This window comes from Micromonospora sp. NPDC051006 (assembly GCF_044456245.1).
Lineage (GTDB): Bacteria > Actinomycetota > Actinomycetes > Mycobacteriales > Micromonosporaceae > Micromonospora.
This window is the reverse complement of sequence record NZ_JBITFP010000014.1, coordinates 111305-167444: the sequence shown is the minus strand read 5'-3', so window position 1 is coordinate 167444 and position 56140 is coordinate 111305. Positions and strand designations below refer to the sequence as shown.

The 56140-nt window shown below is 76.0% G+C and carries 52 protein-coding genes, 1 pseudogene and 1 riboswitch (2 of these 54 cut by a window edge); of the genes and pseudogenes, 28 read left to right on the top strand and 25 right to left on the bottom strand.

Annotation, left to right across the window (positions count from 1 at the left end; genetic code table 11):
* The 15 genes from ACIBBA_RS21650 to ACIBBA_RS21580 all read right to left on the bottom strand — a co-directional run.
* Positions 1-197, bottom strand: the 5' end (the start) of a protein-coding gene (locus ACIBBA_RS21650; RefSeq protein WP_396699698.1) for a hypothetical protein. It extends 265 nt beyond the left edge of the window; the window shows 197 of its 462 coding nt (coding positions 1-197); the start codon lies at positions 195-197; its stop codon lies off the left edge, out of view.
* Positions 194-1123 carry a hypothetical protein gene (locus tag ACIBBA_RS21645; RefSeq protein ID WP_396699696.1) on the bottom strand — a complete coding sequence of 310 codons (930 nt, stop codon included), beginning with the start codon at positions 1121-1123 and terminating at the stop codon, positions 194-196. Before ACIBBA_RS21645 ends, ACIBBA_RS21650 begins: the two co-directional genes overlap by 4 nt.
* Positions 1120-1635 (bottom strand): phage tail protein, encoded by a 516-nt coding sequence (locus tag ACIBBA_RS21640; protein ID WP_396699694.1) that lies wholly within the window; start codon positions 1633-1635, stop codon positions 1120-1122. Before ACIBBA_RS21640 ends, ACIBBA_RS21645 begins: the two co-directional genes overlap by 4 nt.
* A complete protein-coding gene (locus ACIBBA_RS21635; RefSeq protein WP_396699692.1) occupies positions 1616-4330 on the bottom strand; it encodes a putative baseplate assembly protein in 2715 nt (904 codons plus the stop codon). The genes ACIBBA_RS21640 and ACIBBA_RS21635 overlap by 20 nt, the downstream gene beginning before the upstream one ends.
* Positions 4330-4773 (bottom strand): GPW/gp25 family protein, encoded by a 444-nt coding sequence (locus tag ACIBBA_RS21630; RefSeq protein WP_350876426.1) that lies wholly within the window; start codon positions 4771-4773, stop codon positions 4330-4332. The genes ACIBBA_RS21635 and ACIBBA_RS21630 overlap by 1 nt, the downstream gene beginning before the upstream one ends.
* Positions 4770-5108 (bottom strand): hypothetical protein, encoded by a 339-nt coding sequence (locus ACIBBA_RS21625; RefSeq protein WP_396699689.1) that lies wholly within the window; start codon positions 5106-5108, stop codon positions 4770-4772. The genes ACIBBA_RS21630 and ACIBBA_RS21625 overlap by 4 nt, the downstream gene beginning before the upstream one ends.
* Entirely contained in the window at positions 5108-6703 is a 1596-nt protein-coding gene (locus tag ACIBBA_RS21620; protein WP_396699687.1) for a phage baseplate assembly protein V, read from the bottom strand. The genes ACIBBA_RS21625 and ACIBBA_RS21620 overlap by 1 nt, the downstream gene beginning before the upstream one ends.
* Entirely contained in the window at positions 6700-7503 is an 804-nt protein-coding gene (locus ACIBBA_RS21615) for a hypothetical protein (RefSeq protein ID WP_396699685.1), read from the bottom strand. Before ACIBBA_RS21615 ends, ACIBBA_RS21620 begins: the two co-directional genes overlap by 4 nt.
* Positions 7503-7784, bottom strand: coding sequence for a hypothetical protein (locus ACIBBA_RS21610; protein WP_396699683.1), 282 nt, complete (start codon positions 7782-7784; stop codon positions 7503-7505). The genes ACIBBA_RS21615 and ACIBBA_RS21610 overlap by 1 nt, the downstream gene beginning before the upstream one ends.
* A gap of 1417 nt (positions 7785-9201) precedes the next feature.
* Positions 9202-9684, bottom strand: a complete 483-nt coding sequence (locus ACIBBA_RS21605) for a phage tail protein (RefSeq protein ID WP_350876417.1) — start codon at positions 9682-9684, stop codon at positions 9202-9204.
* A 1-nt stretch (position 9685) separates the two neighbouring features.
* Complete coding sequence (locus ACIBBA_RS21600; RefSeq protein ID WP_396699681.1) at positions 9686-10915, bottom strand: phage tail sheath family protein; 1230 nt, start codon at positions 10913-10915, stop codon at positions 9686-9688.
* A gap of 23 nt (positions 10916-10938) precedes the next feature.
* Complete coding sequence (locus ACIBBA_RS21595) at positions 10939-11637, bottom strand: carboxypeptidase-like regulatory domain-containing protein (protein WP_396699679.1); 699 nt, start codon at positions 11635-11637, stop codon at positions 10939-10941.
* On the bottom strand, positions 11634-12242 hold the full coding sequence (locus ACIBBA_RS21590; protein ID WP_350876412.1) for a glycine zipper family protein: 609 nt from the start codon (positions 12240-12242) through the stop codon (positions 11634-11636). Before ACIBBA_RS21590 ends, ACIBBA_RS21595 begins: the two co-directional genes overlap by 4 nt.
* 11 nt (positions 12243-12253) lie before the next feature.
* The gene (locus ACIBBA_RS21585) at positions 12254-12598 is read right to left on the bottom strand and encodes a hypothetical protein (RefSeq protein WP_350876410.1); all 345 of its coding nucleotides are present in this window, start codon (positions 12596-12598) and stop codon (positions 12254-12256) included.
* A 126-nt stretch (positions 12599-12724) separates the two neighbouring features.
* Positions 12725-13465 (bottom strand): LppM family (lipo)protein, encoded by a 741-nt coding sequence (locus ACIBBA_RS21580; protein WP_396699676.1) that lies wholly within the window; start codon positions 13463-13465, stop codon positions 12725-12727.
* A 283-nt stretch (positions 13466-13748) separates the two neighbouring features.
* Here ACIBBA_RS21580 and ACIBBA_RS21575 point away from each other — a divergent pair, with 283 nt between their 5' ends.
* Entirely contained in the window at positions 13749-14177 is a 429-nt protein-coding gene (locus ACIBBA_RS21575; RefSeq protein ID WP_396699674.1) for an NUDIX domain-containing protein, read from the top strand.
* A 15-nt stretch (positions 14178-14192) separates the two neighbouring features.
* Here ACIBBA_RS21575 and ACIBBA_RS21570 read toward each other — a convergent pair whose 3' ends face one another.
* Positions 14193-15365, bottom strand: coding sequence for an FAD-dependent monooxygenase (locus ACIBBA_RS21570; RefSeq protein WP_396699672.1), 1173 nt, complete (start codon positions 15363-15365; stop codon positions 14193-14195).
* 66 nt (positions 15366-15431) lie between these two features.
* Here ACIBBA_RS21570 and ACIBBA_RS21565 point away from each other — a divergent pair, with 66 nt between their 5' ends.
* Both ACIBBA_RS21565 and ACIBBA_RS21560 read left to right on the top strand, forming a co-directional pair.
* Positions 15432-16061, top strand: a complete 630-nt coding sequence (locus ACIBBA_RS21565; RefSeq protein ID WP_396699670.1) for a TetR/AcrR family transcriptional regulator — start codon at positions 15432-15434, stop codon at positions 16059-16061.
* A 42-nt stretch (positions 16062-16103) separates the two neighbouring features.
* Complete coding sequence (locus ACIBBA_RS21560) at positions 16104-17228, top strand: aromatic acid exporter family protein (protein ID WP_396699668.1); 1125 nt, start codon at positions 16104-16106, stop codon at positions 17226-17228.
* A 19-nt stretch (positions 17229-17247) separates the two neighbouring features.
* On the opposite strand, the gene ACIBBA_RS21555 is transcribed toward ACIBBA_RS21560, so the two are convergent.
* Both ACIBBA_RS21555 and ACIBBA_RS21550 read right to left on the bottom strand, forming a co-directional pair.
* The gene (locus ACIBBA_RS21555) at positions 17248-17952 is read right to left on the bottom strand and encodes an alpha/beta hydrolase (protein WP_396699666.1); all 705 of its coding nucleotides are present in this window, start codon (positions 17950-17952) and stop codon (positions 17248-17250) included.
* 207 nt (positions 17953-18159) lie between these two features.
* A complete protein-coding gene (locus tag ACIBBA_RS21550; protein WP_396699664.1) occupies positions 18160-19149 on the bottom strand; it encodes a LacI family DNA-binding transcriptional regulator in 990 nt (329 codons plus the stop codon).
* 149 nt (positions 19150-19298) lie between these two features.
* On the opposite strand from ACIBBA_RS21550, the gene ACIBBA_RS21545 reads away from it, so the two are divergent.
* Positions 19299-20531 carry an MFS transporter gene (locus ACIBBA_RS21545; RefSeq protein ID WP_396699662.1) on the top strand — a complete coding sequence of 411 codons (1233 nt, stop codon included), beginning with the start codon at positions 19299-19301 and terminating at the stop codon, positions 20529-20531.
* A gap of 73 nt (positions 20532-20604) precedes the next feature.
* Positions 20605-21501, top strand: coding sequence for an aldo/keto reductase (locus ACIBBA_RS21540; protein ID WP_396699660.1), 897 nt, complete (start codon positions 20605-20607; stop codon positions 21499-21501).
* An 83-nt stretch (positions 21502-21584) separates the two neighbouring features.
* Here the strand turns inward: ACIBBA_RS21540 and ACIBBA_RS21535 are convergent, their stop codons facing one another.
* Entirely contained in the window at positions 21585-22247 is a 663-nt protein-coding gene (locus tag ACIBBA_RS21535; protein WP_396699658.1) for a hypothetical protein, read from the bottom strand.
* A gap of 171 nt (positions 22248-22418) precedes the next feature.
* Between ACIBBA_RS21535 and ACIBBA_RS21530 the strand changes: the two genes are divergently transcribed.
* On the top strand, positions 22419-22754 hold the full coding sequence (locus ACIBBA_RS21530) for a hypothetical protein (protein WP_357059194.1): 336 nt from the start codon (positions 22419-22421) through the stop codon (positions 22752-22754).
* Positions 22755-22775: 21 nt separating this feature from the next.
* Here the strand turns inward: ACIBBA_RS21530 and ACIBBA_RS21525 are convergent, their stop codons facing one another.
* Entirely contained in the window at positions 22776-23483 is a 708-nt protein-coding gene (locus tag ACIBBA_RS21525; RefSeq protein ID WP_396699655.1) for an MBL fold metallo-hydrolase, read from the bottom strand.
* A gap of 349 nt (positions 23484-23832) precedes the next feature.
* A riboswitch (cobalamin riboswitch) is annotated at positions 23833-23962 on the top strand.
* A 47-nt stretch (positions 23963-24009) separates the two neighbouring features.
* Here ACIBBA_RS21525 and ACIBBA_RS21520 point away from each other — a divergent pair.
* From ACIBBA_RS21520 to ACIBBA_RS21450, 15 genes and pseudogenes are all read left to right on the top strand, one after another.
* The gene (locus ACIBBA_RS21520; protein WP_396699653.1) at positions 24010-24171 is read left to right on the top strand and encodes a hypothetical protein; all 162 of its coding nucleotides are present in this window, start codon (positions 24010-24012) and stop codon (positions 24169-24171) included.
* 140 nt (positions 24172-24311) lie between these two features.
* Complete coding sequence (cobN, locus tag ACIBBA_RS21515; RefSeq protein WP_396699651.1) at positions 24312-27989, top strand: cobaltochelatase subunit CobN; 3678 nt, start codon at positions 24312-24314, stop codon at positions 27987-27989.
* The gene (locus ACIBBA_RS21510) at positions 27986-30178 is read left to right on the top strand and encodes a putative cobaltochelatase (RefSeq protein WP_396699649.1); all 2193 of its coding nucleotides are present in this window, start codon (positions 27986-27988) and stop codon (positions 30176-30178) included. The genes cobN and ACIBBA_RS21510 overlap by 4 nt, the downstream gene beginning before the upstream one ends.
* Positions 30178-30789, top strand: a complete 612-nt coding sequence (gene cobO / locus ACIBBA_RS21505) for a cob(I)yrinic acid a,c-diamide adenosyltransferase (RefSeq protein WP_396699647.1) — start codon at positions 30178-30180, stop codon at positions 30787-30789. The genes ACIBBA_RS21510 and cobO overlap by 1 nt, the downstream gene beginning before the upstream one ends.
* Positions 30783-32138 carry a cobyrinate a,c-diamide synthase gene (locus tag ACIBBA_RS21500; RefSeq protein ID WP_396699645.1) on the top strand — a complete coding sequence of 452 codons (1356 nt, stop codon included), beginning with the start codon at positions 30783-30785 and terminating at the stop codon, positions 32136-32138. The genes cobO and ACIBBA_RS21500 overlap by 7 nt, the downstream gene beginning before the upstream one ends.
* Positions 32139-32212: 74 nt before the next feature.
* Complete coding sequence (gene cobI, locus ACIBBA_RS21495; RefSeq protein ID WP_396699727.1) at positions 32213-32962, top strand: precorrin-2 C(20)-methyltransferase; 750 nt, start codon at positions 32213-32215, stop codon at positions 32960-32962.
* Positions 32959-33816, top strand: coding sequence for a precorrin-4 C(11)-methyltransferase (cobM, locus tag ACIBBA_RS21490; RefSeq protein ID WP_396699643.1), 858 nt, complete (start codon positions 32959-32961; stop codon positions 33814-33816). The genes cobI and cobM overlap by 4 nt, the downstream gene beginning before the upstream one ends.
* Positions 33813-34964 carry a cobalt-precorrin-5B (C(1))-methyltransferase gene (locus tag ACIBBA_RS21485; RefSeq protein ID WP_396699641.1) on the top strand — a complete coding sequence of 384 codons (1152 nt, stop codon included), beginning with the start codon at positions 33813-33815 and terminating at the stop codon, positions 34962-34964. The genes cobM and ACIBBA_RS21485 overlap by 4 nt, the downstream gene beginning before the upstream one ends.
* The gene (gene cbiE, locus ACIBBA_RS21480) at positions 34961-36268 is read left to right on the top strand and encodes a precorrin-6y C5,15-methyltransferase (decarboxylating) subunit CbiE (RefSeq protein ID WP_396699639.1); all 1308 of its coding nucleotides are present in this window, start codon (positions 34961-34963) and stop codon (positions 36266-36268) included. Before ACIBBA_RS21485 ends, cbiE begins: the two co-directional genes overlap by 4 nt.
* Positions 36269-36342: 74 nt before the next feature.
* The gene (gene cobJ, locus ACIBBA_RS21475; RefSeq protein ID WP_396699725.1) at positions 36343-38070 is read left to right on the top strand and encodes a precorrin-3B C(17)-methyltransferase; all 1728 of its coding nucleotides are present in this window, start codon (positions 36343-36345) and stop codon (positions 38068-38070) included.
* Positions 38058-38281, top strand: a pseudogene (locus ACIBBA_RS21470) (DUF362 domain-containing protein); the annotation flags it as partial. The gene cobJ and the pseudogene ACIBBA_RS21470, both read left to right, overlap by 13 nt.
* A complete protein-coding gene (locus ACIBBA_RS21465) occupies positions 38267-39391 on the top strand; it encodes a HoxN/HupN/NixA family nickel/cobalt transporter (protein WP_396699723.1) in 1125 nt (374 codons plus the stop codon). The pseudogene ACIBBA_RS21470 and the gene ACIBBA_RS21465, both read left to right, overlap by 15 nt.
* Positions 39388-39978: a precorrin-8X methylmutase gene (locus ACIBBA_RS21460; protein WP_396699637.1), complete on the top strand. Its 591-nt coding sequence runs from the start codon at positions 39388-39390 to the stop codon at positions 39976-39978. The genes ACIBBA_RS21465 and ACIBBA_RS21460 overlap by 4 nt, the downstream gene beginning before the upstream one ends.
* Positions 39975-41696, top strand: coding sequence for a uroporphyrinogen-III C-methyltransferase (gene cobA, locus ACIBBA_RS21455; protein WP_396699635.1), 1722 nt, complete (start codon positions 39975-39977; stop codon positions 41694-41696). The genes ACIBBA_RS21460 and cobA overlap by 4 nt, the downstream gene beginning before the upstream one ends.
* A 186-nt stretch (positions 41697-41882) precedes the next feature.
* A complete protein-coding gene (locus tag ACIBBA_RS21450) occupies positions 41883-42527 on the top strand; it encodes a dihydrofolate reductase family protein (RefSeq protein ID WP_396699633.1) in 645 nt (214 codons plus the stop codon).
* A gap of 42 nt (positions 42528-42569) precedes the next feature.
* Here ACIBBA_RS21450 and crcB read toward each other — a convergent pair whose 3' ends face one another.
* The 4 genes from crcB to ACIBBA_RS21430 all read right to left on the bottom strand — a co-directional run bounded on the left by crcB (position 42570) and on the right by ACIBBA_RS21430 (position 45677).
* Positions 42570-42932: a fluoride efflux transporter CrcB gene (gene crcB / locus ACIBBA_RS21445; RefSeq protein ID WP_396699631.1), complete on the bottom strand. Its 363-nt coding sequence runs from the start codon at positions 42930-42932 to the stop codon at positions 42570-42572.
* A complete protein-coding gene (locus ACIBBA_RS21440; RefSeq protein ID WP_396699721.1) occupies positions 42929-43414 on the bottom strand; it encodes a fluoride efflux transporter FluC in 486 nt (161 codons plus the stop codon). The genes crcB and ACIBBA_RS21440 overlap by 4 nt, the downstream gene beginning before the upstream one ends.
* A 143-nt stretch (positions 43415-43557) precedes the next feature.
* Positions 43558-44316 (bottom strand): class I SAM-dependent methyltransferase, encoded by a 759-nt coding sequence (locus tag ACIBBA_RS21435; protein WP_396699629.1) that lies wholly within the window; start codon positions 44314-44316, stop codon positions 43558-43560.
* A gap of 137 nt (positions 44317-44453) precedes the next feature.
* Positions 44454-45677, bottom strand: a complete 1224-nt coding sequence (locus ACIBBA_RS21430) for an MFS transporter (RefSeq protein ID WP_396699627.1) — start codon at positions 45675-45677, stop codon at positions 44454-44456.
* Positions 45678-45812: 135 nt separating this feature from the next.
* Here ACIBBA_RS21430 and ACIBBA_RS21425 point away from each other — a divergent pair, with 135 nt between their 5' ends.
* The 6 genes from ACIBBA_RS21425 (at position 45813) to ACIBBA_RS21400 (ending at position 51062) form a co-directional block, all read left to right on the top strand.
* Positions 45813-46262: a MarR family winged helix-turn-helix transcriptional regulator gene (locus tag ACIBBA_RS21425; RefSeq protein ID WP_396699625.1), complete on the top strand. Its 450-nt coding sequence runs from the start codon at positions 45813-45815 to the stop codon at positions 46260-46262.
* A 101-nt stretch (positions 46263-46363) separates the two neighbouring features.
* A complete protein-coding gene (locus tag ACIBBA_RS21420; protein WP_396699623.1) occupies positions 46364-47329 on the top strand; it encodes a zinc-binding dehydrogenase in 966 nt (321 codons plus the stop codon).
* A 152-nt stretch (positions 47330-47481) separates the two neighbouring features.
* Complete coding sequence (paaK, locus tag ACIBBA_RS21415; protein ID WP_396699621.1) at positions 47482-48789, top strand: phenylacetate--CoA ligase PaaK; 1308 nt, start codon at positions 47482-47484, stop codon at positions 48787-48789.
* A gap of 31 nt (positions 48790-48820) precedes the next feature.
* Positions 48821-49234 (top strand): hydroxyphenylacetyl-CoA thioesterase PaaI, encoded by a 414-nt coding sequence (gene paaI, locus ACIBBA_RS21410; protein ID WP_396699719.1) that lies wholly within the window; start codon positions 48821-48823, stop codon positions 49232-49234.
* A gap of 53 nt (positions 49235-49287) precedes the next feature.
* Entirely contained in the window at positions 49288-50397 is a 1110-nt protein-coding gene (locus tag ACIBBA_RS21405) for a nucleotide disphospho-sugar-binding domain-containing protein (RefSeq protein WP_396699619.1), read from the top strand.
* A 98-nt stretch (positions 50398-50495) separates the two neighbouring features.
* Complete coding sequence (locus tag ACIBBA_RS21400; protein ID WP_396699617.1) at positions 50496-51062, top strand: dienelactone hydrolase family protein; 567 nt, start codon at positions 50496-50498, stop codon at positions 51060-51062.
* A 14-nt stretch (positions 51063-51076) separates the two neighbouring features.
* On the opposite strand, the gene ACIBBA_RS21395 is transcribed toward ACIBBA_RS21400, so the two are convergent.
* Positions 51077-53539, bottom strand: a complete 2463-nt coding sequence (locus tag ACIBBA_RS21395; protein WP_396699615.1) for an AAA family ATPase — start codon at positions 53537-53539, stop codon at positions 51077-51079.
* Between the two features lie 193 nt (positions 53540-53732).
* Here ACIBBA_RS21395 and ACIBBA_RS21390 point away from each other — a divergent pair, with 193 nt between their 5' ends.
* Positions 53733-56140 carry the 5' portion of an AAA family ATPase gene (locus ACIBBA_RS21390; RefSeq protein ID WP_396699613.1) on the top strand. 496 nt of this gene lie beyond the right edge of the window, so 2408 of the gene's 2904 nt are visible here — the first part of the coding sequence; the start codon lies at positions 53733-53735; its stop codon lies off the right edge, out of view.

Here is a 56140-nt window from a genome sequence, read left to right as displayed (position 1 = left end):
CCGCTCGCGCACGGCGCGGTCACCGCGGCCGGGTCCACCGCGGAGCGCTCGCCGCCCACCCCGGCCAGCCGGTCGACCAGGCCGGACGGCGCGGCGGGATTCCCCCGGTCGTCGCGGCCGGTGCCGACCGCGACCACGAAGAGCGCCACCAGCAGGACGCCGAACACCGCCAGCAGCGCCTTCTGCCGGCCGCTCATCGCCGCTGGGCCAGCGGGACGACCTCGGTGAACCGGATGGCGTCCACCCCGGCGAAGTACCGGTCGGTGCCCTGCGTCTTGCCGACCACCACCAGGCTGACCCGGTGCGGGCCCGCGGTGAGTCGGACCGTGCCCACGTCGATCCAGTCGGTGCGCACGACCGTCGGGGTGAAGCCGAGGAACGCCCCACCGACCTGCGTGCCGTCGACGGCGAAGACCGTGTTGGCGTAGTCGAACGAGGTGGTGCGCACGGTGGCGAAGCGCCACGTGCCGTCCGCCGGGATCTGCACCGTCACGCTCACCTGGTCGCCGATCGCGCGCCCCTGGAAGAAGAGCTGCTTGTCGCCGGACCAGGTCACCCCGCAGCAGTTGCCCTGCTCCACCACGGCGGCCGCGCTGCCCCGTGGTGACTCCACCACCGCCGCCGACACCAGGCTCTCCGCCTCGACGGTGACCACCCGGGCCTCCGCCGGCGGCGCCGCGCCGCCACGGATCAGCAGCACCGTGACCACCGTGCCGACCAGCAGCACCAGCGCGGCAGCGGCGGCGATCCACGGCCAGGGCGTCCGCTTCGGCGTGGCGAGCGCCCGTACCTCGTAGGTGACCCGGCCGCTGGAGCGTGAACTCTCCTCCGGCGCGGTGTTCGCCGAGTACGCGAACCCGGTCATGTCGTAGCGGCGCGGCGGGGTGCCGGGCGGCACGGTGAGCCGGACCAGGAACGAGACCGAGCCCTGCCCCGGCACCACCCGCTGCGGCTCGGTCACGGTGAACCAGGAGCGCTGCGAACCCTCGCCGGGCGCCACGTCGAACACGACCGTGTCCGGCGCCGTACCCGGGTTGGAGACGGTGAAGGTCAGCTCGCCGGTGTTGCGGGGATCCAGGGTGAACTGCTCGGCGGCGGCGACGACCGCCCACTCGGTGGTCATGGCGACTCCTCTGCGACGACGATCTCGACGGTGGTCGACGCGGGCTTCTCCGCCTCGACGATGCGGGTGATCACGGCGAGCTGCCCGGCCGCCGCCGGCGGCACCGTGACCACCACGTGGAACGGGCGGTCGGTCGGCTCGTCCAGGCCGAAGCCACCGCACCCGGTGGCCACTTCGAGCGCCCTGCGCATGCCGTACGGGGTGCCCCGCCAGCGGGCCAGCAGCGCGCCGTGCGCCACCAGGTCGCGCAGCCGGCCCACCGGCAGCGGCAGCGGGGCGTCCGGCCGGGGCGAGGCCACCACGTGGTCCATCGCCACCCAGCGGGTGAGGTGGGCGACCAGGCCGTCCGGCGCCCGGTACGGGTCGAAGAGCGCGTCCACCTCGGCCAGGATCGCCTCGTCCGGGGCGTGCAGCGCCTCCATGACCTCCAGCAGCGCCCAGAGCACACTGCCGGGCACGCAGGCCCGCTGGTACGCGGCGGGCAGCAGCCGCTCAATCGCCGCTCGACGCATTCTGCCGCACCACCTCGATGTCGTGCTCGCCGGAGCAGAGCAGCCAGGTGTCCGGAACGGTGACCACGTCGGCGGTGGCCTGGTTGGCGCTGGCCGTCCAGTTGACGGCGTCCGAGCTGCGGTGCACGCCACGTTCGCCGCCGGCCAGGATCAGGCGCTCGGCCGCGCCGGCCGTGCCCGGGCCACCGGCCGGCCCGCCGGCGCTCGCACCGGTGGCCGCCGCGACCGCGTCGACCGGCACGAACCGGGTGCGGTCCCGCAGCGGCAGGCCGCAGTTCACCGACACGGAGATCCACTGCGGCTGGGCGGCCAGGGTGTCCAGCCGCAGCACGCCGCCGCTCTGCGTGGCGGCCAACGCCAGCGGGCCGGCGAAGGCCAGGTCGCGGCAGGTGCCGCCGATCCAGCCGGTTTGCACGGCCTGCCACTGCACGTCCGACTCGAAGAGCCGGGTGCGGTGACAGCCCTGCCCGGGCTTCTTCGGATCCGGCTCGCCCGCCCCGCTCCACAGCAGGGTGGCCGGTCCGTCGTACTGCACGGCCAGCACCCGGTTGTCCACGTTGGCCAGGCCGACATGGGCGAAGCTGCCCGGCCGGCCGCCGGCGGTGGAGAGGTAGACCCCGAAACTGGCCTGCGCCGCCACCGCCACCCCGGGCACGCCGCGCTCGGAGACGAAGGCGCGCACCGCGTAGAAGCCCCGGTCGGCGTCGGCCGGGTCGACCAGGATCTGCAACGGCACCGAGCCGGGCAGCAGGGAGACCTCGTAGAGCCCGGCGTCGGTGGCGACCAGCAGCGCGCCCGCGCCGTCCCGGTCGATCCAGGCCAGGTCGGAGATCCGGGCGTCCAGGTCGGTCAGCAGCGACCAGGTCTCGCCGAGATCGGTGCTCAGGTGCACCCGCGAGCCGCCGGACGCCCGCAGCGTCACCACGGCCACCGAGCCGGGACGGGGCACCACACCGGGCCGTACCGGGGCCGGGGCGGGCGCCACCCGCAGCACCGTCTCACCCTCGAAGCGGCCGGCCGGCTCCCAACCGGCACCGGCGTTGGTGGAGCGGAACAGCACCGCACCCCGCCCGGCGTACCAGGTGCGGGGCTGGTACTGGTCCACGGCCAGGGCGCGCACCTCGGCGTCGGGCGCCTCGTCCACCACGAACCGGACCGACTCGACGTAGCGCACCCCCGGCTCGGCGTGCTCCAGCAACCGGTACACGTTGGACGCCCGCAGCGGCTCGCCGAACGCCCACCCGGTCGGGTTGAGCCCGGTCGGCAGCGGGCTCAGCGTCTGGTGCAGCCGGTCGTGGATGCGCCGGCGGACCGCGTCGGCGTCCTCCTCCCGGCGGACCACCACCCGGGCCTGGATGGAGACCGGCTTGTAGCGGGCCCAGCTCGCCCGGCAACTGGTGCCCAGCGCCCGGCGCTGCTCCAGGTCCGCCGCCACCCGGTCGCGCGCCTCGGTGACCTCGTGCTCGCGCAGCACCGCCACCGGCAGCCGCCCGCCCGGCCGAGCCGCGGCCGGCACGTACGGCACCAGCACCACCTCCACCTCACCCGGGCGGGCGAAGCTGTAGACCGCGGAGCGGGTGAAGGCGCGCGCGCGGGCCACCGCGCCGGAGCCGGTGGCGAGCACCTCGAAGTCCCGGGCGGTGACCGCCCGCTGCTGGGCGAAGAACTCGTACGGCCCGCGCAGCAGCGCCGACTCCAACGTCTCCATCTCCCGCCCGCCGGCGGCCGGGGCGGGATTCGCCACCCGTACCCCCGGCAGCGGGTCGCGCAGGCTTGTCAGCGTCCCGGCCGCCACGTTGCCGGCCGGCCCGCCACCGCTTCGATACCAGAGCCGGACCTGCCGCCCGGCCGGCGGCACCGCCGCCACCGTGACCGGCCCGTCCGGCGCCGGCCCCCCGGATCCCGGTCCGGCGTCGGCCGGGCCGGGCTGGGCGACGGCAGGGCCGGTCTCGGCGGCGGCCGGGTCGTCGGTCGGGGCGCGCAGGTCCAGCGCGCGGGCGAAGGTGACCGTGCCGGAGCAGCGGTCCACCCGGTACACCTTGGCCTGCGGGCCGACGCCGGCGAAGCTGTCCACCGGACGCCAGATCTCGAAGGTTCGCCCGTCGTGCTCCCGGGCCGCCGCGCCCAGCTCCACCGAGCCGGCCGGCACCTCCACCCCGAGCAGCAGGTCCAGCGGCTCGGCGGTACGCGCCAGCGGCGCGCGGGCGGCGCGCAACACCTGGCCGGGCTGGCCGGTGCCGGTGCCCAGCAGCTCCGCCTCGACCGGCTCGCAGTGGTGCATCCGGACCGTCACCGCGGACTCCCCCGCCGGCAGCAGCGCCGGTTCGGTGCTGACGAAGACGACCGGCCGGGGGTCGGCGCCCCGGGCCGCGGCGACCCGGGTGCCGGCCGGGATCCGCACCGGGCCCCGTTCCGAGCCGGTCCGGGTGAACTCCACGTCGGCCCAGGCCACCGAGGGCGCGTGCCGGGTCACCCCGAGCAGGTTCAGAAACGAGACGTACGCCTTCTCCGGCAGCTGGTTCAGCCGATAGATCATCACTTCGGTGAGGTGCGCGAACGCCTCGACCAGCGCCATACCCGGGTCGTGCGCGGAGAGGTCCGTCCAGCCCGGGCAGGACTGCTGGATCCGCTCCCGGGCCTCGGTGACCAGGTCGAGGAAGCCGCGGTCGTCCAGGTGGGGCACGGGCAGCGTCATCACTGGCCTCCCTGCGCGGGCTCGGGGTCCGGCTCGTCGGCCGGCAGCAGGTCGACGGAGAAGACCAGCTGTCCGGGCGCCAGACTGGCCCGGACCCGGTAGTCGAGGCGGATCACCAGCCGCCACGGGTCGTCGAGGTCCGGGCCGGCGTCCACGTCGATCACCTCGACCCGCGGCTCCCACCGGGCGATGGCCTGGCGTACGTAGTGGATGGCCAGCCCCGCGGTGGTGTCGTCGTTCGGGGCGAAGACCAACCGGTGCAGCCGGGAGCCGTAGCCGGGTCGCATCAACCGCTCGCCGGGGGTGGTCGACAGCAGCAGGAAGAGCGCCTGGCGTACCGTCTCGTCGCCCTCGGTCATGGCGAGCCCGCCGGCCGCGGTCAGCGCCAGCCCGCCGGTGCGACCCGCGTCGAACCCGGCGCCGACGAACCGGAAGGCCCTCACCGGTCCGCCGCCAGGAACCCCTGGCGCGGATCGCGCACCGTGTGGTGGACCAGGCCGGGTGGGGTGCCGTCGGTCAGCCCGTCCAGGTTCGACAGCACCACCCGCCGGCCGCCGACGCGCAGCCAGTCGCTGTAGCCGACCCGCACCCGTAGCGTCTTCGCGCACGGCTTCACCGTCGGTCCGTAGTTCGGGCAGGCGGTGATCTCCCGCCCCTCCGGGTCGTCGTCGACCAGCACGGGCACGCCGGTGACCGTGACCCAGTGCTGGGAGGGCCGGTTGCCGACCCGGCCGTCGTGATCGCAGGTGATCACCGAGTCGCGATGGATCCAGCGCATCAGCCGCCTCCGTCCTGGTGGGCGCGGGCGAGGGCGCGGGCCTGCCGGGCGGCGGTCGTCGCGTCCTCGGCCGCCTCGGCGTGCAGGAAGTCCACGCTGCGGGCGCGGACCACCATGGCCCGGCCCGGCGCGGAGAGCACCAGGTCGGCCGCGGCGTGCAGGGTGACCAGGTCGGGGGTGAGTTCCAGCCAGCTGCCGCCGTCGGTGGCCAGGCGCAGGCTCCGGCCGGCGTCGTCGACCACGATCGACTGCCCCGAACCGGTCCGCAGCGACCAGCGGCGGGACCGCCCGTCGTCGATTCCCGCGTCGTACGGCGCGACGGCGCCGAAGAGGGAGCCGAGCACGATGCCGGCCGCCGGCTCCCCGCCGGGCAGCGCGACCAGCACGGTGTCCCGCGGGTCGGGCAGCGCCACGATGCCCTTGCCCCGCCCGGCGCCCGGGCAGAGCACGGCGAGCCAGCCGACGTCCAGCTCCCCGTACGACGGCAGGGTCACCCGGACCCGGCCGAGCCCGTCGGGGTCGGCCACATCGGTGACCGTGCCGAGGGTGACCACGGCGGTGCCGCCCGCGCCGCCCGGCGGGGCCGGCGGCGGGGCGGTGCCGAACCGGGTCAGGTGACCGTCGCCGTCGACCGTGTGCACCACCTCGGTGAGCACGTACGCCCCGGCGATCGGCTCGGCCACACCGCCCAGGGTGATCCGCCGGCCGGGCCGCAGCGCCGGATCGCCTTCGGCCACCCCCTCGGCGGTGACCAGGGCGGCGGTCCGGGCGTCCAGCCGGGCCTGGGCGATCCCGGCCAGCTCGTCGTCGCTGCGGCCGGGCTGGTCGACCGCGGTCCGTACCCCGTCCGCGCCCACGTCCGCCGGATCCGGCCGCCGGTCGGCCGGGCGCCCGCAGCGCGCCTCGTCCGCCCGCTGGCTGATCGGCTCGGCGCGTTGCGGGTGCCAGCCCAGCGCCGTGCTCCCGCCAGCGGCGGCGTCCAGGTTGACGGCGACCCGCAGGCCGTGCACCTCCCGGCCCAGTTGCAAGCCGACCGGCTCGCCGTAGCCGGCGAGGGTGATCAGGCGGACCTGGTCGCCGTCGGCGGCCAGGTGCAGCCCGGCCCGGCCGGCCACCTCGGTGAGCAACTCCAGGTCGCTGTGCCGGTGTTGCAGCAGCCGCTCCAGCACCGGACCGTCGGCGTCCGCGTCGACGCTCAGCCCGACCGCACCGCACAGCTCGCGGGCCAGGTCGGCGGTGCTGACCGACTCGAACACCCGCAGCTGCTGCCGCTTGCGCAGCCGGTGCAGCGCGTCGTAGGCCCGGATCCGCAGCAACGCCGAGCCGTCCGGGGCGTACTCCACCTCGACGCAGGTCACCTCGCCGGTGAAGAGCGCCTCCGGCCGGTCGACCAGCCGCACGTCCAGTCCCGCCCCGGTACGCGCCCATCCGGCCAGCGCAGCGGTGCCCGGGTCGGTGGCGATCGCCACCTCGCACTGGGTGGGCTGGTCCAGCCGGGCGGAGACCCGTACCGACCGGAGTCGACTCAGGACGGGCTCGGGCAGCGACACGCCGTCGAGGCGTACCGCCAGCGCCCGTGGCGCGACGGCGGTCACCGGGCACCGCCCGGTGCGACCGGCGCGCTCCCGGTCGCCGCGCCGGTCGCCGGGTCCGTCGGCGACAGGCCGGCAAGTTCGGCCAGGCCCGCCAGCGGCGGTACGGCCAACGCAGTGCCGGCCGGCACGCTCATCGGATCGGTGATCCGGTTGTGCTCGGCGAGCAGCCGCCAGCGCAGCGGCGAACCGAGCGCGTCGTTGGCCAGCAGGTCGAACCGGACCCCCGAGTAGCCGGGGGCCGCGCCGCCGTCCCCGGCGGCCACCACCGCACCGCCCGGCGTGGCGGTCGGGGTGCTCGCCGCGGCAAGCTCCTCCGCGAAGCCGGCCTGCGCCTGGTCGGCGCTCTCGGCCACCCGGATCAGCTTCAGCCGCAGCCAGGACCGGCGCGGCGATCCGGTGCCGGTGAACGCGTCGAACCGCTCCGCCACCGCGACGATCACGCCGGGCACGTTCCAGGTCTTGCCCCAGACCAGCCGGACCAGCGGCGGTCGCAGCCAGCCGTGCTCGGCGGCCGAGTTCTCCGCGAGCATCCACAGTGGCCGGGTCAGCGTCCGGACGTCCTCGGGACGGACCTGCGCCTCGACGAAGTCGACGTCGAAGAGCAGGTCCAGCACCAGCTCGGTGCGGCCGCCGCCGGTGAAGACCAGCGGGTCGTCGGCCAGCCCCGCGCCGGTGAGCTGGCCGCCGGCCGCGGCCCGGTGCCGTACCCCGGCGAGCCGGGTTACCTGCACCGTCTCCGGGTTGAGCAGGCAGTCCACCCGGGCGCCGGTGGCGTCGATGAGGAACGCGACCCGCTCCATCAGCCACCTGCCTGTTCCCGCTCCAGCCGACGCAGGTGCGCCGCCGCGTCCGGGGCGTCGCCGGAGGTGGTCCAGAGCGATCGGTCGTCCGGCAACGCAGGCCACGGGCCGCCGCGTCGGCCGGTGCCCTGCGCAGCCGTCGGGCCCGCCTCGCCGGCGCCGGTCGGGTCGGGCAGCGCGGGCCAGCGTCGGTCCTCCGCCACGTCCGGTGCCGGCCCGCCGTGCTGCGGCGCGCCGCCACCGTGCCGTCGCGGTGGCACCGCACCCGGCCACGAGGGCACGCCGGCGCCGGGCCACGACGGCGGTGCGGCGCCGGGCCGGGACGGGGGTGCGGCGCCGGGCCGGGACGGCGGCACGGCGTGCTGGCGGGGATCGCTGTGCGTGGCGCGCGACGGTCCGGCGGGAGAGCGCGTCGGCGGCCGGCCGCCGCGCGCCGGCCAGCCGGCGATCCGCCCTCCCGCACCGACCGGCAGCGCGCCGACGGTGGGAGATGGCGTGGCGAAGGCGGAAGGGGGAGCTGCGACGGCGGAAGGGGGTGCCGTGACGGCGAGAGGGGGAGCGGCGACGGTGGGCGGGGGCCCGGCGACGGCAGGAGGGGGTCCGGCGACAGCGGGCGGGGGCGCCGCGACGGCGAGCGGCCGGGCGGCCGGGGCGCCGGCCCGGGTACCCCGCCGGCTCCTTTGCTCTGCTGCGCTTCCGGCAACACCGGACGTCCGGTTATCGGACGCCGGGTGTTGCCGCCGCTGAAGCAGAGCAAAGGACGCGGAACGGGGGTGGTCGCCGGCCGGTGCCGGGTCGGCGATGGTGGGGGAGACGCCGATCGTCGCCGGGGTGGCCCCCGGTCGGAGCAGCGGCCCCGCTCCGTTGTCGACACCGTCCGCGTCGCGGGAGCCAGCGCGTCCGGCGACCGTGCTCGCGGCCTCGCCGCGCCAACCGTGCGGGTCGGCGGCGCGCGGTTCCACCGTGCCCCGCACGGTGTCCGGCCCGGACGCTGGGCGGGCCTGCGCGCCGGCCGGGTGCGGCGTTGGCCCGGCGGCGTCGTGATCCGGGTCGGCGGGCCACGCGGCGTCGGCGTCGGGTCCGAGCCGACCCGCGCCAGGACCGCCTGGGCCTGAGCGAAGAGCGCCGACCGAGGCGTCGCCACGGCTGCCGCCACCAGCGCCACCGCCAGCACCGCTGCCGCCACCAGCGCCACCGCCAGCACCGCTGCCGTCACGAGTGCCAGCGCCGACGCCGGTGCCGCCGGTGCCCCGAGTGGCGGCACGGGCGGTCGATGTCGAGTTCGGAGCGCCATCGGATGGCACCGCCGGGCGGATGGGAAGTTCACCGCGCCATCGATCAGCCAGGGGCCCCGTCGCGGTGTTCGTACCGCCGGCCGTCAACCCGCCCTCGTGGCGGTGACCCGGGTCGATGCCGGGATCGATCGGCAGACCGTCGAGCAGGCCGGGGGCGTGCGCGGCGACCAGCCGCAGCCAGTGCTCGGGAGGCTGGCCCGGCCGGCGGAGCGGCACTCCCGCCGGCTCCGACGAGCCTACCGGCGACCTGCCGACCGCCGACGGGGCGGGCCTGGTCGGCGGCGCGGCAGCGGTGCCCGCGCCCGGGTGCCGCTCGGCGGGCCGGGCCGCCCGGCCGGGCTCGACCAGCCCGGCCAGGCGCTGGGCCGTTCCCGCGACGGACCGTAGCCGGCTGGCCAGCCAGCTACGCGGGCGTCGGCGCGGCGGCACCGCCGGTCTCCAGGTCCAGACCCTCGTACCGCAGGGTCAGCGTGGCGATGGCGATCTCCTGGCCCAGCGTGTTCAGCGCGGCACCGCGCCACCCGGTCGGCCAGGCGTTGATCAGGTTCCAGCGCAGCACCTCGGCGGTGCCCGCCGCGTCGAGCAGGACGATCGAGACGTTGCGCCGGCTCACCACGCCCTTCGCCACCGCGTGCACCCAGTCCCAGAGCTCCCGCGACGGGGTCAGCCCGAAGTGCAGCGTCACTGGCTCGTACTCCACCTGGCCCGGCACCATCCGGATCCGGTCCGTGCCGTGTTCCCGGTACGGCACGCCCGGGATGTTCATCTCCAGGCCGCTGATCTCGGTGAAGTGTCCGTTGGTCACACCGTTGACCAGCAGCCGGAAGTTGTACGCCCGGTACGGGTCGACCGGGGCGCCCGGTTGCGGGGTGGCCGTGGTCGGCATGTCAGCCTCCGATCGTCTCGGTCTCGGTGCCGCCGGCCCACTGGCTCAGCTTGAACACCACGAACTCCGCGGGCTTCACCACCGCGACGCCGATGTGCGCCACCACCATCCCGGCGTCCCGCACCTCCGGCGGGTTGGTCTCCTCGTCGCACTTGACGAAGAACGCCTCCTCGGCGGTACGGCCCAGCAGCGCGCCGTCGCGCCACACCCGGGTCAGGAAGGCGCCGATGTCGCGGCGAATCGAGCGCCAGAGCGAGAAGTCGTTCGGCTCGAACACCATCCACCGGGTGCCGTTGGCGATGGCCTGCTCGATGGCGATGGAGAGCCGGCGCACGTTCAGGTAGCGCCACTCGCTGGCCTCCGCGGCGAGGGTACGCGCGCCCCACACCCGGATCCCCTCGCCGGCGAAGTAACGGATCACGTTGACGCCCTTGGGGTTCAGCACGTCGTGCTCCGGCCGGGTGACCAGGTACGCCAGGTCGACCGCGCCGCGTACCGGCTCGTTGGCCGGCGCCTTGTGCACACCGCGCAGCGCGTCGGTGCGGGCCCAGATGCCAGCCATGTGCCCGCTCGGCGGGGTGAGCACCAGCTCCCCGTCGAGCGGGTCGCGGACCCGCAGCCACGGGTAGTAGAAGGCGCCGAACTCGGACTGCCGCGGCCGGTACGCCGCCGGGCCGGCCTCAGCGGAGCCGCCGGAGCCGCCGCCCGAGCCCTCCCCCGGCTTCGGTGGCTTGCCCGGCGGCGGGGTGGCGACCCGGGTCAGCGCCGAGACGTCCTCGACGTCCGGGGCCGGGTCGCAGATGGCGACCATGGTGCGCAGCCGCTCGGCCATGCTGAGCAGCGCGTCGTGCGAGACCGGGTCGTGGAAACCGGGGGCGGCGACGATGGAGATCTCGTCGACCGCCTCCAACAGTTGCAGGCCGCCGCGGCGCTGCCCGGTGCCGGTGACCGCGCCACCGTCGCCGACGTTGACCACCCAGCACCGGGTGCCGCCGTTGTCCAGGAAGCCGAAGACCGCCCGCGCCAGCGGGGTGCTCTCCAACTGCTCCCCGTCGGCGTAGAGCCGCAGGAAGTCCGACCAGTTGTTGACCGGCAACGCCTTGCCCAGGTGCGCGCCCCGGTCGGGGGCGACGCCGACGAAGGCGGCGGTGCTGGTGCCGGCCGGTCCGATCGGGCGGGCGCCGCTGGGCACCTCCTCGACGTAGATGCCGGGGGAGAAGTAGCTGGGCATCGGTCCTCCTGAAGCGGGTCGGGTCAGCGGGGCGGTGGCGCGCAGACGATGACGATGTCGGGCTCGGCGGGGTCGACCTCGGCGGTGAGCACCTGCCCCCGGCCGGTCAGTCGCAGCAGCACCGGGCCGGGGCGCTGCGGGTCGTGCGGGACGCCGACGACCCGGAACCGGCCGCCGGCGTCGGTGGACGTGACGTACGCCGTGCCCGGCACCTCGACCCGCATCGCGGCCAGCGGTTGGTCCTCCGGGCCGACCACCCGGCCGGTGAAGCTGAGTTGCCCCAGCTGCCGCAGCCGCAGCGTGCGCAGCACCGGCGGCGCCGCCGGCGTCGGGTGGGTGACCTGCGCCGGCACGTCGATCAGCAGCGCCGGGCGGGGGCCCGCGCCGAACGCCGCCCAGAGACGGGGGTCGCCGGCCTCCAGCAGCACCGCGTACTCGCCGCCGCTGGTCGCCGCGGTGAGTACCTGGTCCAGCGCCGGCAGGCCGGCCGGGCCGCCGGCCCAGAGCAGGTGGCGGACCGTGAACCGGTAAGGCTCGCGGACCGCGCCGCTGCTGCGGGTCTGCCGGGACGCCCGCAGTTCCAGCGGCCAGAGGGTCAGTACGCCGGCGTCGTCGGCCGGCCGGGGCGGGCCGATCGGGACGGGTTGCCCCGCCGCCGTGGCCAGCCAGGCGGCCAGTTCGGCGGTGGCCGTCTCGATCGGTCCGCGCCCGTCGGTGCTCATCGCGGTGGGGTCCCCTGGATCCGGTAGGCGATGGCCTCGTTCCACACGTGCGGGTAGACGCCGATCTCGAAGTAGCGGGTGAACCGGTTGATTGGCGCGTTGCTGTGGTCGTGGTAGAGCAGCCACACCGGCGCGATGGTGAAGAGCACGTAGTTCGCCAGCACCAGCGGGATGTAGAGCGGGCCGAGCAGCCGGGCCTGGAAGATGTGCACGTCCTCGTGGCGCTGGATGCCCGGGCCCGAACCGGCGCAGACCGTGCCGATCGTGGTGGCGTAGCGCGGTGAGACGCCCTGCACCACGTTGACCCGGCAGCTGTGCTGCGAGGTGGCCCGGTCTAGCGAGTGCCCGAAGACCAGGTGCGCGGCCAGGTAGACGGCCCCGACCGCCGTGTTGAGCAGGCTCCAGGTGTGGTCGACCACGAAGAGGAAGACACCGCGGGCGTCCGGGCCGTACACCCGGGCGGCGGCCACCGCCCAGCCGAAGGGCGCGCCGACCAGCAGGCCCACGACGGCGCCGATCAGCAGCCCGATCGGGCCGCCGGCCCACACGCCGAACGCCGCACCGAGCAGTACGTGCACCGCCGCGCTGACGATTCCGAAGACCATGACCACACCCCCTAGACCCAGGACCGGATGATGCGCGGCTCGCGGCCCTGCGCCACCTGCGTCGGCGACGCCTGCGTCGGCTGCCGGTTGCCGGGCGGGAGCTGGTTGATGCCGAGGGCGGCGGAGAAGATGACCAGCCCGTTGAAGAACGCGATGATCCACTTTTCGGCACCGGCGTCGGTGGCGAACGCCGCCGTGAGGTAGGACAGGACGAGCGCGATGCCGATCGCTATCCACTTGCGTGCCTTGTCGCCGCTCGGGCCGATCAACCCGCCGATGACGTTGGTGGCCAGCAGCGTCGCGGCGCTCGCGCCGGTCAGGCTGCCGAGTGCGGCCCAGGTGAAGAGATCGTTCACGGCGATCCCCCCTTCGGTTGTGCGGTGGTGCCGGGGTGTGGTGATGCGTACCGACGGCCCGCACGGGTCGCCGGTGCCGGCCCGGCCACCGGACGGGGCCGGATCGGCGGGGGCGCCGCGGGCCGCTCAGCCGGAGCCCGGCGGGTTGGCCGGCGTGGCGCCCGGTGCGGCCGGGCTGCCGGGTGGTGGTGGCGCGGAGCCGGACGGTTGCCCGGGCACCGTCGGCCCAGCGGAGGCGGGCGCCGCCGGCCGCGAGCGCCGCAGCAGCAGGACGACCACGACGGCGAGCAGAAGCAGGATCACCACGCCGCCGACGACCAGCAGCCAGGGGAAGCCGCTCCCGTCGCCGCTACCGCCCGTCGGCGAGGCCGGCGCGCGCGGCGGCGCCTCGGCGAGCGCACGCAGTTCGGCCGGCTTCTCCTGGTTCGCGTCGACCTTCCAGCTGACCGAGCGCCCGTTGACCGTGCCGTTGGTGTCGAGCACCCGCCCGGGAAAGGTCACCGAAATCTCGAACGACATCAACCGCAGAAAAGCCTGCTGGTTCTGCGGATTCTGTTCGGCCACTTTCCCGCCGTATTTCTGCGGATCGAGCGGCAGGGTGAAGCGATAAAGATCGTCCTCGCGGACCAGTTTCACGCTCTCGCTGTTGAAAACGCTCAGCGCGGTCTTCCGATAGGTGATCTGGGATCCGTAGAGCTTCGCGTCCTCGTAGCGGCTCTCCTCGCCCGGCGGTAGCGCCGGGATGTTCTGGCGCAGCTCGGCGAAGCCGGCCTCGACGGTCATCTTCCGCGCGGTGAGCAGGGACTTCTGCGCGGTGAGCAGGAGTTGGCCGTCGACGGTGTCGTCGGCGTTCACGGTCAGCCCCATGTTGAGCTGCATACAGCCACTCAGGGCGGCCACCAGAGCGAGACACACCGCGACGCGGAGTGCCCTGCCGCGGCTGAATCTCGTATTCATGGAACGAGTGTGTGTGATCGCTATCACGTCAGCAGTCAGTGATCGGTCACAACCCGGTCGCCGATCTTACCCAGGAGCTGTCACGTTCGGCTGAGGCCGAAAATCGGCGAAATCGATATCCTGAGGGATTGCTCATCCTCGCCCCGCTCCAAACGGATCGAGGTCGGCGGCCGACTGTGACTAGGCTGCGCCCATGATGGTGATCTCGTGCGTCCTGTTGGTGGACCCGGACGGGCGGCTGCTGCTGCAACTGCGCGACGGACACGCGGCCTACCACCCCAACGTGTGGGGCCTGCCGGGCGGGCACGCCGAGGCGGGAGAGACCGCGGAACAGGCCGCGGAGCGTGAGCTGTGGGAGGAGACCGGCCTGCGACCCGAACAGGGGCTGCGCCTCTTCGCCCGCCAGGAACTGCCGGAGCAGGGCCGGGTGAAGCACTACTTCTGCGCGCCCACCCGGGCCCGGCAGCGGGACGTGGTGCTCGGCGAGGGGGCGGCCATCCTCTTCGTACCGGCCGCCGAGCTGCTCGACGGGCGGCCGTACACCCCGGGCACCGCCGAGGTGCTGGCCCGCTTCCTCGGCTCGCCCGAGTATCCCCGGCTGGTCACGGCGGCCGCCGGCTGATCCGACGCCCGCCGCTCACCCCTGGGCGGCGGTCGGCGGCTGCCAGTCGGCGTAGCGGGCCATGCCGCGCAGCGCGGCGCGGGCCGGGGTGAGCCGCAGCAGGGTGTCGCGCGCCGCGATGGCCAGCGGGTTGCGCAGCTGCTGACCGTAGCGGCCGGTCCGGTGGGCGGCCCGGGCGATCGCCTGGCTGCGCGGCCGGCGCTGCCGGTCGTACGCGGCCAACGCCGCCGGCACCCCGTCGGCCCCGCCGGCGCACACCGCGCCGAGCACCACCGCGTCCTCGATCGCCTGGCAGGCCCCCTGGCCCAGGTTGGGCGTCATCGCGTGCGCGGCGTCGCCGAGCAGCGCCACCCGCCCCCGCACGTACGACGGCAGCGGGGTGGCCAGGTGCAGGATGTCGTTGCGCAGCACCGCGCCGGGCGGGGTGGCGGCCAGCAGCGCCGGGATCGGGTCGTGCCAGCCGCCGAAGTGCTCCCGGACGGCCACCAGCTCGTCCGCGGCCCGCCCGCCGGGCGGCGCCTTGACCGCGCCGTACCAGTAGACCTGGCCGTCGCCGAGCGGCACCATGCCGAACTCCGCGCCCGGCCCCCAGCTGATCGCCGCCGGCAGCGGCGCCGGCCACTCGATCGCGGCCCGCCAGGCGGTCGAGCCGGCGTACGCCGGTGGCGGTGACTGCGGCCAGAGCCGGGCGCGCACCGCGCTGTTCAGGCCGTCCGCGCCCACCACCAGGTCGGCGCGGAGCGTCTGGGGGGCGCCGTCGCGGCGGTAGCGGATCCCGGCGTCGGCGGGGCCGGTGACGACGTCGAGTACCTCGGCGCTGGTGCGCAGGGCGTCGGGCGGCAGCGCCTCGCGCAGCAGGCGGTGCAGGGTGGTCCGGTGGATGCCGAGCGCGGTGGTGCCGAGCAGGCGGGCCATCTGCGCGCCGTCCACCCGGGAGAGCCAGCGCCCGGTTGAGGTGCGGATCCCGCCCGGCGTCTCGGCGTGGCCGTCCCGGCGTACCGCCGGGCCGAGCCCGAGCGCGTCCAGCCCGCGCAGCGCGTTCGCCATCAGGGTCAGCCCGGCGCCGACCTCGCGCGGTTCGGCGGCGCGTTCGCAGACCGTGACCCGCCAACCACCTCGATGCAGGGCCAGGGCGGCGGCGAGGCCACCGATCCCGCCACCGACCACCACCGCGTGCGGGTCACCCATGTCGACCACCCTTCTACGTCTGTAGAAAGGCATACTACATCCGTAGAACGCGACGGAGGAGGGCGTGTGGCCGGGCGGACGAACCGGGTGGCGGTGCTGGCCGACGCGGCCATCGAGCTGCTCGCCGAGGGAGGCATGCGAGCCCTCACCCACCGTGCCGTCGACGCCCGGGCCGGCCTGCCGCTCGGCACCACGTCGGCCTACCTGCGCACCCGGCAGGCGTTGATCGAGGCCGTGGTCCGACGCCTGGTCGACCTCGACCAGGCTGACCTGGCCGCCGGTGACCTACCCACCGGCCCGCCGCCGGTGGTGCCCGGGCCGCCGCTGCGCCCGGCCGACCTCGACAAGCTCGCCGTCGGCATCGCCGAGGTGCTGGACCGCTGGCTCACCGCCGGGCGCACCCGCACCCTGGCCCGGTACGCCTGCCTGATCGAGGCGGTGCACCGCCCGGAGCTGCGGTCGATCCTGGCCCCCGGCACCCTGCTGCGCGAGCAGGCCCGCGACCTGCTCGCCCGAGCCGGGGCGGCGGACCCGCGCCGACAGGGCGACCAGTTCGTCGCGTTCGTCGACGGGCTGCTATTCGACCGGCTGGTCGGCGCGGGTGCGCTGAGCGCCCCGGCACCGGGCAGCCCGGAGAGCCGGGCCGACCTGACCGCCGCGGTACGCACCCTGCTGCACGCCTTCGCCGCCGGATAGCAGACGATCACCTGTGGCGACGCAGTGGCGAGGAGGACGGCGATGAACCGGTGGGGCTGGCCGCGGGTCGCCGCCGGCCGGCTGCGGCACGGCTGGCGACCGGTGCTGGAGGCGACTCTGGCCGCGACCGTCGCCTGGGTGCTCGCCACCCGGCTGGTCGGGCACCCGGAGCCCTTCTTCGCCCCGGCCGCCGCGTTGATCGTCCTCGGCCAGGCCCGGGGACAGCGGCTGCGCCGCGCAGTCGAGGTGGTGCTCGGGGTGGCCGGCGGCGTGCTCGTGGCCGACCTGGTGGTCCAGGCGCTCGGCCCCGGCAGCACCTGGACGGTCTTCACTGTCATCCTGCTCACCGTCACCCTCGCCGCGGCGGTCGGCGCGACCGGTGTCAGCCTGGTGCAGGCGGCGGTCTCCGCGCTCTACCTGGTGGTGATCGCGCCGCCCACCGAGTCGCTGGTGCCGTTCCGGTTCGTCGACGCTCTGATCGGCGGCGCGGTCGCCCTCGCCGCCAGCCAACTGGTCGACGCCCGGCGACCGCTGGCCCCGCTGGTCGCCGAGGTCCGCAGCACCTTCGACGAGCTGGCCGGGGTGCTGGCCGGCATCGCCGACGCGCTGGACCGGCACGACGAGCCGGCCGCCGTGGCCGCGCTGCAGCAGGCCCGGGGGATGGACGCCCGGGTGAACCGGCTGCGCGACGGGGTACTCGCCGCCGGGGAGGCGCTCTGGCTGAACCTGCGGCGGCGACGGCACATCGGCCGGCTCCGCTCGGTGGACAGCTCGATCCGCCAGATCGACTACGCGGTACGCAACGTCCGGGTGCTCGCCCGGGCCGGGGTGACCCTGAGCCGGCTGCCGGCGCCGGCGCCCGCCGACCTCGGTGTGGCGCTGCGCTCGCTGGCCGAGGCGGTCCGCTCCGCCGGGGAGGCGCTCGCCGCCGACCTGGAGGGCCGCGACGAGATCGCCGACGGGCACGCCGCGCGGGCCGACGAGGCGGCGCTGGCCGCGGTGCGTACCGCGGGAGGGCTCTTCACCCCGGGCCGGACGCTGCCGCTCGTCATGATCATCGGGCAGGTCCGGGCGACCGCCATCGACCTGCTGCGGGGCGTCGCCGTCGACGACGACGCCGCCGTGCTGGGCCGGGTCGACCAGTCCCTGGGCCTGCCGCCGGTCTGACCCCGCACCGCCCTGGCGCTCAGGGCAGGGTGTCGAGCCAGGCGACAGCGGCCTCGCGGATCTCCGTGGGGACCTCGTGGCCGCCGGTGAACTCCTGGTAGGCCACGTCGTAGCCGAGCTCGTGCAGCCGGGGGACCAACCGGCGGCTGCACACGTCCACCGGCAGCACCCGGTCGTCCACCCCGTGCGACACGAAGACCCGGGGCTGGCCGTGGGTGACCAGCGGCGCGGCGAAGCCGGGGGAGAAGGCCACCACCCCGGTCACCAGGTCACCGTTGGTCAGCCCGAGCGAGAGGGCGTACGACGCGCCGTCGGAGAATCCGCCGAGCACCACGTCCCGGACGGGGTAGCCGGCGTAGACCGACGTCAGCAGGGAGTCGATGCGCCGCACGTCCGTCCCGAACCCCTCCACGATCATGTCCCAGCTGCTCGCCGCGGCCTGCGGCGCGACCAGCAGCAGGTGGTGCGCGTCGGCGAGCGGGAGCAGCAGGTCCAGCCCCTGCCGCGCCGACCCGCCGGCCCCGTGCAGCAACACCACGACCCGGTAGGGCTGGTCGCCGGCCGGCGCCGGGGCGTACAGCAGGGCGAACGGCTCACCGTCGGGGCCGGTCATCGGCACCAGGCCGGCGGTGGCCGGGCCGACCGGTGGCGCGGGTCGGGCGGTGAGTCGGCCGTGCCGGGACTGCTCCTCCGGCTCCCGGTGCGGCGGCGCGGGTTCGGACACGGGTGACCGCTCCTCGCTGTCGGCGGGGTGTGCGCGGCGGTTACCCGGCCGACCGCCGGTTAACCGCCGTCACCCGGGCGCGTCGGGAGCCGGTCAACCGCCGTCACCCCGGCCCGCCGACAGCCGGTCAATCACCGTCACGCGGGCCCGCCGCTCGCGGCGGTGCGAGCGCCGGCGGCTCGGCGGTGGCCTGAGCGGCCGGCCGGATCAGGCGCTGTCGCGGGGGATCAGGGCGGAGGGGAAGAGGGTCACCGGCGGGGCCGGCCGCCGCTCGAGCACCGCCTCCGCGGCGGCGGCGGCGATCCGCCCGACCGGGTGGCTCGCGGTGGTCAGCGCGGGCGTGCTCAGCTCGGCGAGTGGGATGTCGTCGAAGCCGGCCACCGCGATGTCGCCGGGCACCTGACATCCGCGCTGCCGCAGGCCGGCGATCACCCCGAGCGCGGTCGTGTCGCTGGCCGCGTAGATGGCGTCGGTGTCCGGCCAGCGCTCCAGGATCTCGCGGGCGGCCTCCCGGCCGCGGGCCGCGCTGAAGTCGCCGGGCACCAGGCGCACCGGCAGCCCGGCCTCGCGGGCCAGCCCGCGGTAGGCGCGCACCGAGCGCCCGGCGCAGATCAGCCACCGGGGGCCGGTGACCATCGCGATCCGCCGCCGGCCGGTGGCGTAGAGATGGCGCAGCACCTGCGTCGCGCCGGCGCCGTTGTCGATGTCGTAGGCGGGCACCGTCGGCGAGCCGATGCCGATGGACACGACCCGCCCGCGCAGTGACCGGGGCACCGCGTCGAGCACCGGCTTGGTGGTGTTGACCAGCACCATGCCGCGGATCCCCCGGTCGGCGGTCAGCCGGCGCAGCGTCTGCGGGGCGTGCCGGGGCAGCCAGTGCAGCGTCACCCCGAGCCCGTGCGGGGTGCAGACCCGGGCGGCGGCGGCCACCACCCGGTCCAGGTAGGGGTCGTCGAGGACGGCGGCGGTGGTGCCGACGACGGCCACGGCCAGCCGGACCCCGGAGCCGCGCACCAGTGCCCGGGCGGCCGGGTCGGGCACGTAGCCGAGCTGGTCGGCCGCGGCGGCGACCCGGTCACGCGCGGCCGGCGAGGCGGAGCCGGTGCCGGCGAGCACCCGGGACGCCGTCGAGCGCGAGAGCCCGGCAACCCGGGCGACGTCCTCCAGGGTGGCCGGTCGCGTTGCCGGTGCGGTCATGACGTCCTCCCCAACTCCCATCACGGGTGCCGGTGGGCATCATCTCCCGTGGGTGTGACGAAAGGTAAGGGGCGGGACCGGGTTGTCGTGAGAGCGCTCTCAGGTGTGCGATCGTCCGGAGAGCCGTAACGAGGAGAGGAACCGCCCGCGTGAGCGCCGCCACCACATCGCCCGTCGACCCGGCGAGCCCGCCAGCCGTACCCCGGACGGTGCGCACCGCCCGGACGGCCGTCGCCGTCGTGTTCGCCCTCAACGGGCTGGCCGTGGCCACCTGGTTCTCCCGGGTGCCGGCGGCCCGTGAGGAGCTGGGGCTCAGCGCCGGACAGCTCGGCCTGCTGCTGCTGGCCCTGTCAGCCGGCGCGCTGCTCGCGATGCCCACCGCCGGGCTGCTCAGCCAGTGGCTCGGCGCGGCCCGCACGGTGATGTTCGCCACCGGGCTGGTCGCGCTCGGACTGGTCGTCGCCGGGCTGGCCGCCGGGCTCGCCGGCTCGACCGTCGGCGTCGCGGTGGGCCTCTTCGCCTTCGGCTACGGCTCCGGCAGCTGTGACGTCGCGATGAACGTCGAGGGTGCGACGGTCGAGCGGCGCCTGGGCCGTACGATCATGCCCCGCTTCCATGCCGCCTGGAGCCTCGGCTCGGTGGCCGGGGCGGGCCTCGGCGCCGGGGCGGCCCGGCTCGGCGTGCCGGTCGACGCTCACCTGGCCGCCATCGCGGCGCTGGTGCTGCTCGGCACGCTGGCCGGCGCCCGGCACTTCCTGCCGCCCGCCGAGACCGGGCCGGCGGCGACGCCGGCCGGCGGACGGCGGGACCTGCTCGCCGCCTGGCGGGAGCCGCGCACCCTGCTGGTCGGCCTGCTGGTCCTGGTGATGGCGTTCACCGAGGGCAGCGCGAACGACTGGCTGGCGGTCGCCTTCATCGACGGTCGCGACCTCAGCGAGGCGGCCGGCGCGGCCGTGTTCGGCGTCTTCGTGCTGGGCATGACCATCGGCCGCACCGCCGGCACCGTCGCGCTGGACCGGTGGGGACGGGTGCCCGTGCTGATCGGCACGATCCTGCTGGCCACCCTCGGCGCGCTGCTGGCCATCCTGGCCGGCTCGGGGCCGGTGGCGATCGCCGGGGTAGCCCTCTGGGGGTTGGGCGCGTCGCTCGGCTTCCCGGTCGGAATGAGCGCGGCCGCCGACGAGGAGGAGAAGGCGGCGGCCCGGGTCAGCGTGGTGGCGGTGATCGGTTACACCGCGTTCCTCGGCGGCCCGCCGCTGCTCGGGATGCTCGGCGACCGGGTGGGCACCCTGCACGCACTGCTCGTGGTGCCGCTGCTGCTGGTGCCGACCCTGGCGCTGGTGCCGGCGCTGCGCCCGGTGCGTCCAGTGAAACAAAGCTAACCCGGATCGGCGTCCGGCGGTATCGGGTGCGCGGCCGACTGCGCCGCACACCGCCGCTGGCTAGGGTCGCCGGATGCCAATCGACGAGATCACCGCGGCCTCCGCGGGCGCCTGGACTCTGGGCGACCGCACCGTCAACCGGATGGGCTTCGGCTCGATGCGGATCACCGCCGACCCGGACCGCGAACACGCCGTGGCGGTGCTACGACGGGCGGTCGAGCTCGGCGTGAACCACATCGACACCGCCGCGTTCTACGTCTCGCCCGGCGGCACGCTGCGGGTCGGCAGCGGGCCGGCCCGGTACGCCACCGAGCTGATCCGTGCCGCGCTCGCCCCGTACCCCGAGGAGTTGGTGATCGCCACGAAGGTCGGACCCGGGTACGACCCGGCGACCGGCTTCCAGGAGGCGCGCACCCCCGCCCAGCTGCGCGCCCAGGTCGAGGAGAACCTGCGCCGGCTCGGCCGGGACCACCTCGACCTGGTGAACCTGCGGATGTACCGCGGCCCCGCCGCGGCCCCGCTGGCCGAGCGGTTCGGCGTCCTGGCCGAGCTGCGCGACGCCGGGCTGATCCGGCACCTGGGGCTGTCCAACGTCCGCCCCGAACACCTCGAGGAGGTACGCGACATCGCCCCGGTGGTCTGCGTGCAGAACGCGTACGGGGTGGACTCCTACCGGGAGGACGACGCATTCGTGCGGCTCTGCGGCGAGCGCGGGATCGCGTACGTGCCGTTCTTCGCGCTGGCTGGTACGCGCCGGGAGGCGGGCGCGACGGCCGAGACGAACGAGGCGGTGCTCGCCGTGGCCCGCGCCCACGGCGTCACCGCGCACCAGGTGCGGCTGGCCTGGACCCTGCACCAGGGGCCGCACGTGCTGGCCATTCCCGGCACCGGAAACCCGGCCCACCTGACGGCCAACATCGCCGCCGCCGCGCTCCGGCTCACCAGCGACGACCTGGCCCGTCTCGGCTGACCGGTCCGGCACACGCACGCTCCGGCCGGGCCCCGGCTCGCCCGGCCGGAGCGGTGTGCGGACGCCCACGTCCCGAGTGGCCACTAGTCGCGCAGCCAGATCCGCAGCGGCCCGGTGCGGGTGAAGCCGACCCGCAGGGCCGGGTCGAGGTCGGGCCCGGACTCGTAGCCGACCAGCGGGACCCCGGGCCGGGCCGCGCAGACGCCGGCCCAGATCTCGGCCAGGTCGACGCCGGTGGCGAAGACGTTGGAGACGCCGGTCTCGGTGCCGCTGCGGTTGAGCACCGCGCCGCCGGCCACCGAGCCGTCGGCCGCGTGCCGGGCGAGCACGGTCACCCGCGGGTCGGCCAGCAGCGGCGGCCGGAACAGCTCGCCCCCGCCGTGCGCGGCGGCCCAGGTGGTCAGTTCCTGCGCCGAGGTGACCGGGGTCAGCGGTGCGGCGGCAGGGGCGGCGCTCGGCGGCCGGTGGATCCATTCGGCGGCGAAGAGCACCCGGAAGCCGTACGGCCCGAGGTCGAGGTCGGCGAAGCTGTCCTTCACGGACGCGCCGGGGCCGGCGTCGATGCGGTCCAGCAGGGTGTCGGCGGCCACGCCGGGTCGCAGGGTCACCGCGTCCGGGTACCAGGGTGGGGAGCGCCGCGGCACCGACCAGGCGTCCGGGTCGACGCGGCCCGTCAGGCCGTGGCTGGCGCAGACGATGTCGCACCACTCGGCGTTGTTTCGCGCCCCCATCCGCGCCCCCGACACGGCCTGACCCTAGCCCGGCCGGCCGGGGTCGTCCTCCGCGACCCGTCCGGGTGGTCCCGGCCCGCTCGGCCGGTGCGGTGCGCGGGCGGTCAGCGCGCTCCCATGCCGCTCGCAGCGGATTTCCAGCAAACGGTGCTGCACTGGGGGGAAGGTCGAGGAGAGGAGTCGGGCATGGGCTGGTTCAACCGGCGGTCCCGCGGCACCGAAGGGACCCCGACGAAGCTGGACCGGGAGGCGACCCGGGACGATCTCGCCGCGCTGGAGGAGTTCGTCGCCTCCCGGCAGGGAGTGGAGTTCTACCTGGAGCCGGAGACCACCGCCACCGACACCACCGTGGTGGCGATCGCCCACGACGGCGAGTGGATCCGCCGCCGCACCGGCTCGCCGCGGGCGGCGGCCGCCATCGCCCGCCGGCGCGCGGTTCCGCTGTACGAGGCCGCCCGCACCGGTTACCCGGAGCGCATGCGCGCCTGGAACCGGGCCCACCCGGAGCGGCGGGCCCGCTGACCGCGCCGGCCCCGCCGTGGGTCAGCCGGCGTCGACGGCCGCCCGGGTCTGCTCCAGGGTCATCGGTTCGCCGTGGCTGGAGACGTACCAGTGGTAGTCGTCGTCGAGCAGCCGGTTCACCAGCGCGAGGTCGAGACCGTCGTCGGGCCGGCGCAGGTGCGCCGGTGGTGGGTAGTAGGAGTCGCCGAGCAGCATGACGCCGGAGTCGGGCACCAGCACCACGGTCGAGTCCGGCGCGTGCCCGCCGCCGACGTGCTGTAGCCGTACTCCGACCGGTAGGTCGCAGGTGTCGGCGAAGGTGCGGGTCGGCGGCAGCACCGTGAAGTCTTCCCACGAGTCGACGGCGAACGCCCGGGCCCGGAAGCTCGGCGCGAGTCGCGGATTGTCCCGGACCTGCTCGCGCAGGTAGCGGTGGCTCCACGGTCGAGCCGCCTCCGCGCGGAGCAGCTCGGCGCCGGCGACGTGGCCCACGATCTCCACCTCCGGCCAGGCGCAGGCGCCCCAGACGTGGTCCCAGTGATGGTGGGTGTAGACCAGCCAGCGCGGCGGCGGCAGCCCGGCCGCCGCCAGCGCGGCGCGGATCTCGCGGGCGTGCGCCGGGCTCTGGCCCGCGTCGATCATCACACTGCCGCGTTCGTCGGCCACCACGGCGACGCCGGCCTGGACGGCGCCGGGGTCCGGATCGCCGGGGCAGATCCAGACACGGCCGGCGAGATGGTGGAACTGCATGGCGATGATGCCGTCATCCCCCGTTTCAGGTCGGGCCGATCACTCGGCGACCGGCCCGATGCTAGCCGGACGATTGGCGACCCCCGCTCCCGCCAGCCATTCCGCCCGGCCGGCCCGCCTGCGCGGCCCCTCGCTCTGCTTCAGCGCAGGCAACGAAAAGGCGCCGCCACTGTCGCCTCTGCTGAAGCAGAGCAAAGGGCGCGTGGCATTGATCCCGGGCATCGTCCGAACTGGACGGCGCGCTCAGCCGATCGTTGTTGATCGATGGCTGGCGTGGGTGTCGAGCGGCCGGGGGCGGCGTTGACCGGCGCTGGAGAGGTGTGGCAGCATTCGCGGCCTGACGGCAGTGAAGGAAGCCGGTGCGATTCCGGCGCGGTCCCGCCACTGTCACCGGGGAGCGATCCCCCCTCGTGAGTCACGGCCGTGCGTGCACGGTTGGAAGGCCGGGGGTGAGCGTCGATCTGGGAGCCAGGATACTTCGGCCGTCGGGATGTGCCCCAGGGCGTGGACACCCGAGGAGGACCCGATGACGCACCGCGTCTGCATTGCCGATGAGATCCGCCGCGACCGGCCCGGACGCGCCAACGCGCCCACGATGAGCCGCGCCGGCGTACCCACGATCAGCCGCACCGGCACGCTGCCGCCCGGCCGGGCCACCGAGCCCGCAGCCGGCCGCACCGCCCGCTGAGTTCCGCGCCGCGCCGCCCGGCGACACCGGCCCGTCGCCGGTGAACCGGGCGCCCGCTCGCCGCATTCGCTGAACCCGCGCCCACCCGCCCCGCCCGACCGCCGCCGCGACCGGACGGGCGTTACTCTCCGGAGCTTTCCGTGCGCACCCTGCTGCTCTCCACCGCCGACACCGACCTGCTGGCGGCCCGTGCCAGCGGCGCCGACTACCGGTTGGCCAACCCCGCCCGGCTCGACGCCGACGCCGTGCCGGCGCTGCTCGACGGCGTCGACCTCGCCGTCGTACGGCTGCTCGGCGGCCGCCCGGCGTGGCCGGACGGGCTCGCCGCGGTGCTCGACTCCGGCGTGCCGACGGTCGTGCTCGGCGGCGAGGCGGTGCCCGACGCGGAGCTGATGGCGGCCTCCACCGTGCCCTCCGGAGTGGTCACCCAGGCGCTGTCCTACCTCGTGGAGGGCGGCCCGGAGAATCTGGCCCAGCTCGCCCACTTCCTCTCCGACACGGTGCTGCTCACCGGCGAGGGCTTCGCGCCGCCCGCGCCCACCCCGGCCTACGGCGTGCACGGCGACCGGGCCGCGGCCGGCGGAGCCGGCGACCGGCCGACGATCGGCATCGTGTTCTACCGGGCGCACGCGCTCGCCGGGAACACCGCCTTCGTCGACACTCTCGCCGACGCGGTCCGGGCGGCCGGCGGTGAGCCGTTGCCCGTCTACTGCGGTTCGCTGCGCGGGCTGACCGCCGACGCCGGCCCGATCGGGCTGCTCGCCCGCTGCGACGCGCTGCTGGTCACCGTCCTCGCGGCCGGCGGCACGGTCGCCGCGGACGCCTCCGGCGGCGGCGATCCCGACGCCTGGGACGTCGGCGCGCTCGCCGCTCTCGACGTGCCGGTGATCCAGGCGCTCTGCCTGACCAGCACCCGCGAGCAGTGGGCCGGTTCGGACGCCGGACTGTCCCCCCTGGACGCCGCCATGCAGGTGGCCGTTCCCGAGTTCGACGGCCGGATCATCACCGTGCCGTTCTCGTTCAAGCAGATCGACGCCGACGGCCTCTCGGTCTACGCCGCCGACCCGGAGCGCGCCGCCCGGGTCGCCGGCATCGCGGTCCGGCAGGCCCGGCTGCGCCGGCTGCCGAACGCCGAGAAGCGGCTGGCGGTGGTGCTCAGCTCCTACCCGACCAAGCACTCCCGGGTCGGCAACGCGGTCGGCCTGGACACCCCGGCCTCCGCGGTGCGGCTGCTCGCCGCGCTCGCCGAGGCCGGCTACCACCTGGGCGACGGCCCGGCCCCCGACGACGGGGACGCGCTGATCCACGCCCTGATCGCCGCCGGCGGCCACGACGTCGAATGGCTCACCCCGGAACAGCTCGCCGCCGCCGAGGCGCGGGTGCCCGGCGGGGTGTACCGGCGCTGGTTCGAACAGCTACCGAGCGCCCTGCGGGAACGGATGCGGGCGCACTGGGGCGAGCCGCCCGGCGAGCTGTACACCGACGGCGGTGACCTGGTGCTCGCCGGGCTGCGCTTCGGCAACGTGGTGCTGCTCATCCAGCCGCCACGGGGCTTCGGTGAGAACCCGATCGCCATCTACCACGATCCGGACCTGCCGCCCAGCCACCACTACCTGGCCGCGTACCGCTGGCTCGCCGCACCCCCGGCCGACGGCGGCTTCGGCGCCGACGCGGTGGTGCACCTCGGCAAGCACGGCACCCTGGAATGGCTGCCCGGCAAGGGCCTCGGGCTTGCCGCCGACTGCGCCCCGGACGCCGTTCTCGACGACCTACCCCTGGTCTACCCGTTCATCGTCAACGACCCCGGCGAGGGCACCCAGGCCAAGCGGCGGGCCCACGCCGTGGTGGTCGACCACCTGGTCCCGCCGATGGCCCGCGCCGAGACGTACGGCGAACTGGCGAAACTGGAGCAACTGCTCGACGAGTACGCCACCGTCCAGGCGCTCGACCCGGCCAAGGTGCCGACCGTGCGGGCGCAGATCTGGGACCTGGTGCGCGCCGCCGAGCTGCACCACGACCTGCACGCCGAGCAGATGCCCGCCGCCGAGGAATTCGACGACTTCGTGCTGCACCTCGACGGCTACCTCTGCGAGGTCAAGGACGTGCAGATCCGCGACGGCCTGCACATCCTCGCCGCTGCGCCCACCGGCGAGCCCCGGGTCAACCTGGTCCTCGCCGTGCTGCGCGCGCCGCAGGTCTGGGGCGGCAGCCGGGTCCTGCCCGGCCTGCGCCAGGCCCTGGCCACCAGCTACGACCTCGACGAGATGACGCTGCTCGCCGCTCCCGGCGAGCGGCTGACCGTGCCCGTGGCGCTGACCGACACCGTGGACGGGCCGGCCGCGACCGCCGCCGACGCGGTCGACCTGATCGAGGCCCTGGCGCGCCGGCTGGTCGTCGGCATGGAGACCCTCGACTGGGACCCCGCGCAGGTCGAGCCGGTGGTCACCGAGGTGACCGGCCGGGCGATCCCGGAAGCGGCCGCGGTGCTCCGGTTCGCCGCGACCGAGTTGGTGCCCCGGTTGGCGCGGACCACCGACGAACTGACCAACACCCTGGCCGCGCTGGACGGCCGGTTCGTCCCGCCCGGACCCTCCGGCTCGCCCACCCGGGGGCTGGTCAACGTCCTGCCGACCGGCCGCAACTTCTACTCCGTCGACCCGAAGGCGATCCCCAGCCGCAACGCCTGGGACGTCGGGGTGGCCCTCGCCGACTCGCTGCTGGCCCGGCACTTGGCCGACACCGGGGCGTACCCCCGGTCGGTCGGGCTGACCGTCTGGGGCACCAGCGCGATGCGGACCCAGGGCGACGACATCGCCGAGGTGCTGGCCCTGCTCGGCTGCCGCCCCACCTGGGACGACCGCTCCCGCCGGGTCACCGGCGTCGAGGTGGTGCCGCTGCCCGAGCTGGGCCGCCCCCGCATCGACGTCACCGTCCGGATCTCCGGCTTCTTCCGCGACGCCTTCCCGCACGTGGTGGCGCTGCTCGACGACGCCGTCCGGCAGGTCGCCGCCCTGGACGAGCCGGCCGAGCAGAACTTCGTCCGCGCCCACGTGGCCGCCGACGTGGCCGAGCACGGTGACGAGCGGCGGGCCACCGCCCGGATCTTCGGCTCCAAGCCGGGGGCGTACGGAGCGGGCCTGCTGCCGCTGATCGACGCCCGGAACTGGCGCAGCGACGCCGACCTGGCCGAGGTGTACGCCGTCTGGGGCGGCTACGCCTACGGCCGTGGGCTGGACGGGCGGGAGGCGCGGGCCGACATGGAACGCTCCTTCGCCCGGATCGCGGTGGCGGTGAAGAACCAGGACACCCGGGAGCACGACATCGTCGACTCCGACGACTACTTCCAGTACCACGGCGGCATGGTGGCGATGGTCCGGCACCTCACCGGCGCCGCGCCGGCCGCGTACGTGGGTGACTCGGCGATGCCGCACGACGTGCGCACCCGGACGCTGGGCGAGGAGACCCGCCGGGTGTTCCGCGCCCGGGTGGTCAACCCGAAGTGGATCGCCGCGATGCGCCGGCACGGCTACAAGGGCGCCTTCGAACTCGCCGCCACGGTGGACTACCTGTTCGGCTACGACGCCACCGCCGGCGTGGTGGACGACTGGATGTACGAGCACCTGGCCGCCGCGTACGTCTTCGACCCGGCCACCCGCGAGTTCCTCGAGGAGTCCAACCCGTGGGCGCTGCGGGGCATCACCGAGCGGCTGCTCGAGGCCGCCGACCGCCGGCTCTGGGCGGAGCCCGACCCGGCCACCCTGGAGCGGCTGCGCGAGACGTACCTGGTTACCGAGGGCGACCTGGAGGACCGGGCATGACCAGCTATCCGTTCAGCGCCGTGCTCGGCATGGACGACATGCGTCTCGCCCTGCTGCTCAACGCGGTCAGCCCGGCCATCGGCGGGGTGCTGGTCCGGGGCGAGAAGGGCACCGCGAAGTCCACCGCGGTGCGGGCCCTGGCGGCGTTGCTGCCGCCGGTCGAGCAGGTCGCAGGCTGCCGGTTCGCCTGCGACCCGGCCGCGCCCGACCTGGGCTGCCCGGACGGCCCGCACCCGGCCGGGCCCGCCGCCGAGCGCCGCCCGGCCCGACTGGTAGAGCTGCCGGTCGGCGCCGCCGAGGACCGGGTGGTCGGTTCGCTGGACCTGGAGAAGGCCCTCGGCGCGGGGGTACGCGCCTTCGAGCCGGGCCTGCTCGCCGCCGCGCACCGCGGGGTGCTCTACGTCGACGAGGTCAATCTGCTCCACGACCACCTGGTCGACCTGCTGCTCGACGCGGCCGCGATGGGGCGCAGCCACGTCGAGCGGGAGGGCGTCTCGGTCAGCCACGCGTCCCGCTTCCTGCTGGTCGGGACGATGAACCCGGAGGAGGGGGAGCTGCGCCCGCAGCTGCTCGACCGGTTCGGGCTCACCGTCGAGGTGGGTGCCAGCCGGGACCCGGCGGTCCGGGTCGAGGTGGTCCGCCGCCGGCTCGCCGCCGACGCCGACCCGGCCGGCTTCGCCGCCCGCTGGGCCGACGCCGACGCCGAGGTCGCCCGGCGGGTCGCGGCGGCCCGCGACCGGCTCGACCGGGTGCTGCTGCCGGACGCCGCGCTGCGCCAGATCGCGGAGGTCTGCGCCGCGTTCGACGTGGACGGGATGCGCGCCGACATCGTCACCGCCCGCACGGCGCTCGCGCACGCCGCCTGGCACGGCCGGGACCGGGTCACCGTCGACGACGTCCGGGTGGCCGCCCGGCTGGCGCTCCCGCACCGCCGCCGGCGGGACCCGTTCGACACACCCGGGCTGGACGAGAAGCGACTCGACGAGGCCCTGGACCGGGCCCGCGACGACGACCCCGACGACGACCCGCCGGGTGGTGGCGGCTCCGGCGGTCCCGACGACCCGTCCGGCGGCCCGGGTGGCGGCAGCCCCGAAGCCGGCGGCCCCGCAGCTGGCGACCCGGACGGTCGCGGCGGCGCCAGCCCCGACGGCGCCGACGGGCAGCAGCGCGACGGCGGTACCGACCCGGGCCAGCCCGACGGCTCGTCCGCCGACGGCCAACGCGACGGCGGGCAGCACCCGGGCGCCGACGGCACCGGTTCCGACGAGACAGGCCCCGACGAGACCGGCCCGGCGGCCGGCGAACCGGCCCGGCCCGGGTCCGGTGACGGCCAGCCGGTGGCCGTACCCCAGGGCGGACTGAAGGCCCGGCTGCTCACCGCCCCCGGGGTCGGCGACGGGGTGCCGGGGCGACGGTCCCGCGCCCGCACCGGACGGGGCCGGACCACCGGAGCGCGGATCCCGGCCGGTGGCCGGGCCGGCGCGCTGCACCTGCCCGCCACCGTCCGCGCCGCCGCTCCGCAACAGGCGACCCGCGGCCGCAACGCCGGCGGCCCGCTGCGGCTGCGCCCGGCCGACCTGCGGGAGGCGGTCCGTGAGGGGCGCGAGGGCAACCTGGTGCTCTTCCTGGTCGACGCCAGCGGGTCGATGGGCGCCCGGCACCGGATGACCGCCGTCAAGGGCGCGGTGCTCGCCCTGCTCACCGACGCCTACCAGCGGCGGGACAAGGTTGCCGTGGTCTCCTTCCGGGGCGCCGGCGCGCAGACCCTGCTGCCGGCCACCTCGTCGGTGCTCGCCGCCTCGGCCCGCCTCGCCGAGCTGCCCACCGGGGGGCGCACCCCGCTCGCCGAGGGCCTGCTCGCCGCCACCGAGCTGCTGCGGGTGGAGCGGCTGCGCGACCCGCGCCGACGGCCGCTGGTGCTGGTGCTCACCGACGGCCGGGCCACCGCCGGCGACCGGCCGCTGCCACGCGCCGCCCGGGCCGCGGCCGCGCTCGCCGCCACCGGCGCCCCGTGCGTAGTCGTCGACTGCGAGACCGGCCCGGTCCGCCTCGGCCTCGCCGGCCGCCTCGCCGCCCAACTGGGCGCCGAGCACCACCCGCTCGATCAGATCACCACCGCACCGCTCACCGACCTCGCCACCCGCCGTGCCACCGTCACCGACCACGACCGCCGAAGGAGCGCCGCCTGATGCCGCAGGGGAAGCCGTCCCACGTGCCCGCCGACGGGCTGACCACCCGGCAGCGGCGCAAGCGACCCCTGCTGGTCGTGCACACCGGACAGATGAAGGGCAAGTCGACGGCGGCGTTCGGCCTGGCGCTGCGCGCCTGGACCGCCGGGCTGCCGGTCGGGGTGTTCCAGTTCGTCAAGAGCGCCAAGTGGCGGGTGGGGGAGGAGAACGCCTTCCGCGCCTTGGGCGAGGTGCACGAGCGCACCGGCCAGGGCGCCCCGGTGGCCTGGCACAAGATGGGCGAGGGCTGGTCCTGGATCCAGCGCGGCGACGAGGCCGACCACGCCGCCGACGCCCTGGAGGGGTGGCGGCAGATCCAGCGCGACCTCGCCGCGCAGCGCTACGGGCTCTATGTGCTCGACGAGTTCACCTACCCGATGAAGTGGGGCTGGGTGGACGTCGACGAGGTGGTCGCCACCCTCGCCGCCCGGCCCGGCTTCCAACACGTGGTGATCACCGGACGCGACGCCGACCCCCGGCTGGTCGAGGCGGCCGACCTGGTCGCCGAGCTGACCAAGGTCAAGCACCCGATCGACGTCGGCCAGAAGGGCCAGAAGGGCATCGAGTGGTGACCTCGCGGGAGCTGCCGCGGGTGGTGGTCGCCGCACCGGCCAGCGGGCACGGCAAGACCACGGTGGCCACCGGGCTGCTCGCCGCGCTGCGCCGCCGTGGCCTGACGGTCAGCCCGCACAAGGTCGGACCGGACTACATCGACCCCGGCTACCACGCGCTCTCCGCCGGCCGGCCCGGCCGCAACCTCGACCCCTGGCTGGTCGGCGCGGAGCGCATCGCACCGCTGCTGCGCCACGGCGCGAGCACGCCGACGCCGGCCGACATCGCGGTGATCGAGGGCGTGATGGGGCTGCACGACGGCGCCGTCGGCCGGCGCGGGTACGCGTCCACCGCGCACGTCGCCCAGCTGGTCGAGGCCCCGGTGCTGCTGGTGCTGGACACCACCGCCCAGGGCCGCTCGGCGGCGGCGCTGACCCTGGGCATGGCCGCCTTCGACCGCCGGGTACGCATCGGCGGGGTGATCCTCAACCGGGTCGGCTCGCCCCGGCACGAGAAGCTGCTGCGCGACGCCCTCGCCGAGGTCGACGTGCCGGTGCTCGGGGCGGTCGCCCGGGCCGGCGAGGTCGCCGCGCCGTCGCGACACCTCGGGCTGGTGCCGGTCGCCGAGCGGACGCCCGAGTCGGTCGCGGTCGTGACCGCGCTGGCCGACCTCGTCGAGTCCACCGTGGACCTCGACGCGGTGCTCGACCTGGCCCGTAGCGCGCCGCCGCTGACCGCGCCGGCCTGGGATCCGCGCGCCGAGGTGGGCGGCCCGGTCGGCGCCGGCCGTCCGGTGGTCGCGCTCGCCGGTGGCGCCGCCTTCACCTTCTCCTACGCCGAGACCGCCGAGCTGCTCACCGCGGCCGGCGCCACCGTCGCCACCGTGGACCCGCTGCGCGATTCCGCGCTGCCCGCCGGCACCCGCGCGGTGGTCATCGGCGGCGGCTTTCCCGAGGCGTACGCGGACCAGCTGGCCGCCAACACCGCGCTCCGCGCCGAACTGGCCGACTTCACCGGCCCGGTGGTCGCCGAGTGCGCCGGGCTGCTCTACCTCGGCCGCGCCCTGGACGGCGTGCCGATGTGCGGCCGGCTCGACCTCACCGCCCGGATGACCGGCACGCTCACCCTCGGCTACCGCGAGGCGGTGGCCGCCGCCGACTCTGCGGTCACCCGCTCCGGCGAGCCGGTACGCGGCCACGAGTTCCACCGCACGGTCACCGACCCGGCGCACGGCGAACGGCCGGCGTGGCGCTGGGACGGCGCCGCGCACGGCTTCGTCACCGGCCAGGTGCACGCCTCCTACCTGCACACCCACTGGGCGGGCCAGCCGGCGGCCGCCCGCCGGCTGGTCGAGGCGGCGACCCGGTGAGCGCGGCGGAGCAGGTCCGGCCGGGCGTGACCGACACCGATGCCGGGCGCGACGCCGGGCGGGTCCGGCCGCGTGTGGTGGCCACGCTGACCGGGGTGGGCGTCGGGCCGGGTGATCCCGAGCTGCTCACCGTCAAGGCGGTTCGGGTGCTGCGCGAGGCCGACGTGGTGTTCGTACCCGTGCTGGACCGGCACGCCGCGGACGCCGACGCGGCCCCCGGCCGGGCCGAGACCACCGTGCGCGCGCACCTGGCCGCGGCCCGGCTGCGCCGGCTGCCGTTCGCCCTCGACGACCGGGGCGGGGTGACCGCCCGCCGGCAACGGGCCTGGGACGAGGCCGCCCGCACGGTGGCCGACGCGGTGGACGGCGGCGCCCGCGCGATCGCCTTCGCCACCATCGGCGACCCGAACGTCTACTCCACCTTCGGCTACCTGGCCGAGGGGGTCCGGGCGCTGCGTCCGGCGGTCGAGGTGCGCACGGTGCCCGGCGTCACCGCGATGCAGGACCTCGCCGCGCGCAGCGGCGTGCCGCTCTGCGCGGGGCGCGAGCCGCTGACCCTGCTGCCGGCCACCGCCGGGCTGGCGCTCTTCGAGGACGCCCTGGCCGGGCCGGGCACGGTGGTCGCCTACAAGGGCTGGCGCCGGCACCCGGAGCTGGTCGCCGCACTGCGCCGGCACGACCGCCTCGCCGACGCAGTGCTGGGCCGGGGCCTCGGCCTGCCTGACGAACGGATCGGCCCGGTCGCCGCCGCCGAGGACGACCTGCCGTACCTGTCGACGCTGCTCGTCCCGGCCCGCCGGGACGGTCGGGGAGGAAAGTTGTGACCAGCGAGCACGCCAGCGCCCCGACGGGCACCGTCTGGTTCGTCGGTGCCGGCCCGGGCGCCGCGGACCTGCTGACCCTGCGCGCCGCCCGGGTCATCGGCGCCGCCGACATCGTGATCTGGGCGGCCAGCCTGGTGCACGCCGACGTGCTCGCGCACGCCCGGCCCGGCGCCGAGATCGTCGACTCCGCGCAGCTGCCGATCGAGGGGGTGCTGCCGCTCTACCGGCGGGCCGCCGCCGAGGGGCTGACCGTGGCCCGGATCCACTCCGGCGACCCGGCGCTCTGGGGCGCGGTGCAGGAGCAGCTCGACCTCTGCCGGGCGCTCGGCCTGGCGGTGGAGATCGTGCCCGGGGTGTCGTCGTTCACCGCGGTCGCCGCGATCGTCGGCCGGGAACTCACCATCCCCGAGGTGGCCCAGTCGGTCATCCTCACCCGCCTCGAAGGCGGCAAGACCCCCATGCCGGCGGGGGAGCGGGTCCGCGACTTCGCCCTCCACGGCACCACCATGGCGCTCTTCCTCTCCGCCGCCCGCTCCGGGCAGGTGCAGGCCGAGCTGCTGGCCGGAGGCTACCCGGCGGACACCCCCGCGGTCGTCGCCTACCAGGCGACCTGGCCGGACGAGCTGGTGGTGCGCTGCACGGTCGGCACCCTGGCGGCGACGGTCAAGGCGCACAAGCTCTGGAAGCACACGCTCTTCCTGGTCGGACCGGCGCTCGCCGCCAGCGGCACCCGCTCACACCTCTACCACCCCGGGCACTTCCACACCTTCCGCCGGGCCGAGCCCGCCGCCCGCGCCGAGCTGCTCCGGGCCCGCGGTGGGGACGGCGACGACCCGGCCGGCGGGCCGGCGTGATGTACGCCGAGCCGCCGCTGCGCGAGCCGGATCTGCCGCGTACCGCCAAGGTCCGGCCCACCGCGCTGCGCACCGGCTGGACCACCGGGGCCTGCGCCACGGCGGCGGCGAAGGCGGCGTTGACCGCGCTGGTCTCCGGCGAGCCGCAGCGGGAGGTGGAGATCGGGCTTCCCGCCGGGCGCCGGGTCAGCTTCCCGGTCGCCCGCTGCGAGCTGACCCCCGGCCCGCCCGCCCGCGCCGAGGCGGTGGTCGTCAAGGACGCCGGTGACGACCCGGACGTCACCCACGGCGCCGAGCTGACCGCGACCGTGCACTGGGGCGCGGGCCCCGGACTGCGCCTGGCCGGCGGCCCCGGCGTCGGCACCGTCACCAAGCCCGGCCTGGGCCTGGTGGTCGGCGGGCCCGCGATCAACGACACCCCCCGGCAGATGATCAGCGCGGCGGTGGCCGAGGTGGTCGACCTGACCAAGGTCGGCGTGCGGGTGGTGATCAGCGTGCCGGGTGGCGAGATCATGGCGCGCAAGACCACCAACCGGCGACTCGGCATCGTCGGCGGCATCTCGATCCTCGGCACCACCGGGATCGTCCGGCCGTTCTCCACCGCCTCCTGGCGGGCAAGCGTGGTGCAGGCGGTGCACGTGATGGCCGCCCAGGGGGAGCGGACCGTGGTGCTCTGCACCGGCGGGCGTACCGAGCGGGCCGCCCGGGCGCTGCTGCCCGAGCTGCCCGAGGTCTGCTTCGTCGAGGTCGGCGACTTCACCGGCGCCGCGGTCACCGCCGCCGTCGCCGACGGCCTGACCGGGGTGGTCTTCGTCGGGATGGCCGGCAAGCTGGCCAAGCTCGCCGCGGGCGTGCTGATGACCCACTACACCCGCTCCAAGGTGGACCTCTCCCTGCTCGGGTCGGTCACCGCCGAGGCCGGCGGCGGGCCCGAGCTGGTCGCCGCGGTCACCGAGGCGAACACCGGCCGGCACGCGTACGAGCTGTGGGACGCCGCCGGGCTGCTCACCCCCGCCGGGGACCTGCTCTGCAGACGGGTCCGCGCGGTGCTGCGCCGCTTCGCCGAGAGCGAGGTGGCCGTCGACGTGGCAATGGTCGACTTCGCCGGCTCCCGGGTGGTCGCCTCCTCGGGCCGGTGGGCGGCATGACCGATCCGTCGCGTCCGCTCGCCGACCCGACCGCCGGATCCCACGGCGGGCCGGCCCGGGGCGGGGTGACCGTCGTCGGGATCGACGCCGATGGGCGCCCGGCGAACCCGGGGCTGGTCGAGGCGTTGGCCGGGGCGGGGCTGGTGGTAGGTGCGGCCCGGCACCTCGCCGGGGCGCCGCTGCCGCCCGACTGCGCCACCGTCGTCCTGGGGCCGCTCGCCCCGGCGCTCGACCGGCTCCTCGCCGCCGTCGCCGCCGGCACCCCCGCCGTGGTGCTGGCCAGCGGCGACCCCGGCTTCTTCGGCATCGTCCGCCGGTTGCGGGCCGCCGGACTGCGTCCGCGCGTGCTGCCGGCGGTCTCCAGCGTGGCCGCGGCGTTCGCCCGGGCCGGCCGGCCGTGGGACGACGCCGTCGTGGTCAGCGCGCACGGCCGGGACCCGCGGCCAGCGCTGAACGCCTGCCGGGCGCGGCCGGCCGTCGCGGTGCTCACCGCGCCCGGCGCCGGTGCGGCCGAGATCGGCGCCGGGCTGGCCGGTTGGTCCCGCCGGCTGGTGGTGGCCGAGCACCTGGGCACCGACGCCGAGCGGGTCACCGAGACCACCCCGGCCGCGGCCGCCGCGCGCAGCTGGGCCGACCCGCACGTCCTGCTCTGCCTCGCCGACCCGCCCGGGCCGCCCGCCCCGGGCGGCGGCGCGGCCCCGGCCGGCGGCGCGAGCGGGATGCGGTGGGACAACCAACCGGCCGCGCCCCCGTCCGGCGGCTGGGCGCTGCCGGAGAGCGCCTACGCGCATCGCGACTCGATGATCACCAAGTCGGAGGTACGCGCCCTGGCGGTGGCCCGGCTACGGCCCCGGCTCGGCCGGCTGGTCTGGGACGTCGGCGCGGGCAGCGGGTCGGTCGGCATCGAGTGCGCGCTGCTCGGCGCCGCCGTGATCGCCGTCGAGCACGACCCCCGGGCGGTCGCGCAGATCCGGGCGAACGCCGCGGCGCACGCCGTGGACCTCCGAATAATCGCCGGCCACGCCCCGGCGGCCCTCGACGACCTGCCCGACCCGGACGCGGTCTTCCTCGGCGGCGGCGGAGCGGAGGCGCTCGCCGCCGTGGCGCGCCGCCGCCCGCGACGGGTGGTGCTCACGCTCGCCGCCGTCGACCGGGTCGGCCCGGCCGTCGGGCTGCTCCGCGACGCCGGCTACACCGTCGAGGGCAGCCAGCTCTCCGCCGCCCGGCTGGCCGATTTGCCGGGCGGCTCGATCCGACTCGCGGCCACCAACCCGGTGGTCGTCCTCACCGGGGAGCACGCGTGACCGACACCAGCACCGACCCGTCCGCCGCGCCCGCCCCGTCCGGCACGCCGCTCGCCGGGCCCGGCCCGGCGGACCTGCTCGACGCGGCGGCCCCGCCGCCGGCCCGGATCGGGCTGGTCGCCGCCACCGCGGCCGGTCGCCGGCACGCCGCGGTGCTCGCCGGCGCCTGGCCCGAGGCCCGCCTGGTGCCCGGCGAGACCGTCGCCCACGCGCTGCGGACCGCCTGGACCGACTGCGACGCCGTGGTGGCGTTCCTGGCCACCGGGGCGGTGGTGCGGATCCTCGCCCCGCTGCTCGGCGATAAGCACACCGACCCGGCCGTGGTGGTGGTCGACGAGACGGCCCGGCACGCTATCGCGCTGCTCGGCGGCCACGCCGGCGGCGGGAACGCCCTCGCCGCCCGGGTCGGCGCGCTGCTCGACGCCGACCCGGTCGTCACCACCGCCACCGACGCGGCCGGCCTGCCCGGGCTGGACACCCTCGGCTGGCCGGTCGAGGGCGCGGTCGCGGCCGTCTCCCGGGCCATCCTCGACGGCGAACCCGTCCGGTTGGTCGCCGACGCGACCTGGCCGCTGCCCGCCCTGCCGGACAACGTCCACCCGGACTCCGGTCCGGACGCCGGATACCGGTTGCTGGTCACCGACCGGATCGTGCCGCTGGACGGGCGGACCGTGGTGCTGCGACCGCCGTCGCTGGTCGCCGGCGTCGGGGCCAGCCGGGGGGTGCCCGCCGGCGAGGTGCGTGAGCTGCTGCACCGGACGCTCGCCGACGCCGGGTTCAGCCCGGCCAGCCTGCGCTGCTTGGCCAGCGCCGACGTCAAGGCCGACGAGGCGGGCATCGTGACGACCGCGCAGGCGCTCGGCGTACCACTGGTGACCCGACCGGCGGCGGAGCTGGCCGCGGTCGACGTGCCGCACCCCAGCGAGGTGGTCCGCGCGGCGGTCGGCACGCCGAGCGTCGCGGAGGCCGCCGCGCTGCTCGGGGTGACCGGTCGGTCCGCCGACGCGCGGCTGCTGGTACCGAAGACCGCCTCGGCGATGGCCACCGTGGCGGTCGCTCGGCACGCCCCGCGCGGCCGGCTGGCCCTCGTCGGGCTCGGCCCCGGCGCGCCCGACCTGCGCACCCCGCGCGCGGTCGCCGAGCTGCGCCGCGCGGCTGTGGTGGTCGGCCTCGACCAGTACGTCGACCAGGTGCGCGACGTGCTCCGCCCGGGCACCCGGATCCTGGCCACCGGGCTGGGCGCGGAGCAGGCCCGAGCCCGGGCCGCGGTGGCCGAGGCCGCTGCCGGGCGGGCGGTGGCGCTGGTCGGCTCCGGTGACGCCGGGGTGTACGCGATGGCCAGCCCCGCCCTGGAGTACGCCGACGAGCGGATCGACGTCATCGGCGTGCCCGGGGTGACCGCCGCGCTGGCCGCCGGCGCGCTGCTGGGCGCGCCGCTCGGGCACGACCACGCCTACCTGAGCCTCTCCGACCTGCACACCCCGTGGGAGGTCATCGCGCGTCGGCTGACCGCCGCCGCCGAGGGCGATCTCGTGGTGCTGCTCTATAACCCGCGCAGCCGGACCCGGGACTGGCAACTCGACGCCGCGCTGGCCATCCTCGGCGGGCACCGTCCACCGTCGACGCCGGTCGGCGTGGTGCGCAACGCCAGCCGCCCCGGCGAGCGCGTGCACCTGGCCACGCTGGCCGACTTCGACCCGGCGGTGGTCGACATGTACAGCGTCGTGGTGGTGGGCAACAGCGACACCCGGCTGGTCGCCGGCCGGATGGTCACCCCGAGGGGGTACCGGTGGCGCTCGTGACCATCGGACCCTGCCAGGGCTGCGGCGCCTGCCTGCTCACCTGCCCGACCCACGCGATCCGGCCGGTCCCCGGCGGCCTGGAGGTACGCCCCGACCGCTGCACCGGCTGCTTGGAATGCCTGGAGATCTGCCCGGTGGACGCCATCCGCGTCACCGAACCCCACCACCTCGGAGGAGTCCGATGAGTACCGCCCCCGTGAGCACCGCACCACCGGTCGGGCGGTGGAGCCGCGCCGAGCGGGCCCGCCTCGGCGGGATCGTGCTCGCCGTCGCCGTGCTGCACGTCGCCGGCTGGAGCCTCTACCTGTACTGGAACAACCAGCCGGTGGCCGCCGGTGGCCTGGCCGGCGCGGGCGCGCTGGCGTACGTGCTGGGCGTGCGGCACGCCTTCGACGCCGACCACATCGCCGCGATCGACGACACCACCCGGCTGATGCTGTTGCGCGGCCGGCGACCGGTCGGGGTGGGCTTCTTTTTCGCCCTCGGGCACAGCGCGGTGGTGCTGCTGCTGGCCCTGGTCGTCGGGCTGGCCTCGGCCAACCTCACCGGCCCGCGCCTGGCCGGGGTACGCGAGCTGGGCGCCACCGTCGCGATCGTCACCGCCACCGCGTTCCTGGCCCTGGTCGCGCTGCTCAACGCGGCGGTGCTGGCCGGGCTCGCCCGGCTCTGGCGCCGGCTGCGCCACGGTGAGCTGGACGAGCGGGAACTCGACCTGCACCTGCTCAACCGCGGCCTGGTGCAGCGGGTGCTGGGCTCACGGGCCCGTTCACTGGTCCGCTCCTCCTGGCACATGGCGCCGGTCGGGTTCCTCTTCGGCCTGGGCCTGGAGACGGCCAGCGAGGTGACCCTGCTGTCGTTGTCGGCGAGCACCGCCGCGGCCGGCGGTCTGCCGGTGCTGGCCCTGCTCACCCTGCCGCTGCTCTTCGCCGCCGGGATGTCCGCGATGGACACCGCGGACAGCCTGCTGATGAGCCGGGCCTACTCGTGGGCGTACCGGCACCCGGCGCGGCGGCTCTACTACAACCTCGCGACCACGACGATGACGGTGCTCGTCGGTGCCGTGGTGGCCAGCGTGTACGCCGCCGGCCTGCTCGTCGACCACCTCGGCGTGCGGTTCCTCGCCGGCTACGCCGGGGTCGCCGACCACTTCGAGCAGCTCGGCTACGTGGTGGTGGTGCTCTTCCTGGCCTCCTGGGCGGGCGCGGTGGCGCTGTGGAAGCTGCGCGGCTACGACCGCCGCTACGGCCTGGCTGCGCCGAGCGCCGAGACCGGGGCGGCCGGCGCGTCGGAGCGGACGCCGGCGGCGGGGGAGGGCCGGTGAGCCGCACGGTGCATCCGATCGAGCAGCTGTCCTACGAGATCCTGCGCTCCCGGGTGGACCTGAGCCACCTGCCGCCGCTGACCCGCGCGGTCACCGAGCGGGTGGTGCACGCCAGCGCCGACCTCGACTACGTCACCGACCTGGTCTGCGACGAGGCAGCCCTGGCCGCCGGACTGGCCGCGCTGCGCGCCGGCGCGCCGCTGGTCACCGACGTGGCGATGGTCGCCGCGGGGATCACCGGCCGGGCGGCGGTCTGCCCGGTCGCCGAGCCGGCCGCCGCCGAACTGGCCCGCACGGCCGGCATCACCCGGTCGGCCGCGGCGATGCGGATCGCCCGGGACCGGGTCGGCCCGGGCGCGGTCTGGGTGGTGGGCTGCGCGCCGACCGCGCTGACCGAACTGATCACGCTGGACGCCCGGCCGGCCCTGGTCGTCGGCCTACCGGTCGGCTTCGTGGGCGCTGCCGAGTCCAAGGCGGCGCTACGCGGCAGCGGCCTGCCGGCGGTCTCCAACCGGGGCGAGAAGGGCGGCTCGGCGGTCGCCGCCGCCGCCCTCAACGCCCTTCTCTACCGCGAGGAGCAGCAGTGACCGCACTGGTGGTCGTGGGGCACGGTAGCCGCAGCGCGGCCGGCGTCGAGCAGTTCGCCGCGCTCATCGAGCGGGTCCGGCGGCGTTGCGCCGGCAGCGTGGCGCAGGTCGAGGGCGGCTTCATCGAGCTGTCCCGCCCGCCGCTGACCGACGCGGTGGGCGCCCTGGTCGAGCGCGGGCACCGCAGGTTGGTGGCGCTGCCGCTGGTGCTCACCGCGGCCGGACACGGCAAGGGGGACATTCCCGCCGCGCTGGCCCGGGAGCAGGCCCGGCACCCCGGGCTCAGCTACGCCTACGGCCGGCCGCTCGGCCCGCACCCGCTGCTGCACGAGGTGCTGGAGCAGCGGATCGACGCGGCCCTCGGCGGCGGCGACCGGGCCGACACCTGGGTCGCGCTGATCGGCCGGGGCTCCACCGACCCGGACGCCAACGCCGAGGTGGCCAAGGTCGCCCGGCTGCTCTGGGAGGGGCGCGGCTACGCCGGCGTCGAGCCGGGCTTCGTCTCGCTCGCCGAACCGTCGGTGCCGGCGGTGCTGGAGCGGCTGCGCCGGCTCGGCGCCCGGCGGGTCGTGGTGGCGCCGTACTTCCTCTTCGCCGGCGTGCTGCCAGACCGGATCACGGCGCAGGCGGCCGCCTACGCCGCCGCGCACCCGGAGGTCGACGTGCGGGTGGCCGAGCTGATCGGCGACTGTGACCCGCTCGCCGACCTGGTGCTCGAGCGGTACGCCGAGGCGCTGCGCGGGGACATCCGGATGAACTGCGACACCTGCGCCTACCGGGTGCTGATGCCCGGCTTCGCCGACAAGGTCGGGCGACCGCAGACCCCGCACGACCACCCGGACGACCCGGTCGACGGTCACCACCACCACCATCACCACGGCCCGCAGCACCACCACGACGGCCCGCAGCACCACGACCACGGCCATCGGCACGGTGGCGATCCGGGCCGGGGCACGGTCGCGATCGTCGGCGGCGGGCCCGGTCCGGACGACCTGATCACCGTGCGGGGGCGGGCGCTGCTGGACGCCGCCGACGTGGTGGTGGTCGACCGGCTCGCCCCGCAGGGGCTGCTCACCGGGCTGCGCCCGGACGTGCTGGTGGTCGACGCGGCAAAGGTGCCCCGGGGACCGTCGATGCCGCAGGACGCCATCGACGAAGTTCTGGTCGAACACGCCCGCGCCGGCCGGCGGGTGGTCCGGCTCAAGGGCGGGGACCCGTACGTCTTCGGCCGGGGCCACGAGGAGGTGCAGGCCTGCGCCACGGCCGGGGTGCCGGTGAGCGTGGTGCCCGGGGTCAGCAGCGCCCTCGCCGCGCCGGCGCTGGCCGGGGTGCCGGTGACCCACCGGGGGGTGGCGCACGAGTTCACCGTCGTCTCCGGGCACCTGCCGCCGGGGCACCCGGAGTCACTCGTGGACTGGGCGGCGCTCGGCCGGTCCCGGGGCACGGTGGTGCTGCTGATGGCGGTGGAGACCATCGACAAGATCGCCGTCGCGCTGATCGAGCACGGGTGGGCGCCGGACACTCCGGTGCTGGCGGTCCAGGACGCCGGGCAGGCCGACCAGCGGGCCGTGCCGGGCCGGCTCGACGAGATCGGCGCGGTCGCCGGCCGGGTGGGTCTGCGACCGCCGAGCGTCTTCGTGATCGGTCCGGTGGTCGCGCTGCGACCCCCGCCGACCGGATCGGACGGCTGGTCCCACAGCCGTGGATCGCGCCGGTGACCCGCGGTGTCGCCGGGCGCGGCGCAACCACCCAGTTCGGACGCCGGCGGTGATCTATCGTGAGTGGGAAGTGCTGGTACGGCATCCCGGCCGGGTGGCGTCAGCAGGGCATTCGTGCCGCGCGCTTCGAGATCGGTCGGCGTGCGCTGGTCCCGACCGGGACAACCACATCATCGGGAGCAGGGCATGGGCCTCATCCACATCGAGCTGTTCGCGACCCTCGACCTCGTCGGGCAGTCACCCGGTGGGCCCGACGAGGACCCGGTCGGGTTCCCGTTCGGCGGCTGGCAGGCGCCCCTGCTGGACGAGGTCGCCGGGGCGCAGGTCTCTGCCGCGTACGAGGGCACGGACGCCCTCCTGCTCGGCCGGCGGACGTACGACATCTTCGCCGCCTACTGGCCGTACCAGGAGGGCGGCGAGGACAACGAGATCGCCACGCTCTTCAACCGCGTCCCGAAGTACGTGGCCTCCCGCGGCCGGCCCGATCTCTCGTGGGCCGGGTCCACTCGGCTCGGCCCGGATCTGGCCGGCGCGGTGCGCGAGATCCGTGACCGGCACGAGCACGTGAAGGTCGTCGGGAGCCTGAACCTGGTGCAGACCCTCCTGCGCGAGAAGCTCTTCGACCGTCTCGACCTCTGGGTGCACCCGATCGTGCTCGGCGTCGGGAAGAAGGTGTTCGACGGTGGCGCGGTGCCCACGAACGTCACCCTTCTCGAATCGCCGGTGGCCAGTCCGAAGGGCACCGTCTACCTGCGCTACGGGCTCGCCGACGGCACGCCCGCGACGGGAGACATGAGCGCACCCGATCGCGGTGCCGGGCGCCACGCCTGAAGCCGCCCCGCGCCAGGTGGTCCGCGTCGTTCCGGGGCGCGGTCAGCCGGTGACCGCCTGGGCCAGCGCGTAACCGGCGCCGGCCGCGGCCAGCCCGGCGGCCAGGCTGCCCAGCACGTTGGCCAGGGCGGGCAGCCGGTCGCCGGCCCGGGCCAGCCGCAGCGTCTCGTAGCTGAGGGTGGACCAGGTGGTCAGCGCGCCGCAGAAGCCGGTGCCCACCAGCGCGCCGATCGCCGGGCTGGTCGGCAGCCCGGTGATCAGGCCGAGCACCAGTGACCCGAGCACGTTGACGGTCAGCGTGCCCCACGGGAAGGCCGAGCCGAACCGGGCCTGCACCGCCCGGTCGGTGAGGTAGCGCAGTGGCGCCCCGACGGCCGCGCCCAGCGCGACCAGCAGAGCGGTCACCGGGCCCGCCCATCCAGCAGCCGGCCGGTGAGGGCGTCGCCGCACCACACGGCGGCCAGCGCCCCGAGCACCGTGGCCGCCAGGTACCCCAGCGCGGTCGCCGGGGCGCCGGCGGCGAGCGCCTGGTGCACGTCCACGGCGTAGGTGGAGAAGGTGGTGAAGCCGCCGAGCACGCCGACGCCGAGGAACGGCCGAGCCAGCGGCGGCCCGCCGCCGCGCCGGCGCAGCGTCGCCATCAGCACGCCGATCAGCAGGCAGCCGACGAGGTTGATGCCGAAGGTCGCCCAGGGGAAGCCGGTCGGGCCGTGCGGGAAGGCCGCCTGGAGGCCGGCGCGGGCCAGCGCGCCGAGCACCCCGCCGGCGGCGATCGCGCCGAGCACCGCCGCCGGGTGCGCGGTCAGCTCCGACCGGTCGGTGGGCACCCGCAGGTCGACATCCGGGTCGACGCGCCGCTCCGCTGCTCCGCTCACCCGCCCCACCAGTCTCCGTCGCCGGCGGGGCCGGTCCCGTCGTCTCCGTCATCGTGCTGTGTCGTGCCCCGGACCTGCGTCGGATCGCCGGTCTGCCGGGGCACGACCGGCAAGATCGCGGGAGGCTCAGGATACGCCCGCGGAACGGGGCCGGGTCAGCGGACCGCGACGACGGCGGCGTCCGCGCCGCCGCGCCAGAGGGTGCCGACCTCGGCGTAGCCGGCGTCGGCCAGCGCCGCCAGGTGCCAGGAGACCGGCGGGTTCCACTCCGGACTGTGCCCGGTCGGGTAGATGGCCTGCCGGCGTTCGACCAGCGGGGCGAGGGCCGGGTCGGTCCCGGCCCGGTCCCACCAGTCCGACCAGGAGAGGACCGCGCCGGCGGCGTAGCGGGCGGCGCGGCGGGCCTGGGCCCGGGCGGTGAGCCGCTTGGTCAGCTCGGGCAGCGCGTCGTCGGGCATGTGGTCGGCGTTGGCCAGGATGCCGCCCGGGCGCAGCACGTCGCGGATCTCGGCGTAGAGCCCGGCCAGCCGGTCGGCCGGCAGCCAGTGCAGGGCGGTGGCGGTCAGCACCGCGTCGTACTCCCGGTGGGGGAGCGTGGCCGACCAGTCGCTGTGGCTGAGGTCGGCGGTGACCACGGTGGCCCGGCCCGCGAGCGACGTGGTCGCGATGGCGAGCAGCGCCGGGTCGAGGTCGAGCAGGGTCACCTGCGCGTCGGGGAAGCGCGCGAGGGTGCGCAGCGAGATGGTGCCGGTGCCGCCGGCCAGGTCGAGCAGCCGTGGCGGTGCGCCGTCGGTGACCGTGTCGACCGCGTCGAGCAGGGTGGCGAAGCGGTGCTCCCGGTCCGGCAGGTAAGCCGCCTGCTGCCGGTCCCAGCTCTCCTGCCAGGCGGCGGCATCCGTGATGTAAGGAGTCATGACGGTCAGGCTAGTTACGCAGCGAGCCGGTTGTCCAGACCTTGTTGCCAAGACTTTGCAATTAGGAGAGGATGGCAACGCGATGATCCCCAGTGGGGCCGGGGCGGGTGGCCCCGGCCCCACTGACAGCGCGGCGCTCAGGCCACCGTGGCCGGCTCCCGTCCCTGCTCCACCAGCCGGGCGGGCTCGCGGCGAGCCAGTCGCAGCGCCCCGAGCAGCACGAGCAGGCCGATCAGGGTGAGTGCGGCGCCAGCCCAGATCGGCGCGGTGTAGCCGAGTCCGGCGGCGATGGTCACTCCACCGACCCACGCGCCGAGCGCGTTGCCGACGTTGAACGCGGCGATGTTCGCGCCCGAGGCCATGGTCGGCGCCTGGTGGGCGTACCGCATGATCCGCATCTGCAGCGGCGGGACGGTCGCGAAGCCGAAGCCGCCCATCAGCACCAGCGCGGCGACGGTCAGCGGCTTGCTGCCCGCGGTCAGCGCGAACGCGGCCAGCACCACGGTGAGCGCCGACAGCACGACGACCAGGGTGCGGGACAACGCCACGTCCGCCGCCCGACCGCCGAGCAGGTTGCCGGCGAAGAGCCCCACTCCGAAGAGCACCAGCAGCCAGGGCACCGTGCTCGAGGCGAACCCGCTGACCTCGGTGAGGGTGAAGGCGATGTAGGTGAAGGCGCCGAACATGCCGCCGAAGCCGAGGATGGTGATCAGCAGCGACAGCCAGACCTGGGGGTGGGTGAAGGCGCGCAGCTCGCCACGGAGCCCGCCGGCCGGCGCTCCGGCGGCGCCCGCCGCCCGGCCGGGGACGAGCAGGGCCAGGCCCGCCAGCGCCAGCACGCCGATGCCGGTGATCGCCCAGAAGGTCGAGCGCCAGCCGAAGTGCTGGCCGAGGAAGGTGCCGAACGGTACGCCGAGCACGTTGGCGATGGTCAGCCCGGCGAACATCATGGCGATCGCGCCGGCCCGGCGGGCCGGCGCGACCAACCCGGCGGCGACGACCGCGCCGATGCCGAAGAAGGCGCCGTGGCAGAGCGCGGCGACGATCCGCCCGGTCATCATCACCGCGTAGCTGTCGGCGACGGCGGAGAGCAGGTTGCCCACGATGAAGAGCACCATCAGGCCGAGCAGGACCTGCTTGCGAGGCAGCCGGGTGACGGCGGCGGTCAGGCCCACCCCGCCGATCGCCACGCTGAGCGCGTAGCCGGAGATCAGCCAGCCGGCCACCGGCTCGGAGACCGCGAAGTCGGCGGCCACCTCGGGCAGCAGACCCATGATCACGAACTCGGTGAGCCCGATGCCGAAGGCGCCGATGGCCAGCGCGAGCAGGCCGGCGGGCAGGGACTGGTTACGTAAGGACATGGTCTTCCCGTCGGGGAGGGGGCAGATGGCAAGCGTGTGCAACTACACGCGTCGACAACGAGATAGTTGCACGCGCTCTATATCGGCGCAAGCGTGGTAGCCTGGACGGCGATCCGGATCACTGGAGGAGGCGGCATGGGCATCGCGGACGACGCGGTGGAGATCCGCGCGCAGGGCTGGCGCACCCTCGCCGCACTGCACGGGCTCATCGAGACCGCCCTGGAGCGCGCGCTGCAGGCCGACCACGGCCTCTCCGTGGTCGAGTACACCGTGCTGGACGCGCTGTCCCGGCAGGACGGCTGGCACATGCGGATGCGCCAGCTCGCCCGGGCCGCCGCGCTCTCCGGCAGCGCCACCACCCGGCTGGTGACCCGCCTCGAGGAGCGCGGACTGCTCGCCCGGATCCTCTGCGCCGACGACCGCCGCGGCATCTACACCGAGCTGACCCCGGCCGGCTCCGAGCTGCTGACCCGGGCCCGGCCGACCCACGACCGGGTGCTGGCCGGAGCGCTGGCCGAGGGCGAGGCCACCCCGGAGCTCGCGCCGCTGGTCGACGCGCTGCACCGGCTGCCCGCCGCCCGCTGACCGGCGCCCCACCGTGCGGCGCGTCACCGCGCCCGGCAGTTGACCTCAACCCCGCTTCACCGTCGAGGCTGGTCGGGTCGACGAGCGAGGCGGAGGGCGACATGCGAAGAATCGAGGTGGCCGCGTTCGGCGGCCCGGAGGTGCTGGCGCTGACCGAGGCGCCGGAGCCGACCCCCGGCCCCGGCGAGGTCCTGGTCGACGTGGCCGCGGCGGACGTGCTCTGGATCGAGACGGCCATCAGGCGCGGCGCGGCCGCCGACCACTTCCCGGTCGTCCCGCCGTACCGGCCGGGAGTCGGGGTGGCCGGCATCGTCGGCGCGGTCGGCGCCGGCGTCGACCCCGACTGGATCGGGCGCCGGGTGGTCACCCGCACCGACGAGCGCGGTGGCTACCTGGAACGCGCGGTGGCACCGATCGACGGTGTCGTCGTGGTACCCGACGGAGTCACCCTCGCCGACGCGGCCGCCCTGCTGCACGACGGAGTGACCGCGTTCGGGCTGCTCGACCTGGTGCCGGTACGCACCGGCGACCAGGTCCTGGTCACCGCCGCGGCCGGTGGGCTGGGCGCCCTGCTGGTGCAGGAGGTGCGTGCGGCCGGCGGGTTCGTCGTCGCGGCGGCCCGGGGCGCGGCCAAGCGCGAGGCGCTGTACCGGCTCGGCGCGGACCTCGCGGTGGACTACGCCGAGCCGCGCTGGATCGAATCCGTCCGGGCGGCCACCGGCGGGCTGCACGTGGTCCTGGACGGCGCCGGCGGCGAGTACGGACGCGCGGTGTTCCCACTGGTCCGCCCGGGCGGCTGGTTCTCGGCGCACGGCGCACCGGCGGGCGGATTCGCCGTGCCCGACGGCGATGCGGCCCGGGACCGGGGCATCACCGTGCTCGGCATCGCCGACGTGCAGTTCAGCCCCGAGCGACGTCGCCGTTACCTGCGGACCGCGCTCGACGCCGCCGCGGCCGGCCGGATCCGGCCGCTGATCGGCCAGACGTACCCGCTGCACCGGGCCGCCGCAGCGCACGAGGCGATCGAGGACCGCTCGGCGATCGGCAAGACCCTGCTCACCGTCTGACCCGCTGGCCGTCGCCGCGGCGGCACCCCAGCCGCACGGCGATACCGGGCCCGGCCACCCGGCAGTGCCGGCCGGCCCGAGCCGGCGTACGGTACCCGGATCGGCGGGCGCGGAGCCGAGCGGCGCCCACCGTCGCCGTGCAGGAGGAACCGATGCAGGACCGCACCCCCCGTCCCGAAGAGCTGGATCCGATCGAGCGGGCCAGCGTCGACGAGCTGCGGGCGGTGCAGCGCGAGCGGCTGCGCTGGTCGCTGCGGCACGCGTACGACAACGTTCCGCACTACCGCCGGGCGTTCGACGCCGCCGGGGTGCATCCGGACGACTGCCGCGACCTCGACGACCTGGCCCGGTTTCCGTTCACCGGCAAGGCGGAGCTGCGGGAGAACTACCCGTTCGGCATGTTCGCCGTACCCCGGGAGCGGGTCGCCCGGCTGCACGCCTCCTCCGGCACCACCGGCCGGCCGACCGTGGTCGGCTACACCCGGGCCGACCTGGACACCTGGGCCCGCCTGATGGCCCGGTCGATCCGCGCGTCCGGTGGCCGCCCCGGCGACCGGGTGCACGTCGCGTACGGCTACGGCCTGTTCACTGGAGGGCTGGGCGCGCACTACGGCGCCGAGGAGCTGGGCTGCACCGTCATCCCCGTCTCCGGTGGCATGACCGAGCGGCAGGTGCTGCTGATCCGCGACTTCGAACCCGAGGTCATCATGGTCACCCCCAGCTACCTGCTCGCCATCCTGGACGAGATGGAGCGCCAGGGCATCGACCCGCGAACGACCTCGTTGCAGGTCGGCATCTTCGGCGCGGAACCGTGGACCGAGGACATGCGCCGGGAGATGGAGCAGCGCCTCGACATGCACGCGGTGGACATCTACGGACTCTCCGAGGTGATGGGCCCCGGGGTGGCCAACGAGTGCGTCGAGACCAAGGACGGGCTGCACCTGTGGGAGGACCACTTCTATCCGGAGATCATCGACCCGATCACCGGCGCGGTGCTGCCCGACGGCGAGCGCGGTGAGCTGGTGCTCACCTCGCTGACCAAGGAGGCGATGCCGGTCGTCCGGTACCGCACCCGCGACCTGACCAGGCTGCTGCCGGGCACCGCCCGGCCGATGCGCCGGATCGAGAAGATCACCGGACGCTCCGACGACATGATGATCGTCCGCGGGGTGAACATCTTCCCGACCCAGATCGAGGAGCTGATCCTGCGTAACCCCGAACTCTCCCCGCACTTCCAGTGCGTGCTCGACCGGCGGGGACGGATGGACACCCTGACGGTCCGGGTCGAGCGGCGGGCCGAGGTGGCGCCCGACGCCGCCGAGCGGGCCGGCGCCGCGCTGGTCGACCTGGTCAAGAACACCATCGGGGTGAGCGTCGCGGTCGAGGTGACCGCCCCGGCCGGGGTGGAGCGGTCGATGGGCAAGATGCGCCGGATCGTCGACCAGCGGCAGGCGAGCTGACGTGGGGCGGCAGCGCAACGCGGCGTACGACATGTTCGACGCCGACCTGGCCTCCCGCGGGCTCGGCATCGAACTCATCGAGGCGGCCGACGGGGCCGCGGTGGCCCGGATGCGGGTGACCGGGGCGATGCTCAACGGCCATGCCATCGCCCACGGCGGCTTCGTCTTCCTGCTCGCCGACACCGCCTTCGCCCTGGCCTGCAACAGCCGGGGGCCGGTCACCGTCGCGGCGGGTGGTGAGATCAGCTTCATCCGGCCGGTCCGGGCCGACGACGTGCTGACCGCCCGGGCCACCGAACGCACCCGGTACGGCCGCAGTGGCATCTACGACGTCACCGTCACCCGGGACGACGGCGAGGTGGTGGCCGAGTTCCGGGGGCGCAGCCGTACCCTCGCCGACGCCGGCCGCCCCCAGGCCGAAGGCGGACCGACGTCCGTGGGCTGATCCGGCCGGCCGCCGGGGCCGTCGGGACGCAACCGTCCGGATAGGATCGACGGATGCGCGTCCTGGTGGTCTCCGCACCACTGATCGGTCACGCCTTCCCGCTGGTGCCGCTCGCCGTCGCGCTGCGCGACGCCGGGCACGATGTGCTCGTCGCCACCGGCGCAGACGGGCTGGCCGTCGCGAAGTCCGGGCTGCCGGTGCACGACGTCGCGCCGGGGTTCGACTTCGGTCGGATCGCCCGCGGCGTCTTCCTCCGCCACCCGCTGATCGCCCGGGCCGAACTCGCCGGGACGGCCGGCACCCGGGGCGCGGGCCTGCTCTTCGGCGCGCTCAACGACCAGCTGGCCGACCCGGTGCTCACGCTCGCCACCGGGTGGAAGCCCGACCTGGTGTTGTACGAGCCGTTCGCGCCGGCGGGCGCCCTCGCCGCCGCCCGGCTCGGCGTGCCGGCGGTACGCCAGGAGAATGCGCTCTTCGACGGTCGGGAACTGCTCCGGGCCACCACCGCCCGGCTGGCCGGCATGCTGCGCCGGCACGGCCTGACCGAGCTGCCCCCACCGACGGCGGCCATCGCCGTCGCACCGCCCAGCGTGCTGCGCCAGGACGGTTGGCCGATGCGGTACGCCTCCTACCTCGGTGGTGGTGAGCTGCCCGAATGGCTGCGGGAGCCCGGCGACCGACCCCGGGTTCTGGTCACCCGCAGCACCCTGACCGGCCCGGGCGACGCCGGGCCGATGCCCGCCGTGGCGGCCGCGGCGGCCCGGGTCGACGCCGAGTTCGTGCTGGTCCGGCCGGACCGGCGAACCGCTCGGCGGACGCTGCCCGGCAACGTGCGGACGGTCGACTGGATCCCGCTGCACGCCGCCCTGCCGGCGAGCGCGGCGCTGGTCCACCACGGCGGGGCGGGCAGTGTCTACGCCGCCCTGATCGCCGGTGTGCCGCAGCTCGCGACGCACGGGCCGGGCGACCGACGGCAGAACGCCGAGCTGGTGGCCCGCCGGGGCGCCGGCCTCGCCGTCGCACCCCGGGAGATCACCGCCGACACCCTCACCCGGCTGGTCACCGACCCGGGCCTGCGGGCGGCGGCGGCGGAGGTCGGCCAGGAGATCGCCGCGATGCCGGGACCGGCGGAGCTGGTCGCCCGGCTCGAAGCGCTGCGCTGACCGGCCGGGGACGACGCCGGGGCCGTCCACGGCGACCCACCTGCCGGGCTCCGGCCCCGCTACCCGGGAGCGCGGGTCAGGTGGGGCAGGATGGTCCGATGGCTCACATCGCGCTGTTCCATTCCGTGTACGGGTTGCGGCCGGCCGTGCTGACCGCCGCCGATCGGTTGCGCGCCGCCGGGCACGAGGTGGTCACCCCCGACCTCTACGGCGTGCCGCCCGTCGACACCGTCGACGACGGGTTCGCCTTGCTGGAGAAGGTGGGCCGCGACGTGGTGCTGGAGCGGGCCCGGGCGGCGGTCGGGCAGCTGCCACCGGAGACGGTGCTGGCCGGCTTCTCGATGGGCGCCGGGGTGGCCGGCGCGCTGCTCGCCGACCGCCCGAAGGCGGCCGGGCTGCTGCTCCTGCACGGCTCCGGTGGCTCGCCGGACGCGGTCCGGCCGGGTCTGCCGGTGCAGCTGCACCTCGCCGACCCCGACGTCTACGAGCCGCCGGACGAGCTCGACGAGTGGGGGCGGGCGATGACCGCGGCCGGCGCCGAGCTGGCGGTGCTGCGCTACCCGGGCGTCGGGCACCTCTTCACCGACCCGGACGTGCCCGATTACGACGCGGCGGCCGCCGACGCGACCTGGGCCCGCGCTCTGGCCTTCCTCGGCGCGCGCTGACACCCGGGCCAGGCTCAGGCAGCCGCCTCGGCCCGATGTCGCCATTGCCGCGGGGCCGTCCTGGCCGGGGCCGGTCGGCCAGGCGGATCCGGCCGGGGGCCGGACTCGACGGAGACCACGGCGAGCCGGCGAGGCACGGCCGGATGGCCGTCCCGCGCCGCGCCGGGCCGCCCCGGTGACGCCGCACCGGCGTGCCGCGACACCGTGCTCCCCGGTGCGTCGGGTGCGGGCGGCCCGGTCGTCGCTACCGGCAGCGCCCGAGTCGGCACCAGCGACAGGGACCTCCTCGGCGGCACCGACGGCGACCGGGCCGGTGCGGGCGACGTCAGCTCGGGCGCCGGCCCGACCAGTGCCGGTGGGCTGTGCCCGGCTGCCGCGCCGACGCGCGCGGACGGTGTCAGCCCCGCCACCGACCCGGCCAGGGCCAGCGGGGTCGTCGCGGGCACCGGCCTGCTTCGGGTGAGCGAGATCAACTCCGCTGCCGGCCTGCTCCCAGTGGGCTGCTTCGACGCCGCCGACGGGGCCTTCCGGGCACGGTCCGGCAGCACCGGTCGCCGAGGGACGCTCCGCGCCGGTTCCGCCGACCGGACGGTTGCGTTCCGGGCCGGCTGCGCCGACCGGACGGCTGTGCTCCGGGTGTGCTCGGCCGGCGTCGCATCGGTCCGCTCCTCGCCGGAGGCTCGCCGCGGCGCCGGGCGGGTGACGACGGTCCGGTGCGCCGGCGGCACGCCGGGACCCACCGGCGTGGCGTCGGTGGCGCGGCGGGCGAAGACGCCCCGGACCCGCCGGGTCAGCCGGTCGGCGGCGAGCCGGCGCAGCGCCGGCGTGGCGATCGCGTACCCGCCGGCGGGGTGGGCGAGCAGGTGGCCGGCGTCCAGCAACAGGGTCAGCAACGTTCGCGCCCGGCCGGGCGCCCAGCCGAGCAGTCGCTCCACGGCCGCCGCGGTGAACCGGGCGTCGAGGGTCGCGGCGGCCATCAGCGCGGCCCGCCGCTCACCGTCGAGCCGGTCCAGCTCCGTACCGACCGCCCGTCGGATCGCCTCGGGCACCGGCGGCGCCACCGGGTCCGCGCCGTCCACCAGGGACCGGACGTACGCCTGGGCGTGGCCGGGGTGGCCGCCGACCAGGGGGAGCAGCCGGTCGACCAGGCTCACCTGCTGACCGGCCCCGGTCAGCAGGTGGCGCAGCAACCGACCGGTCTGCACCGGGGCGAGCGGGCGTACCGGCACCCGGCAGCGCGGGTGCGCCGCCGGCAGCTCGTCGGCCCGGTCCTGGCCGTGCAGCGCGACGACCACCAGCGGCAGTTCCCGCGCCGCCGCCGCGGTGAAGAGCGCGTGCAGGAACCGGCCGACCGTCGGGGCGGCGCGGTCCAGGTCGTCCACCGCCACCACCACCGGCGTACGGGCGGCGAGGCGCAGCAGGACCTCCTGGCACCAGGCCGCTCCCGCCGCGGTGTCGGCGGTGCCGTCGGGCGCGGCGAACAACCGCTCCAGCGCGGGCAGCGCCACCGCCAGCCGGGACGGGGCCAGCAGGCCCGCCAGCGTCGCGGTCAACCGTTCGCGGAGCACCGCGGGTGGATCGTCGACGCCGGCGCCGGCCAGCCCGCGCAGCAGCTCCGCCACCGGGGCCAGCGGCTGCTCCGGATACGGCGGGCAGGACGCCACGCACCAACGCACCGGCGCCCCGTCGACCGCGCCGACCGCCCGGGTCAGCTCGTGCAGGAGCCGACTGCGGCCACTGCCGGACGGTCCCACCACCGCGACCCAGCGCGGGCTGCGCTCGCGTACCGCCCGGACGATCTGGTCCCGGACGGTGGCCAGCTCGCGGCGGCGGCCGACCAGCGGGCCGTCGTGGCGAGGGGCGGGCGGCGTGGCCGGCCCGACCGCGTGCCAGACCGTCATCGGCGGCACCCGTCCGGGCACCGTCACCGGGGCGAGCCGGCGCTGGGTCACCAGCCCGGCGGTGGCCCGGTGGGTGGCTGCGCAGAGGGCGACCGCGCCCGGCGGAGCGTACTCCTGCAACCGGGCGGCGGTGGTGATCACCGCGCCGCTGGCCGCGCCGTGGCCGCCGCTGCGCGCGGCGGCCAGGTCGACCACCGCCTCCCCGGTGGCCACACCGACCCGGACCCGGATCGTGGTGCCGCCCAGCAACGGTCGCCCGTCCAGCGCCCGCTGGATCTCCAGGCCGGCCCGGACCGCCCGGTAGGCGTCGAACCCGTCGGACTCCCGCGCGCCGAAGAGCGCCATGACCGCGTCGCCGATGTACTTCTCCACCACGCCGTGCCACCGGCGCAGCACCCGCGCCACGGTGTCGAAGTACGCCCGCTGCAGCGCCCGCACGTCCTCCGGGTCGAGCCGGTCCACCAGTGCGGTGGAGCCGACGATGTCGACGAACAGGACGGTGATCGTTCGTCTCTCCTCCGGCACCGGCCAGCGCGCCGACGGGACGCGCGGCGTGGTGGCGACGATGGTGGTCATGGGCATCGCACCTGCCCTTCCCCCCGTTGATAACTACGACCTCCGGAGATTGGCACCCCTGGGCCGACGGGGGATCGGTAGGACGACGTATGTCGGCCGCGCGCAACCTTTGGTCGCAATGTCGACGCGAGGAGTACCACATGCGGGATGTGGCCGTAGAACGGTGCGGGGGCATGTGATTAGGCTGCGTGCCATGGCCAGCGATGTGGACACTGCACCGCTCGTCGGCAGGGCCGACCTGGTGCAGGCGATCCGGGCTGCGCTGTTCGACGACCTCGCGCAGGGGCAAACGGCCGCCGTCTTCCTCAGCGGCGAGAGCGGCGTGGGCAAGACCCGGCTGCTGCGCGAGGTGGGTGCCCGGCTGCGGGACGCGGGCGCGGTGGTGCTCACCGGCTCCTGCCTGGACATCGGCGACGCCTCACCGTTGCATCCGCTGCTGCAGGCGCTGCGGCGCTTCGACGCGGAGTTGTCCACCTCGCACGCCCGCACCTCCTCGGCGGTGCGTGGGCTGCTGCAGATGTTCGCCGACGAGACCGCCGGGCCGGACGGCGCGGGCGCGCTGCTGGAACGGGTCTCCCGCGGGCTGCACCTGGTCGCTGAGGGCCGGCCGCTGGTGCTGATCCTCGACGACCTGCAGTGGGTCGACCGGAGCACCCGCCAGCTTCTGCTCTACCTGCTCGCCGGTCTCGGCGACCTCCAGCTCTCGGTGCTCGCCGCCGTCCGGGCCGAGTCGCTGCAGGGCGCGCACCCGCTGCGCCGGGTGCTCACCGAACTGCGCCGGCTGCGCTCGGTACGGGTCCTCGACCTCGCCCCGCTGGATCGTTCCGGCACCGAGCAGCTCGCCGCCGCGGTGGTCGGCCACCCGCTGCCCACCGAGGCCGCCGAGCAGGTCTGGCAGCGCAGCGGCGGCAACCCTTTCGTCATCGAGGAGCTGGCCCGCGACCTGCGCGACGGCCGGGACGGGCTCTCCGACACCCTGCGGGAGATCTTCCTGGCCCGGGTCGACGCGCTGCCCCAGCACGCGCACGCGGTGGTGCACGCGGTCGCCGCCGGCGTGGAGCCGGTGGAGCACTGGCTGCTCGCCCGGGTGGTCCCGCTGCCCGAGCAGGAGCTCATCGAGGCGGTCCGGGCCGCCGTCGCGCACCGGCTGCTGGTCGGCGCCGACGACGGCTACCGGCTGCGGCACCGGCTCGTCGCCGAGGTGCTCGAACACGAGCTGCTGCCGGCCGAGCGTTCGGCGCTGCACCGCCGCTACGCCGAGGCGCTCACCTCGGCGGAGGCCGAGCTGCACCAGGCCCGGTTGGCCCACCACTGGCGGCGGGCCGGTGAGCCGGCCCGGGCGCTGCCGGCGGCGATGGCCGCGGCCCAGGAGGCGGAGCGGCTGCACGGCTTCGCCGAGGCCCACCGGCACTGGTCGGCGGCGCTGCAGCTGGCCGACAACCTGGCCGGTGGACCGCTCGCGGTCGACCGGGCCGAGCTGCTGGGACACGCCGCCGAGGCGGCCCACCACTGCGGCGAGCACGCCCGGGCGCTGGCCCTGCTGGAGGAGCTGGCCCGCATCGACGGCATGTCGACCTGCGCGCTGCACATCCGCCGGGCCCGCTACCTCGCCGCCGCCGGCCGCTCCGCGCTGGCCGAGGCGGAGTACCGGCTGGCCCTGGAGGCCGCCGACTGCTCACCCCGCGAACGGGCCACCGCCGCCGCCCACCTGGCCGAGCTGCTGCTGCACCTCGGCCGGTACGCCGACGCGGGCCTGCGGGCCCGGGAGGCGCTGGAGCTGGCCGACGCGGTGGACGGCTCCACCTCCGAGGTGGTGCTGGCCAGCGCGGCGCTGGGCTTCAGCGAGGCCTACCTGGAGGACCCGGACGCCGGCCTGGCGGTGATGCGGCAGGCGTTGGCGACCGCCGAGCGCGCCGGCCGTCCCGACGACGTGGCCTGCGCGTACCTGCACCTGGCGGAGCTGCTGACCGGTCCGCTGAACATCCTCGAGGAGGGGGTGGTGGTGGCCCGCCGGGGAGCCGAGCGGGTCGCCGAGTTGGGGCTGGGTCGCACCTACGAGACCCGGCTGCTGGCGATCGCCACCAACGGACTGTTCCGGGTGGGGCAGTGGGCCGAGGCGGAGAAGGTGGTCGCCGCGGCGCTGCGGCACCGCCCGTCCGGCGCCGACGCCGTCGAGCTGCTGCTGGCCCGCTGCCGGCTCTCGGTCGGCTACGGCGACATCGAGGCGGCCAACCGGGATCTCGACGCGGTGGCCACCGTGCTGGCCGGTGGCGGCGCCCGCCACGTGATCCCGCTGCTGACCCTGCGCGCCGGGCTGGCCATGTGGCAGGGGCGGCACGACCTCGCCCGGCAGGCCGTGCAGCGCGGCCTGACCGAGAGCCGCTCCGACGACGTGGCGATCCTCGCCGCGTTGGTCTGGCACGGGCTGCGCGCCGAGGCCGAGGCGCACGCCAGCCGGACGGTGGCGGTCGACGAGACGTCGGTGCGGCGGCTGCGTGACGTGGCCGAGCGGGTGGCCGGCAAGAGCGAGAAGGCCGCCGGGCCGGTCCGCAACGTCGTCGACGGCTTCCTGGCGCTCTGTGACGCCGAGGTGAGCCGGCT

Bases quoted from the DNA above. Each gene is read 5' to 3' on its own strand.
- ACIBBA_RS21645 (WP_396699696.1), bottom strand. From the start codon at position 1,123: ATGACCACCGAGTGGGCGGTCGTCGCCGCCGCCGAGCAGTTCACCCTG.
- ACIBBA_RS21640 (WP_396699694.1), bottom strand. From the start codon at position 1,635: ATGCGTCGAGCGGCGATTGAGCGGCTGCTGCCCGCCGCGTACCAGCGG.
- ACIBBA_RS21635 (WP_396699692.1), bottom strand. From the start codon at position 4,330: ATGACGCTGCCCGTGCCCCACCTGGACGACCGCGGCTTCCTCGACCTG.
- ACIBBA_RS21625 (WP_396699689.1), bottom strand. From the start codon at position 5,108: ATGCGCTGGATCCATCGCGACTCGGTGATCACCTGCGATCACGACGGC.
- ACIBBA_RS21615 (WP_396699685.1), bottom strand. From the start codon at position 7,503: ATGGAGCGGGTCGCGTTCCTCATCGACGCCACCGGCGCCCGGGTGGAC.
- ACIBBA_RS21605 (WP_350876417.1), bottom strand. From the start codon at position 9,684: ATGCCGACCACGGCCACCCCGCAACCGGGCGCCCCGGTCGACCCGTAC.
- ACIBBA_RS21600 (WP_396699681.1), bottom strand. From the start codon at position 10,915: ATGCCCAGCTACTTCTCCCCCGGCATCTACGTCGAGGAGGTGCCCAGC.
- ACIBBA_RS21595 (WP_396699679.1), bottom strand. From the start codon at position 11,637: ATGAGCACCGACGGGCGCGGACCGATCGAGACGGCCACCGCCGAACTG.
- ACIBBA_RS21590 (WP_350876412.1), bottom strand. From the start codon at position 12,242: ATGGTCTTCGGAATCGTCAGCGCGGCGGTGCACGTACTGCTCGGTGCG.
- ACIBBA_RS21580 (WP_396699676.1), bottom strand. From the start codon at position 13,465: ATGGGGCTGACCGTGAACGCCGACGACACCGTCGACGGCCAACTCCTG.
- ACIBBA_RS21575 (WP_396699674.1), top strand. From the start codon at position 13,749: ATGATGGTGATCTCGTGCGTCCTGTTGGTGGACCCGGACGGGCGGCTG.
- ACIBBA_RS21570 (WP_396699672.1), bottom strand. From the start codon at position 15,365: ATGGGTGACCCGCACGCGGTGGTGGTCGGTGGCGGGATCGGTGGCCTC.
- ACIBBA_RS21560 (WP_396699668.1), top strand. From the start codon at position 16,104: ATGAACCGGTGGGGCTGGCCGCGGGTCGCCGCCGGCCGGCTGCGGCAC.
- ACIBBA_RS21550 (WP_396699664.1), bottom strand. From the start codon at position 19,149: ATGACCGCACCGGCAACGCGACCGGCCACCCTGGAGGACGTCGCCCGG.
- ACIBBA_RS21540 (WP_396699660.1), top strand. From the start codon at position 20,605: ATGCCAATCGACGAGATCACCGCGGCCTCCGCGGGCGCCTGGACTCTG.
- ACIBBA_RS21530 (WP_357059194.1), top strand. From the start codon at position 22,419: ATGGGCTGGTTCAACCGGCGGTCCCGCGGCACCGAAGGGACCCCGACG.
- ACIBBA_RS21525 (WP_396699655.1), bottom strand. From the start codon at position 23,483: ATGCAGTTCCACCATCTCGCCGGCCGTGTCTGGATCTGCCCCGGCGAT.
- ACIBBA_RS21520 (WP_396699653.1), top strand. From the start codon at position 24,010: ATGACGCACCGCGTCTGCATTGCCGATGAGATCCGCCGCGACCGGCCC.
- ACIBBA_RS21510 (WP_396699649.1), top strand. From the start codon at position 27,986: ATGACCAGCTATCCGTTCAGCGCCGTGCTCGGCATGGACGACATGCGT.
- cobO (WP_396699647.1), top strand. From the start codon at position 30,178: ATGCCGCAGGGGAAGCCGTCCCACGTGCCCGCCGACGGGCTGACCACC.
- cbiE (WP_396699639.1), top strand. From the start codon at position 34,961: ATGACCGATCCGTCGCGTCCGCTCGCCGACCCGACCGCCGGATCCCAC.
- ACIBBA_RS21450 (WP_396699633.1), top strand. From the start codon at position 41,883: ATGGGCCTCATCCACATCGAGCTGTTCGCGACCCTCGACCTCGTCGGG.
- ACIBBA_RS21435 (WP_396699629.1), bottom strand. From the start codon at position 44,316: ATGACTCCTTACATCACGGATGCCGCCGCCTGGCAGGAGAGCTGGGAC.
- ACIBBA_RS21430 (WP_396699627.1), bottom strand. From the start codon at position 45,677: ATGTCCTTACGTAACCAGTCCCTGCCCGCCGGCCTGCTCGCGCTGGCC.
- ACIBBA_RS21425 (WP_396699625.1), top strand. From the start codon at position 45,813: ATGGGCATCGCGGACGACGCGGTGGAGATCCGCGCGCAGGGCTGGCGC.
- ACIBBA_RS21420 (WP_396699623.1), top strand. From the start codon at position 46,364: ATGCGAAGAATCGAGGTGGCCGCGTTCGGCGGCCCGGAGGTGCTGGCG.
- paaK (WP_396699621.1), top strand. From the start codon at position 47,482: ATGCAGGACCGCACCCCCCGTCCCGAAGAGCTGGATCCGATCGAGCGG.
- paaI (WP_396699719.1), top strand. From the start codon at position 48,821: ATGTTCGACGCCGACCTGGCCTCCCGCGGGCTCGGCATCGAACTCATC.
- ACIBBA_RS21405 (WP_396699619.1), top strand. From the start codon at position 49,288: ATGCGCGTCCTGGTGGTCTCCGCACCACTGATCGGTCACGCCTTCCCG.
- ACIBBA_RS21400 (WP_396699617.1), top strand. From the start codon at position 50,496: ATGGCTCACATCGCGCTGTTCCATTCCGTGTACGGGTTGCGGCCGGCC.
- ACIBBA_RS21395 (WP_396699615.1), bottom strand. From the start codon at position 53,539: ATGACCACCATCGTCGCCACCACGCCGCGCGTCCCGTCGGCGCGCTGG.